42 protein-coding genes and 1 pseudogene are annotated in these 41,753 nt (G+C 68.8%); 18 read left to right on the top strand and 25 right to left on the bottom strand.

Annotated features, from left to right (window positions below; genetic code table 11):
- On the top strand, window positions 1-418 hold a 418-nt coding region (locus BN10_RS08205), incomplete at its 5' end, for an AzlC family ABC transporter permease (protein WP_407674654.1).
- Window positions 415-732, top strand: a complete 318-nt coding sequence (locus BN10_RS08210) for an AzlD domain-containing protein (RefSeq protein WP_010850760.1) — start codon at window positions 415-417, stop codon at window positions 730-732. The genes BN10_RS08205 and BN10_RS08210, both read left to right, overlap by 4 nt.
- 18 nt (window positions 733-750) lie before the next feature.
- Here the strand turns inward: BN10_RS08210 and dapB are convergent, their stop codons facing one another.
- The gene (gene dapB, locus BN10_RS08215) at window positions 751-1,494 is read right to left on the bottom strand and encodes a 4-hydroxy-tetrahydrodipicolinate reductase (RefSeq protein WP_010850761.1); all 744 of its coding nucleotides are present in this window, start codon (window positions 1,492-1,494) and stop codon (window positions 751-753) included.
- A 166-nt stretch (window positions 1,495-1,660) separates the two neighbouring features.
- On the opposite strand from dapB, the gene BN10_RS17310 reads away from it, so the two are divergent.
- Complete coding sequence (locus BN10_RS17310; protein ID WP_010850763.1) at window positions 1,661-1,798, top strand: hypothetical protein; 138 nt, start codon at window positions 1,661-1,663, stop codon at window positions 1,796-1,798.
- A 57-nt stretch (window positions 1,799-1,855) separates the two neighbouring features.
- Here the strand turns inward: BN10_RS17310 and BN10_RS08220 are convergent, their stop codons facing one another.
- The 7 genes from BN10_RS08220 to BN10_RS08250 form a co-directional block, all read right to left on the bottom strand.
- Window positions 1,856-2,287 (bottom strand): hypothetical protein, encoded by a 432-nt coding sequence (locus BN10_RS08220; protein ID WP_156917185.1) that lies wholly within the window; start codon window positions 2,285-2,287, stop codon window positions 1,856-1,858.
- Window positions 2,284-3,000 carry a WXG100 family type VII secretion target gene (locus BN10_RS08225; RefSeq protein ID WP_010850765.1) on the bottom strand — a complete coding sequence of 239 codons (717 nt, stop codon included), beginning with the start codon at window positions 2,998-3,000 and terminating at the stop codon, window positions 2,284-2,286. The genes BN10_RS08220 and BN10_RS08225 overlap by 4 nt, the downstream gene beginning before the upstream one ends.
- Before the next feature lie 15 nt (window positions 3,001-3,015).
- The gene (locus BN10_RS08230) at window positions 3,016-3,330 is read right to left on the bottom strand and encodes a hypothetical protein (RefSeq protein WP_010850766.1); all 315 of its coding nucleotides are present in this window, start codon (window positions 3,328-3,330) and stop codon (window positions 3,016-3,018) included.
- Between the two features lie 39 nt (window positions 3,331-3,369).
- Window positions 3,370-4,119: a YbaB/EbfC family nucleoid-associated protein gene (locus BN10_RS08235; protein WP_010850767.1), complete on the bottom strand. Its 750-nt coding sequence runs from the start codon at window positions 4,117-4,119 to the stop codon at window positions 3,370-3,372.
- A gap of 113 nt (window positions 4,120-4,232) precedes the next feature.
- Window positions 4,233-6,617 carry a polyribonucleotide nucleotidyltransferase gene (locus BN10_RS08240; RefSeq protein ID WP_010850768.1) on the bottom strand — a complete coding sequence of 795 codons (2,385 nt, stop codon included), beginning with the start codon at window positions 6,615-6,617 and terminating at the stop codon, window positions 4,233-4,235.
- Window positions 6,618-6,742: 125 nt separating this feature from the next.
- The gene (gene rpsO, locus BN10_RS08245; protein WP_010850769.1) at window positions 6,743-7,012 is read right to left on the bottom strand and encodes a 30S ribosomal protein S15; all 270 of its coding nucleotides are present in this window, start codon (window positions 7,010-7,012) and stop codon (window positions 6,743-6,745) included.
- A gap of 294 nt (window positions 7,013-7,306) precedes the next feature.
- On the bottom strand, window positions 7,307-8,245 hold the full coding sequence (locus BN10_RS08250; RefSeq protein WP_010850770.1) for a hypothetical protein: 939 nt from the start codon (window positions 8,243-8,245) through the stop codon (window positions 7,307-7,309).
- A 235-nt stretch (window positions 8,246-8,480) separates the two neighbouring features.
- On the opposite strand from BN10_RS08250, the gene BN10_RS08255 reads away from it, so the two are divergent.
- From BN10_RS08255 to BN10_RS08270, 4 genes are read left to right on the top strand one after another with little or no spacing between them, the layout of a single operon-like run.
- Window positions 8,481-8,945 (top strand): NAD(P)H-dependent oxidoreductase subunit E, encoded by a 465-nt coding sequence (locus BN10_RS08255; RefSeq protein WP_010850771.1) that lies wholly within the window; start codon window positions 8,481-8,483, stop codon window positions 8,943-8,945.
- Entirely contained in the window at window positions 8,942-10,510 is a 1,569-nt protein-coding gene (locus BN10_RS08260) for an NADH-ubiquinone oxidoreductase-F iron-sulfur binding region domain-containing protein (protein WP_010850772.1), read from the top strand. The genes BN10_RS08255 and BN10_RS08260 overlap by 4 nt, the downstream gene beginning before the upstream one ends.
- Window positions 10,507-13,338: a formate dehydrogenase subunit alpha gene (gene fdhF, locus BN10_RS08265; RefSeq protein ID WP_010850773.1), complete on the top strand. Its 2,832-nt coding sequence runs from the start codon at window positions 10,507-10,509 to the stop codon at window positions 13,336-13,338. Before BN10_RS08260 ends, fdhF begins: the two co-directional genes overlap by 4 nt.
- Entirely contained in the window at window positions 13,335-13,592 is a 258-nt protein-coding gene (locus tag BN10_RS08270; protein WP_010850774.1) for a formate dehydrogenase subunit delta, read from the top strand. Before fdhF ends, BN10_RS08270 begins: the two co-directional genes overlap by 4 nt.
- A 38-nt stretch (window positions 13,593-13,630) precedes the next feature.
- Here BN10_RS08270 and BN10_RS08275 read toward each other — a convergent pair whose 3' ends face one another.
- From BN10_RS08275 to BN10_RS08285, 3 genes are all read right to left on the bottom strand, one after another.
- Window positions 13,631-14,611, bottom strand: a complete 981-nt coding sequence (locus tag BN10_RS08275; protein ID WP_010850775.1) for a hypothetical protein — start codon at window positions 14,609-14,611, stop codon at window positions 13,631-13,633.
- Window positions 14,612-14,663: 52 nt separating this feature from the next.
- Window positions 14,664-15,641 (bottom strand): hypothetical protein, encoded by a 978-nt coding sequence (locus tag BN10_RS08280; RefSeq protein WP_010850776.1) that lies wholly within the window; start codon window positions 15,639-15,641, stop codon window positions 14,664-14,666.
- Between the two features lie 322 nt (window positions 15,642-15,963).
- On the bottom strand, window positions 15,964-16,638 hold the full coding sequence (locus BN10_RS08285; protein WP_040752988.1) for an arsenate-mycothiol transferase ArsC: 675 nt from the start codon (window positions 16,636-16,638) through the stop codon (window positions 15,964-15,966).
- A gap of 77 nt (window positions 16,639-16,715) precedes the next feature.
- Between BN10_RS08285 and BN10_RS08290 the strand changes: the two genes are divergently transcribed.
- Complete coding sequence (locus tag BN10_RS08290; RefSeq protein WP_233354290.1) at window positions 16,716-17,537, top strand: hypothetical protein; 822 nt, start codon at window positions 16,716-16,718, stop codon at window positions 17,535-17,537.
- On the top strand, window positions 17,534-17,794 hold the full coding sequence (locus BN10_RS08295) for a hypothetical protein (RefSeq protein WP_010850780.1): 261 nt from the start codon (window positions 17,534-17,536) through the stop codon (window positions 17,792-17,794). Before BN10_RS08290 ends, BN10_RS08295 begins: the two co-directional genes overlap by 4 nt.
- A 12-nt stretch (window positions 17,795-17,806) precedes the next feature.
- Here the strand turns inward: BN10_RS08295 and BN10_RS08300 are convergent, their stop codons facing one another.
- Together BN10_RS08300 and BN10_RS08305 are read right to left on the bottom strand one after the other, a co-directional pair.
- Window positions 17,807-18,094: a PqqD family protein gene (locus BN10_RS08300; protein ID WP_010850781.1), complete on the bottom strand. Its 288-nt coding sequence runs from the start codon at window positions 18,092-18,094 to the stop codon at window positions 17,807-17,809.
- Window positions 18,091-18,996 carry a nucleotidyltransferase family protein gene (locus BN10_RS08305; protein WP_010850782.1) on the bottom strand — a complete coding sequence of 302 codons (906 nt, stop codon included), beginning with the start codon at window positions 18,994-18,996 and terminating at the stop codon, window positions 18,091-18,093. The genes BN10_RS08300 and BN10_RS08305 overlap by 4 nt, the downstream gene beginning before the upstream one ends.
- A gap of 152 nt (window positions 18,997-19,148) precedes the next feature.
- Here BN10_RS08305 and BN10_RS08310 point away from each other — a divergent pair, with 152 nt between their 5' ends.
- Complete coding sequence (locus tag BN10_RS08310; RefSeq protein ID WP_010850783.1) at window positions 19,149-20,093, top strand: NAD-dependent epimerase/dehydratase family protein; 945 nt, start codon at window positions 19,149-19,151, stop codon at window positions 20,091-20,093.
- A gap of 3 nt (window positions 20,094-20,096) precedes the next feature.
- Window positions 20,097-21,116: an O-antigen ligase family protein gene (locus BN10_RS08315; RefSeq protein WP_010850784.1), complete on the top strand. Its 1,020-nt coding sequence runs from the start codon at window positions 20,097-20,099 to the stop codon at window positions 21,114-21,116.
- Here BN10_RS08315 and BN10_RS08320 read toward each other — a convergent pair.
- Complete coding sequence (locus BN10_RS08320) at window positions 21,069-22,058, bottom strand: GNAT family N-acetyltransferase (RefSeq protein ID WP_010850785.1); 990 nt, start codon at window positions 22,056-22,058, stop codon at window positions 21,069-21,071. The genes BN10_RS08315 and BN10_RS08320 overlap by 48 nt on opposite strands.
- Window positions 22,055-23,953, bottom strand: a complete 1,899-nt coding sequence (gene asnB / locus BN10_RS08325) for an asparagine synthase (glutamine-hydrolyzing) (RefSeq protein WP_051369650.1) — start codon at window positions 23,951-23,953, stop codon at window positions 22,055-22,057. Before asnB ends, BN10_RS08320 begins: the two co-directional genes overlap by 4 nt.
- Before the next feature lie 100 nt (window positions 23,954-24,053).
- Here asnB and BN10_RS08330 point away from each other — a divergent pair, with 100 nt between their 5' ends.
- Window positions 24,054-25,187, top strand: coding sequence for a glycosyltransferase (locus BN10_RS08330; RefSeq protein WP_040751135.1), 1,134 nt, complete (start codon window positions 24,054-24,056; stop codon window positions 25,185-25,187).
- 39 nt (window positions 25,188-25,226) lie between these two features.
- On the opposite strand, the gene BN10_RS08335 is transcribed toward BN10_RS08330, so the two are convergent.
- The 4 genes from BN10_RS08335 to BN10_RS08350 form a co-directional block, all read right to left on the bottom strand.
- On the bottom strand, window positions 25,227-25,853 hold the full coding sequence (locus BN10_RS08335) for a glycosyltransferase (RefSeq protein ID WP_198014032.1): 627 nt from the start codon (window positions 25,851-25,853) through the stop codon (window positions 25,227-25,229).
- A gap of 196 nt (window positions 25,854-26,049) precedes the next feature.
- Window positions 26,050-26,907, bottom strand: a complete 858-nt coding sequence (locus BN10_RS08340) for a polysaccharide deacetylase family protein (RefSeq protein ID WP_233354291.1) — start codon at window positions 26,905-26,907, stop codon at window positions 26,050-26,052.
- Window positions 26,885-28,273: a hypothetical protein gene (locus tag BN10_RS08345; protein ID WP_198014033.1), complete on the bottom strand. Its 1,389-nt coding sequence runs from the start codon at window positions 28,271-28,273 to the stop codon at window positions 26,885-26,887. Before BN10_RS08345 ends, BN10_RS08340 begins: the two co-directional genes overlap by 23 nt.
- A gap of 10 nt (window positions 28,274-28,283) precedes the next feature.
- Window positions 28,284-29,879 carry a CpsD/CapB family tyrosine-protein kinase gene (locus BN10_RS08350; protein ID WP_010850792.1) on the bottom strand — a complete coding sequence of 532 codons (1,596 nt, stop codon included), beginning with the start codon at window positions 29,877-29,879 and terminating at the stop codon, window positions 28,284-28,286.
- A 165-nt stretch (window positions 29,880-30,044) separates the two neighbouring features.
- Between BN10_RS08350 and BN10_RS08355 the strand changes: the two genes are divergently transcribed.
- The 4 genes from BN10_RS08355 (at window position 30,045) to BN10_RS08370 (ending at window position 36,196) form a co-directional block, all read left to right on the top strand.
- Window positions 30,045-32,318, top strand: coding sequence for a glycosyltransferase (locus tag BN10_RS08355; RefSeq protein ID WP_010850793.1), 2,274 nt, complete (start codon window positions 30,045-30,047; stop codon window positions 32,316-32,318).
- A 124-nt stretch (window positions 32,319-32,442) separates the two neighbouring features.
- Complete coding sequence (locus BN10_RS08360) at window positions 32,443-34,158, top strand: ABC transporter ATP-binding protein (protein ID WP_040751137.1); 1,716 nt, start codon at window positions 32,443-32,445, stop codon at window positions 34,156-34,158.
- The gene (locus BN10_RS08365; protein WP_084310986.1) at window positions 34,155-35,300 is read left to right on the top strand and encodes a glycosyltransferase family 4 protein; all 1,146 of its coding nucleotides are present in this window, start codon (window positions 34,155-34,157) and stop codon (window positions 35,298-35,300) included. The genes BN10_RS08360 and BN10_RS08365 overlap by 4 nt, the downstream gene beginning before the upstream one ends.
- Before the next feature lie 41 nt (window positions 35,301-35,341).
- Window positions 35,342-36,196 (top strand): glycosyltransferase family 2 protein, encoded by an 855-nt coding sequence (locus BN10_RS08370; protein ID WP_267878885.1) that lies wholly within the window; start codon window positions 35,342-35,344, stop codon window positions 36,194-36,196.
- Window positions 36,197-36,243: 47 nt separating this feature from the next.
- On the opposite strand, the gene BN10_RS08375 is transcribed toward BN10_RS08370, so the two are convergent.
- The 6 genes from BN10_RS08375 to BN10_RS18270 all read right to left on the bottom strand — a co-directional run bounded on the left by BN10_RS08375 (window position 36,244) and on the right by BN10_RS18270 (window position 40,947).
- Complete coding sequence (locus tag BN10_RS08375; RefSeq protein WP_010850797.1) at window positions 36,244-37,551, bottom strand: IS256 family transposase; 1,308 nt, start codon at window positions 37,549-37,551, stop codon at window positions 36,244-36,246.
- Window positions 37,551-37,757 carry a transposase gene (locus BN10_RS16835; protein ID WP_156917186.1) on the bottom strand — a complete coding sequence of 69 codons (207 nt, stop codon included), beginning with the start codon at window positions 37,755-37,757 and terminating at the stop codon, window positions 37,551-37,553. Before BN10_RS16835 ends, BN10_RS08375 begins: the two co-directional genes overlap by 1 nt.
- Window positions 37,758-38,048: 291 nt before the next feature.
- Window positions 38,049-38,948, bottom strand: coding sequence for a glycosyltransferase family 2 protein (locus BN10_RS18265; protein WP_010850799.1), 900 nt, complete (start codon window positions 38,946-38,948; stop codon window positions 38,049-38,051).
- Complete coding sequence (locus tag BN10_RS08390) at window positions 38,935-39,918, bottom strand: glycosyltransferase (RefSeq protein WP_010850801.1); 984 nt, start codon at window positions 39,916-39,918, stop codon at window positions 38,935-38,937. The genes BN10_RS18265 and BN10_RS08390 overlap by 14 nt, the downstream gene beginning before the upstream one ends.
- Before the next feature lie 343 nt (window positions 39,919-40,261).
- Window positions 40,262-40,474, bottom strand: coding sequence for a hypothetical protein (locus tag BN10_RS16840; RefSeq protein WP_010850803.1), 213 nt, complete (start codon window positions 40,472-40,474; stop codon window positions 40,262-40,264).
- Entirely contained in the window at window positions 40,378-40,947 is a 570-nt protein-coding gene (locus tag BN10_RS18270; RefSeq protein WP_084310988.1) for a transposase, read from the bottom strand. Before BN10_RS18270 ends, BN10_RS16840 begins: the two co-directional genes overlap by 97 nt.
- On the opposite strand from BN10_RS18270, the gene BN10_RS17315 reads away from it, so the two are divergent.
- On the top strand, window positions 40,897-41,133 hold the full coding sequence (locus tag BN10_RS17315; RefSeq protein ID WP_198014035.1) for a hypothetical protein: 237 nt from the start codon (window positions 40,897-40,899) through the stop codon (window positions 41,131-41,133). The genes BN10_RS18270 and BN10_RS17315 overlap by 51 nt on opposite strands.
- Window positions 41,134-41,216: 83 nt before the next feature.
- Window positions 41,217-41,753 (top strand): annotated as a pseudogene (locus BN10_RS08405) (transposase); the annotation flags it as partial.

Genomic DNA, 41,753 nt, shown 5'->3' on the forward strand with positions numbered 1-41,753 from the left:
CCCCCCCCCCGCCGTGGGCATTGCCCAGCCCGAGCCCGCCGCGCAGCGCCTTGGGTTCTGGCACACCGGGATTGCCGTCTTCCTCTTCTGGAACCTCGCCACCCTCGCCGGCTCACTGCTGGGCAATGCCCTCGGCGATCCCCGTCGCTGGGGCCTGGACGCCGCTGCGGCCGCCGCCTTCTGCGCCCTGCTGTGGCCCCGACTGCGCGGCCGGGACCCGATCGCCACCGCCGTGCTGGCGATCTTCATCGCCCTGCTGTCCGCGCCCTTCGTCCCGGCCGGGGTGTCGGTCATCCTGTCCGCGGTCGCCGCCCTGGTGGTCGCCCTGGGCGGGTGGGGCACTCAGCGCCCGGATCGGCCGGATCGCCCGACCAGCGACGGCCACGGGCATCTGGTCGGCGAGGGGCCGCTGCCATGACGATGTGGATCGCCGTGCTGCTGGCCTGTGTCGCCTGCTTCGCGCTGAAGTTCGTCGGCTACCTCGTGCCGGAATCCTGGGTCTCCGGCGGGCGCACCAGCCGGATCACCACCTTGCTGCCGGTCGCCCTGCTCGCCGGTCTCCTCGCCGTGCAGACACTCGTCGGCTCCGGCGGCTCGCTGGTCATCGATGCCCGCGTGGGCGCGATCGCCGTCGCGATCGTGCTCCTGCTCCTGCGCGCCAACTTCATCATCGTCGTGCTCGCCGCGGCGGTCGTCGCGGGCGTGCTGCGGGCGTTGGGTGTGATGGCGTGACGCCCTGAGTCCAGCGCCTCAGAGCCCGAGGTAGTGCTCCAGCCCCACGGTGACGCCGGGGTGGTCGCCGATGCGCCGCACCGCGGTGAGGACCCCCGGCATGAAGCAGACCCGGTCGAAGGAGTCGTGGCGGATGGTGAGCATCTCGCCCTCCCCGCCGAAGAGGACCTCTTGGTGGGCGACCAGCCCCCGCAGGCGCACTGCGTGCGTCGGTATGCCGTCCACGCGCGCACCGCGGGCCCCGTCCGGGTCGTCGGTGGTCGCGTCCGGCACCGCTGGTAGGCCGGCTTCGGTGCGGGCTGCCGCGATGAGTGCTGACGTGCGGGCCGCCGTGCCCGATGGTGCGTCGACCTTGTTCGGGTGGTGCAGCTCGATGACCTCGACCGACTCGTAGAAGGCAGCCGCCTTGCGCGCGAACTCCATCATGAGGATCGCGCCGATCGCGAAGTTCGGGGCGATGAGGACTCCCCGGCCGGGAAACCCCGCGAGGTCCGCCTCGAGCGCCGCAACCCGCTCCGAACTCCAGCCCGTGGTGCCGACGACGACATCGGCGCCGAGCGCGAGCGCCCTGCGGACGTTGGCGGGAGAGGACGCCGGGACGGTGAACTCGACGACCACATCGGCACCACCAAGGTCGCCCAGGTCGTCCCCGGCGTCGTAGCGCCCCACCAGCTCGAGGTCGTCGGCTCCCTCGACCGCCGCGCAGACGGTGGCCCCCATCCGGCCCGCTGCCCCAATGACGGCCACGCGCGTGTTGCTCATGTCGTCGACCCTATCCGGCTCGCCAGGTCTCCCAGGGGAGAGCCCGATATCCATCGCCCACGCTGGTCGCCACGCCGACGCAGGGGAGAGTTGTTCACCTTCCGTTCACCTTCGCGTATGCTTGTGGGTGAACGAAGCATGAACCACCTGTTGGAAGGAGGCCTCGATGAAGAAGGCCACCGAACCCATGGGCCCGGCCGCCCTGCGGATGAAGTGGGTCCCCGTGACCCTCCCCGACGGCCGCAGTCGCATGGAAATGCGCTGGAAGGCCCCGCGCAAGATCCAGAAGGCCACCGCCGCCTGATCCAACGGCACGAGGAAGGGCCCGACGCTGCGCGTCGGGCCCTTCGTCGTGCCGGCGTCAGACGCTCTGATCCGGTGTCAGGTCACGCCCGGCCGACCAGCCGATGACGGCACCGGTCATGGCGAGCATCGCCGACAGCCAGGTCATCAACCAGACGTCGTCGCCTCCTGCCACGAGGAGGACGACCCCGAACAGGAAGAAGAGCACCGCGCCACAGCCGCACGCCAACGTTCCCAGTCGCGCCGCGGGGGCCGCACGAGTGGCTCCGCCGGCTGCGGACGCATTCGCGACTGCAAGGGCGCCGACTCCGCCCACGGTCAGCATGGAAAGGGCCGCGACGGCGAGTTCCACTCCTGCCGAGGAGGACAGGCGAACGGTGATCAGCGCGACACCGAGCAGGGCGAGACCCACGAGTACCAGAGCGACCACCCGGGCGATCGCCCTGCCTCGTCGACTCGCGATCACGGCCTGGCTGGTGTTGGGACTCATGAGGCGAGAGTAGCTTTCGGCCACGAGCCATTGGGGAAGGCGGACAGGTCGTTCAACTTCCCGGTGAGGATCGTCTTCGAACTGTTGATGTCGCCCTTGAGCTTCAGGGCTCCGCCTCCGAGCGCGGCGATCAGGATGATGACCGCCCCTGCCGCGATGACCGGGCCGGCCGGTGCCCCCAGCACCGTCGCGGTCGAGGCCAGCGCGGTGATGAAGCCGGCAATGCACGCTGCCACACCGGCACCGAAGGCGGTCCAGAAGACGATGATCCCCGTCTGCATCTTGTCCAGGGCCTGCTGCATCCCCTCGATGAGGCCGGTCTTGATCTTGTCCATCGCGGTCTTCTGCGGCGCAATCGCCTGCTTGTAGGCGTCGGCCGCAGTGCCGGTCCAGGTGTCGTCAGCGGTCAACTGGCCGGCGTCGATGACCCCGGCCTGCGAACTCACCGGACCGCCGACCTGGGAGTTCCAGTTCTGCGCTGCCTGACTCAACGCACTGGGACTGCCCGGGTTGTTGAGGTACTCGTCGCACCACGCAACCAGCTCGCCCCACTTCTCCATCAGCCAGTTCCAGCCCTCGCGGATCTTGTCCCCGACCCAACCCAAGCCCCACGGGATCTTCCCCAAGATCCAGTTGATGGCATCCATCAGCTCGTTGAGCTTGTCGATGAGCTTGTTCCAGAGCTCGATGGCCTTCTCGATGATGGGATTCATGTCACGCCCGCTTTCTCACTTGGGGTCCCAGACGCCGGCGAACTTCGCACGCGCCTTGGCTTCGTCGTCGAGGTACTGGTTCCGCACGGACGTCAGTGTCTTGCTGATGTCGGTGGCCGAGGTCGATCCCTCACTGACCAGGTTCGCCACCTTGGTCAGGCACTCCTGGTAGAGGGCGACGAGGCCTTCACGATCGGCGACGCCGGTGAACTCGTGCGCCGAGAGCCATTGGCCCCACGCTGCGCCTGATGCTGTCGAGAGTTTCCCGGCGACTTCGGACCACAGCACGCTGTCGGCGTGCAAGGCGTCAAGACTGACTTTCAAGGTCATGGTTGGTTCCCCTTGGTCATGGTTGGTTCGATGGTCCGATCAGAGCCCGAGCCGCGCGGCGAGCGCGTCCGGGTCGTTGAGTTCGCCCGCGAGGCGAGTCATCCTGCTGTCGGCGACGACCTGGGGCAGCGTGGCTCCGAGGTTGCGCCGGGCGTCGTCGATGGCGACGACGATGAGTCGACTGATGTTGTTCGGGTGGGCACGCTCCAGCCAGACCGGGTGCAGCGCCAGGTCGACGAGGTTGCCGGCGGCGTCCATGGTCGCCACGACGTTGCGGTCGATGTCGCTCTGTCCGGTGACCTCCCGACCCCGCATCGCGCCGAGATCGGAGCTGACCTCGTCCACGCTGTCGATGAAGTCCTGGAGGGTGGCGATCAGGGCCATCCCGAAGGCGTCGATCTCCTCCTGGCTGCGCCCCTCACCCAGCCGCTCCTCGAGGTGCCCGGCGACAGTTTGGTACTGAGCCGGCAACGGCGTGCGCGCTGGGGCCGGCCCGTCGAAGCTTTCCTCCAGCGCCCGACCGACCTCCTCCAACCGCTGGGTCGCCAAGGCAGCGACCGCGTCGAGGACAGCGGCGCCGAGCGCCTGCGGCGCCACCTTGGCGCTCCAGTCCATGGCAACGGTGACCGAGCGCAGGACACCCTTCGCGTCCGTCTCGACGCTCACGGCTCCGGACTCGTCGTGGGCCCGCAACGGTCCCGGGTCCGCAGCCACGCCCGCGCGGTCGAGGCGGGACCGGAGTCCGTCCAGGTTGTCCCGCAAGTCGTAGAGGTCGTCAACATCGCTCATGGGCTCCACTGTTCCAACGACACCGGGCCCGGACAATGGGGAGGACTCCCCACACAAGCCAGCGGCGCGGCATACCGACTGGGTATGCCGCGCCGCTGGCTTGCGTGCTCGCGTCAGGCGTCCGTGGGGGCACCCTCGGCGTCGGAGCGCTCACCGCGGTCACCACGACCACGGCCACCGCCACGGCGACGGTTGCGCGGACGGCGCTCGCCACCTTCGCGGTGCTCGCCACCCTCGGCACCGTTGTCGTCCGATCCCGCATCGTCGCCGGCGTCGTCGGCCGACTCAGCGGCCGCGGCCTCGGCACCCTCGGGCAGGACGGCGGCCAGCGACAGCTTGCCGCGCGGGTCGATCTCCTTGAGTTCGACCTGGACCTTCTGGCCGACGGCCAGGACGTCCTCGACGGCGTCGATCCGCTTGCCACCGACGAGCTTGCGCACCTCGGAGATGTGCAGCAGACCGTCCTTGCCGGGCAGCAGGGAGACGAAGGCGCCGAAGGTCGTCGTCTTCACGACGGTCCCCAGGAAGCGCTCCCCGATCTCGGGCATCTGCGGGTTGGCGATCGCGTTGATCATCGCCCGCGCCGCCTCCGCCGACGGACCGTCGGTCGCGCCGATGTAGACGGTGCCATCGTCCTCGATGGAGATCTGCGCGCCGGTCTCCTCCTGGATCTGGTTGATCATCTTGCCCTTCGGGCCGATGACCTCACCGATCTTGTCGACCGGGACCTGGACGCTGATGACGCGGGGCGCGTAGGCGCTCATCTCGTCCGGAGCGTCGATGGCCTCGTTCATGACGTCGAGGATGTGCAGGCGGGCCTCACGGGCCTGGGTCAACGCACCAGCAAGCACGTCGGCGGGGATGCCGTCGAGCTTGGTGTCGAGCTGGATGGCCGTGACGAACTCCTTGGTGCCGGCGACCTTGAAGTCCATGTCACCAAAAGCGTCCTCGGCACCGAGGATGTCGGTCAGCGCGGCATACGACATCTGCCCGTCGACCTCGGCCGAGATCAGGCCCATCGCGATGCCCGCGACCGGGGCGCGCAGCGGCACACCGGCGTTGAGCAGCGAGAGGGTCGACGCGCAGACCGAGCCCATGGAGGTCGAGCCGTTGGAGCCGAGCGCCTCGGACACCTGACGGATCGCGTAGGGGAACTCCTCGCGGGTCGGGAGGACCGGCATGAGGGCGCGCTCGGCGAGCGCTCCGTGGCCGATCTCGCGGCGCTTCGGCGAGCCGACACGGCCGGTCTCACCGGTGCTGTAGGGCGGGAAGTTGTAGTTGTGCATGTAGCGCTTGCGCGTCACCGGCGAGAGGGTGTCGAGCTGCTGCTCCATGCGGAGCATGTTCAGCGTCGTCACGCCCATGATCTGGGTCTCGCCACGCTCGAAGATCGCCGAGCCGTGCACCCGCGGGAGCACCTCGACCTCGGCGGAGAGAGCGCGGATGTCCTTGAGCCCACGGCCGTCGATGCGGACCTTGTCGCGCAGGATGCGCTCGCGCACGAGCTTCTTCTGCACCGAGCGGAAGGCGGCCGAGATCTCGGCCCCACGACCCTCGAACTCCTTACCCTCACCGGCGAGGTCGGCCTTGAGGCCTTCCTTGAGCTCGTCGAGGCGGGCCTCACGGGCCTGCTTGTCGGCGATCGTCAGGGCCTGGGCGGCGTCGCCGGCCACGGCCTGCTCGACCGCGGCATAGGCGTCGTCCTGGTAGTCCAGGAAGCGCGGGAACTCCTCGACCGGCTTGGCCGCCTTGGTCGCCAGCTCGGCCTGGGCCTCGCACAGGACCTTGATGAACTTCTTGGCGGCCTCGAGGCCCTCGGCGACGACCTCCTCGGTCGGGGCGGTCTTGCCCTCGTTCTTGACCAGGTTCCAGGTCGACTCGGTGGCCTCGGCCTCGACCATCATGATCGCGACGTCGTCACCAACGACCCGGCCGGCGACGACCATGTCGAAGGTCGAGCGCTCGATGTCGGAGAACTGCGGGAAGGCGACCCACTGGCCGTCGATCAGGCTGACGCGGACGCCACCGATCGGGCCGCTGAACGGCAGGCCGGAGATCTGGGTGGAGGCGCTGGCCGCGTTGATGGCGAGCACGTCGTACTGGGCGTCGGGGTTGAGCGCCAGGACGGTGATGACGACCTGGACCTCGTTGCGCAGGCCCTTGACGAAGGACGGGCGCAGCGGGCGGTCGATGAGCCGGCAGGTGAGGATCGCCTCGGTCGACGGGCGACCCTCGCGACGGAAGAAGGAGCCGGGGATCTTGCCCGCGGCATACATCCGCTCCTCGACGTCCACGGTCAGCGGGAAGAAGTCGAAGCCCTCGCGCGGGTGCTTCCCGGCGGTGGTGGTGGACAGGAGCATCGTGTCCTCGTCCAGGTAGGCCGCGACGGCGCCGCCGGCCTGCTTGGCCAGACGGCCGGTCTCGAACCGAACCGTGCGGGTGCCGAAGCTGCCGTTGTCGATGGTGGCTTCGGCGAAGGTGATTTCGGGTCCCTCCACGGGAACCCTCCTTTTCTCTTGGTATGCCGCGTGCATCGTCGTTGTGCCGCGGTTGCCTTCGTATTCAGTTGTTGTGCAGACATGCCGAAAGGCGGCCCCGTGCGGAGCCGCCCTTCGTCATGAAATCAACGGCGCAGGCCGAGGCGCTTGATCAGCGACCGGTAGCGCTCGATGTCGACGCTCTCCAGGTAACGGAGCAGGCGGCGACGCTGGCCGACCAGGAGCAGCAGGCCCCGGCGGCTGTGGTGGTCGTGCTTGTGGGTGCGGGAGTGCTCGGTGAGATCCTTGATCCGCTGGGTGAGCAGCGCGATCTGCACCTCAGGGGAGCCGGTGTCGCCCTCGGACGTGCCGTATTCGGCCATGATCTGCTTCTTGACGTCGGTGCTCAGTGGCATGGGTGTCCGACTCTCCTTCTGGATTCTCGTTGCGCGGCGCGCCCGGGCTGGTTCACCGGGGCTCTCTGGTTCCGCGGCCGTTCAGACGGCGATCTCAAGGGTAGCCGAGCACGCGGCATACGCCCTAATCGTCGGCGACCGTCCCCGGAAGCGACGCCCCCCTGCCCTCCCCAACCAAGACCCGCCAGCCGACGACACAAACTCGCGACATCGCGACCTGGTGTCGTTGGTTCCGTTTCCTCGCGACATCAACTCGACAGGTCGCGACATCCGACTCATGGACCAGTCAGTGGCTCAGGCGGTCCGACGATGGCGCGGACCGAAATATCTCTGCCACTGCGCCGAGCGGATGTCGACGTCTGCACCCCGGGACCGGAGCACCTTGACCACGCGGGCCAGCGTGCGCTCGGGTTCGACCCACAACCCCTTCGACGTGACCACCACGAAGCGCCAGTCGCGGTTGTCGAAGTCCTCCCGCCGATCGATGTCGGAGTGCCACTGCTCGTGGTCGTCGGCGTGCTGGCGGCCCCCCCACTCGACCGCCACTCGATGGTCCCGATAGCCCAGATCGAGGCGACGCACCAACCGGCCATCGGGATCGCTGAACTGGACGTCCACGGACGGCTCGGGCAAGCCGGCCAGGACGAGCAGCATGCGCAGTTGCGACTCCGGCCGTGACATCACCCTGGGTCGCACGAGCGCGGCCGCGCGCCGAGCCAGCAGGCGGTGCCGACCAGGTGTCGCGGCGGCCTCACGCAGGCGTCGCGGATCGAGCCGGTCCCTGCGCACGAGTGAATCGCCCACCGCGACGAGATCGACGAGGTCGCAGTCCGCGGCCAGGTCGAGGAAGGTCCGCACCCGGTCGGTGAGGCGGATCCCGGCCAGGGTCGTGATGCCGTCGGTCGATCGGCTCGCCCGAGCATCGACTGCCTGCCCGACCATCCGTGCAGAGCGGCTGTCCTGCCCGGAGGGAAGGACGATGTGGGTGCGCCAGTCCGGCGGGGGCCAGCCGTCCCACAGCTCGCAGGCCGTATGCCGCGCGATCGCCGCACCCTCGGGCGCGACGAGCAGGGCGGCGCGGGCGCGGACCCTGACGTCGACCTCGACCTCGCTCGAGACGTGCACACCCCGGAGCAACTGGCGATAGCCCGGTCCGCGAAGTTGACCCACGGTGAGTCCGGCGGCAAGGGCGTCGGCGCGGCGGAAGGGTGACGTGGGGTCGAAGGCAGCCATGAGCCCAGTCTTTCGGAGGTCCGGGCACCGCAATCGGTTGTCCACAGGCCCCGACTCCCGAACCACCTCGTGAGGTGAGGTCGTTGATCAACCGGGTCGGCGACCTCAACTCGACAATTCGCGAGGTGATGTCGCCGATCGACCGGGTCGACGACCTCAACTCGACAAGTCGCGAGGTAATGCCCCACCACGGACGCCTACAGTGGGTCGCAACGGGTCACGCAAAGGAGCGCCCATGGCTGGAACAGTCCCCACGACCGAGTCCGCACGGGCCACGACCACCCGGGAACTCGCCACCGCCGGCCGCGCGCAACGTGGTCCCCTCCTGCCGATCCTCCACGCCGTCATGGCCGAGCACGGCTGGGTCAGCGACGAGGACATCGCGGTCATCGCGGACGTGCTCAACCTCAGCCGGGCCGACGTCCACGGGGTCGTCAGCTTCTATCACGATTTCCGGCGCACTCCCCCGCCCGCGCATCGGGTCCAGGTGTGCCGCGGCGAGGCCTGCCAGGCGGTCGGCGCGCAGGCCTTGTATGCCGCGGCGCAGGCCCGGTTCCCTGCTGGCGGCGACGTCGAGGTCGGCGAGGTCTTCTGCCTGGGCAATTGCGCGCTGGGACCGTCGGCTGTCCTCGACGGAACACTGGTCGGGCGCCTGACCCTGGAGCGTCTCGACACGGCCGCGGCCGGGTGGACGGCATGACGACGGTCTGGGTGCCCTGCGATGCGGCGGCCCGCGCCGTCGGCGCCGACGAGGTCGCCGAGGCCTTCGCCGCCGCGGGTGCCACCGTCCGCCGCAACGGCTCGCGCGGGATGCTCTGGCTCGAACCGCTGGTCGAGGTCGAGACCGACGCCGGCCGGATCGGGTATGCCGCGGTGCGACCCCAGTACGCCGGCGACATCCTCGCCGGCAACCACGTCGACCTCGGCGTCGTCGAGGACCACCCGTGGCTGGCCGACCAGCACCGCGTGACCTTCACCCGGGTCGGGCGCCACGAACCCACCGACCTCGCGGCATACCGCAGCGATGGGGGGTACGCGGGTCTGGAGCGGGCCCTCACCCTCGACCCCGCCGACGTCGTCGCCGAGGTCACCACCTCGGGCCTGCGTGGACGAGGCGGGGCCGGCTTCCCCACGGGCATCAAGTGGGAGACCGTCCGCAAGGCCGCGAGTGACCTCAAGTTCGTCTGCTGCAACGCCGACGAGGGCGACAGCGGCACCTTCGCAGACCGCATGCTCCTCGAGGGTGACCCCTTCAGTCTCCTCGAGGGCATGACAATCGCCGCGTATGCCGTGGGCGCGAGCGAAGGCTATGTCTACGTCCGCTCGGAGTACCCCGACGCCATCGCAACCCTGCGCCGGGCCATCGACGTGGCCCGGGCCGGCGGCTGGCTCGGGCGGCACATCGCCGGCCGCGAGGGCTTCACTTTCGACCTGCACGTGCGGGTCGGCGCCGGGGCCTACATCTGCGGCGAGGAGACCTCGATGCTCGACAGCCTCGAGGGAAAGCGCGGCGAGGTGCGCGCCAAACCCCCGATCCCCGCACTCGTCGGCCTCTTTAGCCAGCCGACCGTCGTCAACAACGTCCTGTCGCTCGCGACCGTCCCGATGATCCTCGCCGACGGCGGTGAGGCGTATGCCGCTCTCGGCACCGGCCGCTCCCGCGGCACCCAGGTCTTCCAACTGGCCGGCAACGTCAAGCAAGGCGGCATCGTCGAGGCCGACTTCGGGATCACCCTGCGCGAACTCATCGAGGGCTACGGCGGTGGCACCCGCTCCGGGCGGCCGTTGAAGGCCGCCCAGGTCGGCGGACCCCTCGGTGCCTATGTCGCCGGGGACCAACTCGACCTGCCGATGGACTACGAGGCCTTCGCCGAGGCCGGCGCGATGATCGGCCACGGCGGCATCGTCGTCTTCGACGACACGATGGACGCGGCCGACATGGCGCGCTTCGCGATGGAGTTCTGCGCCAAGGAGTCCTGCGGCAAGTGCACCCCGTGCCGGATCGGGTCGGTGCGTGGCGTCGAGGTCATCGACCGGATCCGGTCAGCGCCCGACGCCGACAGCCGCCACCAGGCCTTCGTCCTGCTCGAAGACCTCTGCACGACGATGGAGAAGGGCTCGCTGTGCGCGATGGGCGGCCTGACGCCGATGCCGGTGCGCAGTGCGCTCAGGCACTTCCCGGCCGACTTCGCCCAGAACCCACCAGTCGACTCCGACAAGAACCCACCAATAGTGCACTTTTCGTCGGAGGGGAGCACCTCATGACGCTCATCCACGAACCGGACCTCGGCACCCCCGCGGTCGCCAACGACCACGACGTGACGCTCACCATCGACGGTCGCGCGGTCACGGTCCCGGAGGGCACCTCTGTGCTGCGCGCCGCCCGCGGGGCCGGCATCGACATCCCCAAGCTGTGCGCGAGCGACAACCTCGCGGCCTACGGGTCCTGTCGGCTGTGCCTGGTCGAGGTCGAGGGCGCCAAGGGCACCCCGGCCTCGTGCACCACCCCGTGCGCCGACGGCATGGTCGTGCGCACCGACACCGACACCGTGCACGCCCTGCGGCACGGCGTCATGGAGCTCTACCTCTCCGACCACCCGCAGGACTGCGCCGGGTGCGCCCGAGGCAACTGCGAGATCCAGGCGCTCGCCGTGCAGACCGGTGCCGCGGAGGTCCGCTACGGCCGCGGCGGCGCGAGCCACCTCGACGACACCGCGGACACGTCCAACCCCTATTTCACCTACGACCCCAAGGCCTGCATCGTCTGCAACCGGTGCGTGCGCGCCTGCGGCGAGGTCCAGGGCACCTTCGCCCTCACCGTGCAGGGGCGCGGCTTCGACTCGCGGATCACCGCCGGCGGCACCGACTTCCTGTCCTCGGAATGCGTCTCCTGCGGCGCCTGTGTCCAGGCGTGCCCGACCGACGCGCTCACCGAGAAGTCGGTGATCCAGTTGGGGATGCCGTCGCGCACCGTCGTCACGACGTGCGCCTACTGCGGGGTCGGGTGCTCCTTCAAGGCCGAGGTGCAGGGCAGCGGCGACGACACCCGGGTCGTGCGGATGGTGCCGTGGAAGGACGGCGGCGCCAACGAGGGCCACAGCTGCGTCAAGGGCCGCTTCGCCTACGGCTACGCCTCGCACCGCGACCGCCAGCTCTCCCCCATGGCCCGTGACTCCATCGACGACGAGTGGCAGGTCGTGACGTGGGAGGAGGCCATCACCCGCGTCGCCGAGGGCTTCCTCGCCCTGCGCGAGAAGCACGGCGTGGGCTCGATCGGCGGCATCTCCTCGTCGCGGTGCACGAACGAGGAGGTCTACGTCGTCCAGAAGATGGTTCGGGCGGCGTTCGGCAACAACAACATCGACACGTGCGCGCGGGTGTGCCACTCCCCCACCGGGTACGGGCTCAACCACGCGTTCGGCACCTCCGCCGGCACGCAGGACTTCGCCTCGGTCGAGCAGGCCGACGTCATGCTCGTCATCGGCGCCAACCCCACCGACGCGCACCCCGTCTTCGCGTCGCGGATGAAGAAGCGGCTGCGGGCCGGGGCCAAGGCCATCGTCGCTGACCCGCGGCGCATCGACCTCGTGCGCTCCCCGCACGTCGAGGCGGCGCTGCACCTGCCGGTGCGCCCGGGCACCAACGTCGCGTTCGTCAACGCGATGTGCCACGTCATCGTCACCGAGGGGCTGTGGGACGAGCCCTTCGTGCGCGAGCGCTGCGAGGACGCTGACGCCTACCTGGCCTTCATCGCGGGGCCCGAGCACTCGCCGGAGGCGACGCAGGACGTGACCGGCATCCCGGCATCCGACCTGCGTGCCGCGGCGCGGCTGTTCGCCGCCGGGCCGAACTCGGCGATCTACTACGGGCTCGGCGTCACCGAGCACAGCCAGGGCTCGACGATGGTCATGGGCATGGCCAACCTCGCGATGCTCACCGGCAACCTCGGGCGCGAGGGCGTGGGCGTGAACCCGCTGCGCGGGCAGAACAACGTCCAGGGCTCGTGCGACATGGGGTCCTTCCCCCACGAGCTGCCGGGCTACCGGCACGTGTCGAGGCCCGAGGTGCGCGAGATCTACGAGTCGCTGTGGGGGGTGACCCTCCAGGCCGAGCCGGGGCTGCGTATCCCGAACATGTTCGACTCGGCGATCGGCGGCTCGTTCAGGGGGCTCTATGTGCAGGGTGAGGACATCGCCCAGAGCGACCCCAACACCAGCCACGTCGAGGCGGCGCTGCGCGCGATGGACCTCGTCGTCGTGCACGACCTCTTCCTCAACGAGACCGCGCGCTTCGCGCATGTCTTCCTGCCGGGGGCCTCGTTCCTGGAGAAGGACGGCACCTTCACCAACGCCGAACGCCGGATCAACCGGGTGCGGCCGGTCATGCCGAGCCGGGTCGGCAAGGACGAGTGGCAGGTCGTCTGCGAGATCGCGACGGCGATGGGCTACCCGATGTCGTACGCCGAGGCGTCGCACATCATGGACGAGATCGCCGCGACGACCCCGACGTTCGCCGGGGTCTCGTTCGCGCGCCTCGACGCCGAGGGCTCGATGCAGTGGCCGGTCACGCAGGCCGCCCCGCACGGCACGCCGACGATGCACGTCGGGTCGTTCGTGCGCGGCCTCGGGCAGCTCACCGAGACCGTGTACGTGCCGACGACCGAGCGGGCCAACCGGCGATTCCCCCTCGTGCTCACGACCGGGCGCATCCTGTCGCAGTACAACGTCGGTGCGCAGACCCGGCGCACGCCGAACTCGACGTGGCACCCCGAGGACGTCCTCGAGATCCACCCCTCGGATGCCGAGCTGCGGGGGGTGACGTCGGGTGACGTCGTCGAGCTGTCCTCGCGCGTCGGCACCACGCGCCTGACGGCGCTCGTTTCGGACCGGATGCCGGCCGGCGTCGTCTACACGACGTTCCACCACCCGGTGACCGGCGCCAACGTCGTGACGACCGAGAACTCCGACTGGGCGACGAACTGCCCCGAGTACAAGGTGACGGCCGTGCAGGTCGAGGTCGTCACCCAGGCGGCCCGGGCCAATGCCGGCGCGGGCGCCGATGTCCCGGCGGATGCCGTCGCGGGTCGCCCGTGAGCACCGCCGAGCCCGCCGTCGTGCGGATGGGGCACGACCTCGTCCGCCACCTCGAGCACCTGCCCGGTGACCAGGCGGCGATGGAGATCGCGACCCACATCAAGAAGTTCTGGGAGCCGCGCATGCGTCACGAACTCCTCGCCCGCATCCGCTGGGGTGATACGACGCTGCACCCGCTGCTCGTGGCAGCCGCGGGCGACCTCGTCGACGGTGAGGTCGACCGGGGAGAGATCAAGGAGCCCTCCGGCGGCTGAGGGGCATCGCATCCCGGCGCGTCACCCTTGGCGCGACGTCAGTCCCAGATCAGGTCGGGGAACATCTTCTCGGTTCTCCGGATCAGCTGAAGGTACTGCCAGGAGGCTGACTCCCGTGAGACCGCGATCTCCTTGCGGAACGGGGAGGACTGCCACGTGAGCTTGCAGAAGTCGCGGCCGTTCTCGGTCGGTTGCCCCGCGTCGTGGAAGTACGGCTTGGCATCCCAGTCAGCGGCAGGTGCGTTCGCCCAGGAGAAGTCCATGAGGGGTGTCGCGCGAGGTGTGAAGCCGGCCTTGATGGTCGCGAACTGCTGCATGTACATCTCCGCGCACCAGGCCTGGACGGGGTACTGATGGTCCGCTGGGTGGTACAGCGCCGCGGTGTCGCGCATGTGGTGATAGGCGAGGACCGACGTGCGTTCGACATCGAACCAGAAGTCGGCGCCTGCACCTTTGACGAAGTACTGCGCTCCGATCGAGTTCTCGTCATGGGCCAGGACGTCGTCGGCGACGACGCCGGCGATCCCGCACAGGTCGAGGAACAGCTGATCGCCCTTGTCGCGGAGGTACTGCACCCCCGTGTAGCTGCGGGTGTTCGAGCCGTACCACGTGTCGTCACCCGCCAGGAAGGGGGCGAAGTCCATGGGTCGGGTGAACACGCAGTCGGGGTCGAGGTAGTTGTAGACGCTCGAGCTCTCGCCGGGGAACTGCTCGAAGAACTTCCCCGTCAGCCACGGCTTCATCGACGCCGAGTAGGAGGTCTCGGTCCGCGTGTCCGGGTACAGGTGCAGGGAGGCCCGGATCTCGTCGGACTCCCAGAAGCGCAGGAGGAGGTCGGAGGGTCGCTCGTTGAAGTACACGATCGGGTAGTGCGCGTCCTCCTCGTACCCCAGCTCCCGGAAGCTCGCCATCTGGACGAGCGCCTGCCACAGGTAGTACGGGCTGTCAGGGACAGGAACGATGAACTTCACGGCATCGCTGCCCCTCCTGCTGCCCTTGGCTGACTCGAACACGGTCACGGACCCCGCACCATCGGCGCGAGGTCCGTGACGGTCACCCGTCCACCCGCCGCTACTGGTCGGTGGGCGGCGGCGGCGGCGAGGCGTCAGTCTCGGGGATGCCCGACTCGGGAGTCTCGGGCGGCGTCGACGTCCCGGTCTCAGCCTCGGACTGGGCGGTGAGGGGTTCTGGCGTGCCCGCCTCCGACTCGGCGGCGGCACGCGCTCCGACGCACGTGTTGTTGTTGGTGGAAACCCGGATTCGGCTCGTATTGGTACCGCCGTCGGTCGTGAACGAAATCCAGAGCTGTCCTCCGCTTCCAGTGGAGGTCATGTCGATGTTGGTCACTGCGTTACTGAGCGCCTGATTACCTGACCACACCGACGTGCCTTCGTTGGGGAAGTTCGTGTCATTGTTGCGCTGGATGTTCGTGACCCTGAAGCTGGACGCCGGAATGCCGCAGGAGTTCAGCACGGAGATCCCGAGTCGGTAGCGATCGTTGCCGGTGGTGTCGAACCGGCATACGGTCGCCTGGATCATCGGCACGCAGGGGTTGATCTCTGCCAAACCACCCAACGGAGTCCAGGGCCCGTTCGAAGTCGCTCCGCACTCGACCCTGAGATAGGCCATGGGCCCGCTCGCGGAGCACGGGAGGCTCCCGTTCGGGAAGATAAGCGTGTGGAGTGAGTCGTCCGCGGTTCCGGGAGCGGTGATGGTCCCGACTGAGGCGGTGCCCGAGTCCGTCTGGAAACTGTTAGAAGCGCCGCCAACTCGACGCACGTTGTCACCCTGGGCGGGAAACGCCGCCGTTGCCCCGGCAGCAAGAACCTTCTGCACGAACAGCCGAGGGCTGTTGCTCGTGTTGCTCTGCGGATTTTGGGCGGTGGTGTTGTTGCTGATCCACAGGCGAGTCCGCTTCGGGTTGTCGAAGAAGGTGAGCCGCAGGTAGTTGCAGTCGCAGGCAGTGCCGCTCTTCAAAGCCGCGGTGATCCGGAAGATGAAGTCCCAGTGCGAGCTGGCGCTGTTGCAGCCACTCAGGCTGACGCTCACGGGATACGTGCCACCGGTCGTCCCGATCGCCGCGACGCAGGGGGGGGAGGGTGGTGGTCGTGGTCGTGATCCCCGACGCTGCGTGCGCTGGCGCGGCCCCGGCCACGGCGATCGTGGGCACAGCCCACGCCGCGCCCTTGGCAAGCGTCCTTCGACCGACTGCCCCTGTCTGGCCGGTGTTCGAGCCGCTCATCTAGACCCCATTCCATTCTCTACGCACGGTATGCATTCGGTAAACCGACGATACGGTAGCACGTGGCGGCGCCGCCGTACGACGCTTTCCGAGAAGGCCGTGGGGACGGAAGAGGACGCACAGGCCAGGTCAGCCAGATCGTGGGCTGCTGCGCCCAGGCTTCCGCCCGAATCCGAGGCGTAACCCGCGCCCCAACAGCCTCGGCTGTCCCGGCGCGGACGCCTCGATGGCCTCCGCCTCCAGACCGACGAGGGCGGGGACGATACGCACCAGTGCCCTGTCGATCTCGTCGGCAGCCCTGCGCGCCACTGCCGCGCCACGGCCATGCGGGTCAGCCACGTCCCACGTCATCGAGTCCGGAGCGGCGGCCAGCTGGAGCTCGTGGATGAGCCGATAACCGGTCGCACCCCCCGGGGTTCGGTCGACGGCATCGACGAGCTGGTGCAGGCCGAACAGCTTGTGTCCCCAACCCGGATGCGACTCGAGGATCCGCATTCGCTGGGCGAACTCGAACGTGACGACGACGTCCGCCAGGGCGAGCATCTCGCTGGTCAGGGAGCGGCTGACGTGGCCGGTCGGATCGCCGCCGCGCAGCCGAAGCTGCGCCGCCATCGGCGCATCCATGTCCCGCCCGGGATACCCGGGGATGCCGGCACTCTCCACGGTGACCGACTCCCCAGCCGCGCCCAGCTCGCGCAGCAGGTGTGCCGCCCTCCGCTCGGCGTACGGCGATCGCGAGATGTTGGCGGTGCACACGAAGAGGAGGCGCAGCGGAGTCGGCGAGGTCCCACGCGTAGCGGTCACGGGCAACAGGCTAAACGCGTGAGCCACCGGCGAACCCGGCCCGGGCCGGAATCTTCGATATGTTGACCATCAGCACCATGCCCATCCGGACCCGGACCCCATCCACGCGGGAGACCTCGAACCTCGTGAGCCACATCCTGCGGCTGCGCGCACTCGGCAGGCACCTCGAGGTGAGGTGCATCGGGGATTCCGCCGACGTCCTCGCATCCGCCATGACGGCATCGTGGTCTCGCTGCCTCTCCAACGGCGGCGGCGACTGCGGACCATCGGACGCCCTGCACCTCGACGCGCACCTCGACGACCCGGGTCGCCTCGCGCACCAGCTCATGCGCACGACTCAAGAGATCACTCGCACGCTCATCGCCGGACAGGCCGGACGGCTGCTGATGCTGCACGCAGGTGCGGTCAGCCACCCGGAGACCGGGGCCAGCCTCGTCTACGTGGCTCCGGGCGGCACCGGCAAGACCACGCTGAGCCGGCTGCTCGGACAGCGGTTCGGCTACCTCACCGACGAGACGGTGGGCATCGCCGACGACGGCGCCATCCACCCGTACCCCAAACCACTGTCGGTGCGACGGCCGGACGCTCCGCACCTCAAGGACGAGCTGTCCCCCGACGGCCTCGGCCTCCTGCCCGCCCCCATCGCGCCCCAGGTTGCACGGATCATCGTCCTGGACCGGGACCCCGAGCTGGGGACGTCGGTCGAGACGGAGGAGCTCTCCGTCATGGACGCGCTCTTCGCCGTGGTGGAGCAGACGTCCTCCCTGTCGTGGCTCGACCGGCCGTTACACCGTCTCGCTGACCTCCTCGAGGCGTCTGGGCCGGTGCTGCGCGTCCGGTACGCCGAGGCGTCGGAGATCGAGGATTACCTCAGTGCGCTCCTGGCAGGTCGATCATGAGGGTGCAACGGGTTCCGGCCGACGACCTGCTCGTGCGCGACGGGGAGACCGCGTTGCTCGTGGACGGGATGGCCGTGCGGCTCAGTGAGCTGAGCGCGGCGATCTACGACCTCACCGAGGAGATGGTCGAGGTCGAACGGCTGGCGCGTGAGCTGGAGGCGCATTTCGGCGCGCCCGAGGGGTCGACGTCCATGGACGCCACCGGCCACGCCGTGACGGAGCTGCTCCGGCACGGCGTGCTGAGGAGCGATCCATAGCCGTTGGCGACGTCATGGGACCGACGGCTCCTCCTCCAGCAGGCCCCGACCCACGAGATCGGCGAGGAATACCTCGACGTCCGCGGCCACCTCGTGCTTGGCCCGTCCGACGAGGTGGGCGACGGCATCCGCCACGTCCGGCTCCCCCTCCACGGCAGACAGCCAGATCCAGGCCGCCGAGTTCTGCAGCACCTGGGGAAGGCCGTCCGGGACGTGCATCAGGAACACGACGCCTGGCGGATCTGGCTCGCCGTCCGGCACGACGAACGCCACGCCCTTCGGGATGCGGTACACCGTCATCGGCGGCCTCGGCGCCCGAGGCTCGTCGAGCGGACCAGCTGGGCGACCTCTCCCAGACCCCAGCGAGCTCGCTGCGCGTAGGCCCGCGCCATCTCCCGAGCAGTGGGCCTCCTGCCCAAGGTGGTGTGCAGACGGCGCGGGTTGGGCAGGATCAGGCGGATCGCCGTCCGCAGCGCGCCGACAACTGTCGCTTCCGACCTCACGCGAGCCACCCAGATCCGCACGTGCGACCGCTCGTTCGTGGAGAGCGCCTTCCAGAGCTCGTACCCACGCATGCCGTGGTACTCCTCCAGCCGCCCGGTGCCAGCGGCCAGAGCAACCTCGGCGCCGAGGTCGTCCGCGAGCTGTTGCACAGCCGCCCGCTCCTCCTCCGTGCCGAAGTGCCAGCTCCTCTGAATGTCGGAGTGGTCGAGCGCCCCTCCCCGTGCTGCGTGCACGATGAGGAGGAGGCGTTGAGCCCTCAAGGACGGCACCGGGCACGGCGTGCCGGCGATGGGGACCGTGTGCCGCTCCGCCCACAGGCGTTCGAACGCCGTGGAGGCGTCGATCCCGATGCCGGGGAAGCGCCGATGGACGTCGGCCGGCGACAGGACCGGATGGGTCAGGGTGGCGGCGTGCTCGAAGGCCGAACCGTCCGCGAAGTGGTACGCGGTCGTCCATCCGTGTCGGTGCATCACCTCGAACAGTCGGTCGACGTGGGCCGGGCGGACGAGCACGTCGGCGTCGACGCTCTGACGCGCCACGGTCCCCGGCGCACCGCAGAGCTGGTCACCTGCGGAAACCACCGCCAGGAGTCGCTCATCGACAGTTGGCCCCTTGATGTGAAGCAGGTCGATGTCGTTGTCCTCGGCAATCGCTTGGAGCGCGGCGTGGGTGAAGCGGATGCTCACGGAGGTAGGCATGGATATCGTGTCCACGCCACGACAGTATCTGCCGCGCAACGACTTGCGCGCGTGTGCTCCCTACACCCACAAGGGCCCCGGACAGCCGGTGATAGCGTGCGGGCGTCCGGCCCGAGAGGGCGCACCACCGCCTCGACTTGGGGGAACCGCACGTGAAGGTCGTCGTCACCGGGGGTGCCGGCTTCATCGGCTCCAACCTCGGCCGCGAGCTGCTCTCACGCCCTGACGTCGACGAGGTCATCGCGCTCGACGACCTGTCCACAGGCTTCCGCGCCAATCTCGAGGGCACCGGCATTCGGCTCCTCGAGGGGACGATCCTCGACCCCGACGCGCTCGACGCCGCGTGCGACGGCGCGGATGCCGTGGTGCACCTCGCGGCGCTTCCCTCCGTCCCCCGCTCGGTGCTCGACCCCGTCGCCTCGCACCACGCCAACGCCACCGGAACCCTTGAGGTGCTCCAGGCCGCCCGACGCGCCGGCGACCTGCACGTCGTCGTCGCGTCGTCGTCATCGGTCTACGGCGCGAACCGCGAGCTGCCCAAGCGCGAGGGCATGCGCACGGCCCCGATCTCCCCCTACGCCGTGAGCAAGCAGGCCACAGAGGCCTACGCGATGTCGTTCGGCCATTCCTATGGCCTGCCCACCTTGGCCTTTCGCTTCTTCAATGTCTACGGCCCGCTGCAGTCCGCGGGCCACGCGTATGCCGCCGTGATCCCGGCTTTCGTTGACGCCGCACTGCGTGGCATGCCCCTGACGATCCACGGTGACGGTGAGCAGACCCGCGACTTCACCTACGTCGGCACCGTCACCCGTGTCATCGCCGACGCCGTCACTCGTAGGGTCACCGACCTCGAACCGGTGAACCTCGCCTTCGGCACGCGCACGACGCTCAACGCCCTCGTGGGCGAACTCTCGGACGTCCTCGGCTTCGCGCCGCAGGTCGAGCACGTGGAGCCGCGCACCGGCGACGTGCGCGACTCGCAGGCAGACAACGCACGGCTCCGCCACCACTTCCCCGACGTCGAGCCCGTACCCCTGCGCGAAGGCCTGGAGCAGACCGTCGACTGGTTCCGGACCTTGCCCGAGTACCGGGCATAGTCGATGCGGAGGCTCCTCGACAGGGTCGGGCGGTCGGAGCGCGCAGCCCTGGCCCTGCTGGGCCTCTGGGTGGGGTGGACATGGGTCTCCGCACTCCTCGCCGACCGGATGCCGTCGCTCACCTCCTCGTACGTCCTCTCACCGATCGTCCTGGTCGCCGGCGTGGCGCTTGGCCAACTCGTGGCCACCCGGCTGCGAAGCGATGTGGTCGTGGCCAGCCTCGTCGTCGTGACGACGGTGCTCTTCCTCTCTGTGATCTTGACCGAGGGCCCTGCCAAACGGCCCACCGCCTACGCGAACGCGAACGCCGCTGTGGCGGTGCAGGTCATCGGCCTCGCCGGGTTGGCGATGCTCGGGTCCGACCGTGTACGACGCGTCCTCCTCTGGCTTACCGTGGCGGGTGCTCTCGCGGTCATCGCGGCGAACGCGTCGAAGGCCGCGTTCGCGGTGTCCGTACCCCTGCTCGTGGCGATCGCCCGCATGCTCTGGCGGCCGGCGGCTCGTGCCGGGGGGGCCGTTCTCGTGGGATCGCTGTCGATCGTCTTGTCTGCAGGCGCGGTCGTCCACCTCGCTGCTCGGGACCAGTGGCCGCCGCGGGTCCTGCAGGCTCTGGACCCGGCCCGGCAGTCCCTGTGGAACGACGCGCTGTCGCTGTGGGCAACCCACCCGTTCACCGGTGGCGGACCCGGTTCACTGGCGGAGTACAGCACCCTCGGCGGCGACCCTGACACTGCGTCTGCCCACTCCTCACTGCTCCAGGTCGGCGCCGAGACAGGCCTGATCGGCGCCGCCCTCTTCGGCCTGATCGTCGTCGGCGGTCTACTCTGGGCTGCCCGGGGCCGGGCGCCCTATGCGGTCCTCGGGGCTGCCGCATGGACGGCGCTGATCGTGCACTCGCTCAGCGACCACCTGCTCGAGTACACGGTCGTCGTCCTCGCAGCAGGGATCACCCTCGGCTGGGCCGGCGAGAACCGGTCAAAAGAGCTCGACGTCCCCGAGGGTGAGGGTCCAGTCCCGGGGTGACGGAGGGGATGCCGCGAGCGGGCGCGTCGTCAGCAGCGGCCCCTGTCCCGGCAGCGGGAGCAGGCCTGCCGAAGGGCCAGAACGCAGCCCGATCGCGTAGTCCGCGCCGGTCATCGTGAGCATCCGGCGCACCAGAGCGATCCCCGTGCGGCGGTCGGGGACCAGCTGCTCGACGACCGCAGCCTCCACGGCATACCCACGCCGACGGAGCCGGAAGACGAGGCCACCCTCGGCAGGGTCGTGGGGCGATGCGAGCAGCAGTCGGTAGTGCAGCGGCGCGAAGGACGTGCGCCAGGCCATGTACTCGGGCGTGCGGTGCGTGCGGAACCCCTTCGTGGGCGCGTGCTCCAGCAGTGCTGCGGCGACCGCACCGTCGGCAAGGGCCTCCCCCGCGTCGAGCCCGGCGGATGTCACCTGAGACCACAGGTCCGCGGGAACCCGCGAGGCGATCATCGGCGCGAGAGACCGGGGCTTTGCGGGCAGCACCCCCACCGGGAGCCGCCGGGCCAGGCTCCAGCCCATCTTGAGGTATCCCGGACGGCTCTGGTCATTGGGGGTATTGAAGACGAGCCCGTCACCCGCAAGGGTCAGCTCGGCCACCCCACGAAGGGTGAGCCTGCGGAAAATGCCCTGACCTTGGTATGCGGGGTCGGTCGCCGTGTCGACGGCCCTCACCGCGCGCACCTCGCGACCCGCGTCGTCGAGGAACCTCCAGCGCAGGAACGTCCGGTAGCCAACCACCGAGCCCCGGTGTACCGCCACCCATGCGGGAGACACCCCGAAGGCGTTGTCGTAGTGCTTCCAGCGGAAGAACTCCTCGTTCGGGTCCTCGTCGCGCCAGCCCAGCGAGGCCCGCATCAGGCGCAGGACGGCCGGCTCGTCGGCCGGGTGGGCCGCACGCAGCTCGAGGTCGAGGGGCTTGGTGGGCACGGGGGGCGTCATGGTGTGGCTCCGTCCAGCCAGGTCTGCAGCATGAGCACCGTCCAGAGCGCGTAGTCGTGGTTGCGAGCGCCCGAGTCGTGCTCCGCCAGCGCCCGGGCGATCGGTTCGGGACGGAGCAGGCCCTGCCGTCGCAAGCGGTCCGGGGCCAGCAGGTCGTGTGACCACTCCCGCAGCGGCCCGCGCAGCCAGTCGGCCACGGGCGGGTCGAAGCCCATCTTGGGTCGGTCCCAGAGCTCGTGGGGCACGTACTGGCCCAGCACCTGCCGGACCACCCACTTCCCGTGGCCGTCGCGCACCTTGGCGCGCTCCGGCATCCGCCAGGTCAGCTCGACGAACCTGTGGTCAAGGAAGGGCACGCGCACCTCGAGCGCGACCGCCATGCTCGCGCGATCCACCTTGACGAGCATGTCGTCGGGCAGGGTGCGCTCCTGGTCGGCCAGCAGCATCCGGTCCAGGGGCAGGGCTGCGTCCAGGCCCGGCACGGCCGTCGCTGATGGGGGCGGTGGATTCGTCATCAGCGTCGCGGGGTCCCACCTGGTGGCCAGCACCGCGTAGGCGGCCATGTGGTCGTCCGCGGCGAGCACACCGGCCAGCTTGTGGGCCTTCGTGCCGATCGCAGGGGTGCGGCCGGGGAGGACTCGGGCCAGCCGGTCCCAGCCGACCGGGCTGGGCGTCGTCAGCGCGCGGGACGCACCGCGACGCAGCGGACCCGGCAGGGCGAGCAGCCGGGAGAGCCCTCCGTGCGCCACCCGATACCGGTTGTACCCCCCGAGCAGCTCGTCGGCGCCGTCGCCGCTGAGGCAGACCGTCACGTGTTGGCGGGCCGCCGCGCAGAGCAGGGCGGTCGGCACGCCCGAGGGGTCGGCGAACGGCTCGTCATAGAGGGATGCCGCCCGCGACGCCAGGTCGATCGGGTCGAGATCGCCCAGGGGCAGCGTGGTGTGCTCGGTGCCCAGGTGCCGGGCGACCCCGGCAGCGGTCACCGACTCGTCTCCCTCACCACCCACGGCGACCGTGAAGGTGCGCACCGGTTGGGTGCTCACGGCCTGCGCCAGCGCCGCGATCGTGGAGGAGTCGACACCCCCGGACAGGAAGGTCCCGACTGGCACGTCGGCCTCGAGCCTGCGGCGTACGGACGCGCGCAGGGCCGTGTCGGCCAGCTGCACCAGTTCGCGGTCGTCGAGTGCCAGGGGGTCGGCGAGACCGGCGGCGGCCACCGATGCCAGCGACCAGTAGGGCACGGGCTCGGAGACCGTCGTCGGGCTCGCGACCCGCACGACACAACCCGCCGGGAGCTTGTCGATCCCCGGGACGATCGAGTGCGGTGCCGGGACGAAGCCGTACCGCAGGTAGTCAGCCAGGGCCTGCGGGTCCGGGCTGGTGCTCGTGTGCGAGAGCTGACGGACGGCCCCGAGCTCGGAGGCGAACGCGAAAGCGTCGCCCACCTGGCCGTAGTACAACGGCTTCTCCCCCACCCGGTCCCGGGCGAGAACGAGGACGCGCTCTCGGCGGTCCCAGACGGCCAGCGCGAACATCCCGTCGACGGCCGCGACGGCGGCTTCCGGGCCCCTCCGGGCGATCAGCTCGACGAGGACTTCTGTGTCCGAGTGCCCGCGAAACGCGACGCCGTCGCCCTCCAGTCGGTGACGATGGTCGGCGTGGTCGTAGATCTCGCCGTTCAGCACGAGGACCCAGCGGCCGTCCGCCGAGGTCATGGGCTGGTGTCCCGCCACCGAGAGGTCGACGATCGCCAGCCGGCGGTGGCCGAGGGCGACGCCGGCATCCGGGTCGAGCCAGCGTCCGGCATCGTCCGGGCCTCGGTGCGCGACGGCTGCTGACATCGCGTCGAGGTCCGCTCCCAGGTCACCGCCTCCGTGAGTCAGGAGCCCGACCACACCGCACATCTGGTTGTCTACCCCTCGCGTCGTCCGGGCAACCCTGATGGCGGGCCGGGCCGCTGAGTATACGGAATGGAGGATACGGAAGACTCTGCTCATGTCCCCGTCCGAGGTTGCGCTGGTCTCGAGGATCCGGGTCCTCTGGCTCATCAAGGGACTGGGTCCGGGTGGGGCCGAACAACTCCTCGTCTCCTCGGCTCGTGTCGCCGACCATGACCGGTTCGACTACCGGGCGGCATACGTTCGGCCGGACAAGGACCAGCTTGTCCCTCGGCTGACAGCCTGCGGCGTGCCCGCCACGCTGCTCGGCGGCGGCCGGCAGGGTCGGCTGTGGTGGCCGTGGCGCCTGCGCCGCCTGATGCGGGAGGTGGACATCGTCCACGCACACTCCCCGCTCCTCGCCGGCGTGGCACGACTCGCAGCGCGGACGATCCCGGTCCGCGAACGGCCAGTGACGGTGTCGACGGAGCACAACGTGTGGGGCAACTTCTCGCTGCCCACCCGACTCCTGAATGCCACGACGGCCGGCTTGGACCGCCGCCGCTGGGCGGTGTCGCTCGAGGTGCGCAGGTCGATGTGGCGCCGGCGCCAGCAAGGGTCCGCGGTCCTGGTGCATGGAATCGTGCAGGGCGACGACCACCCCCCCGCCGGGACGCGGGGACGGGTTCGGCGCGAGCTCGGGATCCCGCAGGATGCCGTCGTGGCCATCACGGTGGCCAACCTGCGTCGCGAGAAGGACTACCCCAACCTGCTGCACGCCGCCCAGATCGCACTCCTTGAGGAGCCGAGCCTGGTCGTCCTCGCCGTGGGTCAGGGGCCCCTGGAGGATGAGGTTCGTGAGCTGCACGAGAGCCTCGGCCTCGGGGATCGCGTCATGCTCATGGGTTACCGGACCGACGTCGCTGATCTGCTGGCGGCATCCGACCTGTTCGTCCTCGCGTCGGCCCACGAGGGGCTGCCCGTCTCGATCATGGAGGCGATGACGGCCGGTCTTCCAGTCGTCGCGACCGCCGTCGGGGGGGTGCCGGAGGCGGTGGTGACCGGGAAGACGGGGATCCTCCTGCCACCCCACGACCCGGAGGCCCTCGCGAGGGCACTGGTGACGGTGGCGCGGGACCGACCGCTGCGGGACGAGATGGCTGAGGCTGGCCGCGAGCGGAGCACGGTGTTCGACATCCGGTCCGCGGTCGAGGTGCAGCAACGGGCCTACGCGGAGCTGGTCAGGTCCTGACGGCAGTCGTCGAACCAGCACGGCCTGGTGGCCGAGTGCTCACATCCACTTCTGACCCAGGTAGGACAGGTCGGCGGCGACGTCGCGCCGGAATGCCTGGTAGGTCGCGTTGAACTTGGGCTGGGCGTGCAGGCAGGTGAACTGCCGATCGAAGACGGTCAGGAGGGTGCCGTACGCGCGGGTGAAGAAGTCGTTGTGGTCCACGCGCTTGAGGCGGCCGTCCCACCGCACGAGGCGAATGCGGTCGGTGCGGGCCACGAAGAACTGCGGCACCTTGTAGAGGACCGGAAGGCCGTCGATCACGGTGTCAGCGGGCCGCACGGGCTCCCCGCGGTAGGCGAACAGCGGCGCCGTGGAGTAGTCGGGAGACTGCCAGAGCGGCAAGTTGACGACCCGGCCCCCCACGATGTCAACCTCGGGGTTGCGGCGAAGGTAGTCGACCACCCGGTTCAGGTCGAGCTCGGGGGTGAAGACGAAGTCGTCGTCCACGGACATCACGAATTCGGTCGACACCTCGGCCAGGGCCGCGTTCCGTCCCGCGGCCACTCCGGTGTCGAAGGGGAGGACGACGACCGAGATGCCCGGATCGTCGAACGACTGGGGGTGGCGGGAGTCATCCGCGACGATGACCGGACCGTCGAAGACGCGCCGTAGGGTCGAGACCATGCGTCTGGCGTTGGCTGGGCGTTCGAAGGTCTTGGCGATGACGGTGAGGTCGGTGACCTTCCGCGACGGTCGCTTCCGCAGGCGGGCCACAGCGTTCGCACCAGCGATCAAGACCTCCGACACGGCCGTGTACCCCCACCGCAGTGGCGCACCCGCCGGCCCGCGCCCGATCCTGACGAGCTCCGCCCTGACGTGCCTAGCCACGCAGGCCGACCGTCTTGGCCAGGCGCACGATCCCGGCATACGCGCGCTCCGGGGCCAGGTTGCCCACGAGCTTCGCGGCGAAGAACGCCTCGGGGTCGCTCTGCCGCACCGGCACCCGCTTGAGGCGCACCCGCTCGGTGCCGGGCACGTTGCGCCCGAGCTCGCCGGAGGAGGCGCTGCGGAACCGCTCCCGGAGGGCCGCCTCCATCTCGTCGACACGCACACCCCACGGGTAGGTGAAGTGCCTCGGCCTCACCCCCAGGTGCCGCTCCACTGAGGCGGCGGTGCAGGCATCCACCTCCTCCTCCGTCAGGGCCTCCGGGCGGACATGGAGGTGCGTGTGGTTGCCGACGGTGCACAGGCCCGAGTCGACCATCTCGCCCAGCTGCGCCCACGACATGCCCATCCCGGTGGACCCCTTGGCGGTAGACCCCTCCCACACCATCGGCTGCGACACGTACCCGGAGGCCAGGTAGACGGTGAAGGGCAGCCCGCGCTCCCTGAGCAGCGGCCAGGCATGTGCGTGGACGTCCTCGAAGCCGTCGTCGAAGGTGAGCACCACGCTGGGCCTGCTATCGCCCGAGTCGAGGCGGTCCAGCGCCGTGTCGAGAGCCACCACGTCGTGCCCCTCGAGCTGTTCGAGCTGTCGGGCGAAGGCCGGCACCGGCAGGTCGAGCTCGTCGCGGGTCCCTCCCCCGACCCGGTGGTAGATAAGGAGGGTCGCACCCTGAGCGAGCGAGTCACGCCCGATCCCGGCCAGACCCGACTTCAGACGGGCCCGAGGGCCGCTCCCCGGGGGCGCACCCCGGTCGCCCTCGTCGCTGCGCTCAGCGTCTGCGGACCCCGCCAAGGCTCGCCACCTCCTGGTGCCGGACAGACTCCGCTTCATCGCCCCCGAACCCCTCATCATCGAGGTCGTTCCGTCTGCGGACGGCCGGGAGGGCGAGCAGCACGAGGAAGAACGGAAGCATCAGCACCCGCTGTCGCGCCAGGATGCCGAAGTTGGCAAAACCCGAGAACGCGACGATGAAGGCGCCCGTGTACACGAGGGAGAACACCACATAGGGGTTGCACCGGAGGATGCCGGGAAGGCGGCGCAGCCGCGGCCACGACGCCACCGTCAGCGCGAGAAGGAAGAGCCCTTCGAGGCTCTGGACGAGCATCTGGGCGTTACCTGCCTCCCACGGAAACGGCCGAAAAAGCACGGTCAGCGCTGCGGCCGGGAACCCCAGCGGGGACTCGACCGGGACGGGCGTGAACTCCGACCCTCCCACCGTCGTTCGGGCCCCCGCCATGTCGAGGGATTCCGACACGGCCTGCCAGCTGAAGTCGTCCGTCCCGAGCAGTTCGGCCGATTGGGTGGCGAGCACCCACGCTGCCGCCCCCATCACGAAAATGCCACCGAACTTGTTGAGAATCCCGGTCACCTGGGTCGAGGCCGGCCGGAACAGCTGGGCGACGAGCAGGGCCGCGAACAGCAGGACGGCGATGTGCGGACGGATCAGCGCCGTGCCGACGGCCCCGGTCGCGAGCAGCGCCATCGAGCCGTGCTGGCCGGCGAAGAACTTCGCGGCGCCCAGGGCCGTCACGCCGACGAAGAGCATCAGCCATGACTCCTTGCCGATGGAGGACGGCCAGTACAGCATCGAGGGCAGGAGGAACACGAGCAGGGCATAGCGCCGGTGGTCACCGTCCGGCAACGCGATCCGGAAGGCGCGGTACAGCAGGTACGCCCCCCAGAACGCGAAGGCCCCGTAGACCATGAACGCCGCCAGCGTGGTGGGGCCGATCACGGTGTAGACGGCCGTGGTGATGAGCTCCATGTACTGGGTACCGCGAGCCGTCTCGAGGTCCCACGTCACGGCTCCCTGCCGCCAGCTCCGGTACTGGAACGCAGCCGCGAGGTTGTAGCGCTCAGCATCGGAGGCCCCGTCGTAGACGACGTAGGCCACGTAGTACCGCACCATCGTGCCGGCCATCTTGGCGAGGAAGGCGAAACCGATGAGCCGAGCGAACCACGGGCTCGGCTCCCGCGCCGCGACCCGCCAGATGAGCAGAGCGTTGACGGCAATGAATAGCGGCGCGACGAGCAGGGCCCCCCACACGTTGTACGACTGCCGGCCGATCGCCCACGCCCAGACGAACGCGAAGCCCGCGCCGACGAACGCTGCCAGGGTCAGACCGACGGCCCAGGGCCGAACGGAGGTGGAGAACACGAGAAAAGGGTTACGCGGACGAGGAGGTGCGGCGAGCACGCCTGCTGAGCGCCGCGTCATCGGGCGCGCCATCAGCCTGCGGGGAGAACGGCCGCGCACCATCCTCCGAGCCCGCGAACTGGGTCGAGGCATCTGCCCGCGTCGGACGGAGCGACCGGTCCGCCTCGACACGAGCGGATCGCGCGCCCTTGCGCTTCTTGGTGTCTCCGTGGCCGTAGCCGTAGCCGTAGCCGTCAGCGCGCCGGCCACGGGCACCAACGAGCACGACGCCGCTGATCGGCACCTGGAAGCGTCCGAGGAGCTCGGCGACCCGGTGCGCGGCGACATCGGTGAGCCGACCGCTGCGCACGACGAGCAGCACGGTGTCAACGATCGGCAGGACGTCGAAGACGTCGCTGGCCGCGAGGAGGGGGGCGGAGTCGATGATCACGACGTCGGCCATCCCACGGACCTCCTCGAGCAGGTGCCCCATCCGACTCGCGAGCGACGCCGGGTGAGTTAGCCGGGTTCCTGCGGTGATGATCCTCACCCCGGGCACGCTCGTCGGCCGGACCAGGGCCTCGAGCGGGACGTCGCCCGGGTCGGTGATGAAGTCGGAGATCCCTGCGCCCTGGGGCACGTCGAAGAGGCTGTGGGTGTCTGGGGAGCGCAGGTCGGCATCGAGGACCAGGACGCGCTGCCCGGTCTCGGCGAAGCTCGCGGCCAGGTTGGCCACGGTGGTCGTCTTGCCCTCCGCCGCGTTCGCCGAGGTGACGAGGATGAGGCGTGCACCGGTTGCCGTGCCGCCTCGCTCCGCGGTCGCGGCTCGTCGCCCTGTGTAGTCACCGGTCATTTTCCGACTCACGGTGTGCATGAGGGCGGTGCGCGCTGCCCGGTAGGCGTCCGAGTAGGGGTCGAGCGGGTCGGCCGCAACCATGATGCTCGCCTTGCGCTTCTGCGCCTGGCTCAGACGCGGGACCTCGGCGATGATCGGCAGGCGGAGCGCGGCATGCACCTCGTCGCGCGTGCGCAGGCGGGAGTCGACCCTCTGGATCACGAGCGCAAGGGCGAAGCCCAGAAGCAGACCGATGAACGCGGCCATCGCCGTCCGCAGCGGCCGCGAGGGCGGCACAACGAACCCACCGCCGATCTGGTCCGGGATCGGGGTGGCGACCTGGAGCACCGACACCGCCGCACCACCCGTACCGGGGGCGCCCTTCTCGAAGAAGGCCACCGTCTCGTCGGCGAACGCGTTGGCGGTGGCGGCGGCACGTTCGCCGTCTGGCGCCGATGCCGCGATGGTGAGGGCAGCTGCGGCCGGGTCCGGGGTCACCGTGATCTGCGAGGCCAACAGCGCCGGGTCCCCGTCGAAGCTCAGGACCTTGGCGGCGCGGGAGGGGATCTCGCCGGTCTTGATGAAGAGGGCGAGACGGTCGATGGATACCAGCTCAGGGGGCCCGCCGGACCCGACGAGCAGGGTGGCGGTCGCCGTGTAGGAAGGCGCCACTTCCGCCTCGTCGGTCTGGGCGGGGGTGAGGAACCACGTCACGGCAGCCGCGACGAGCGCGCACGCAACGATGATCGGCCACCGACGCCGAGCGATCGTCAGGTAGTCACGAAGCGTCATGCCGGGTCCCCGCTCGGGTCGAAAACCCCTGAGGCAGCATAAGGAACCGCCGTGGGGTGGGTGGTTGGTCGACTACCGAGTGTAACCGACGAATAAGTGAGCAGTTCTGCTTCTGAAACGAGGAGGAGTTGGTGTCCGCCCCCGACCCTGAGAGGATTCCGAGCCGTGACGACAAACACCGAGGGGCCGCCGCCCCGGTCGCTCCGGGTCGCGCACCTCACCACCGTGGACATGAGCCTGGCGCTCCTGCTCGGCACCGAACTGGCCGTGGACGTCGAGGCCGGCCACGAGGTCTTCGGCATCAGCGCCCCCGGCCCCTACGTCGAGCGAGTCGCAGCGCTTGGTGTCACCCACGTCCCGGTGCGGACCCTCACCCGTTCATGGGCGCCCGCCTCGGACCTCGCGGCCTCTCGCGAGCTCGTCCGCACCATCCGCGCTCTGGACCTCGATGTCCTCCACACGCACAACCCCAAGACCGGCGTGATGGGTCGCATCGCTGGCCGACTGGCCGAGGTCCCGGTTGTCGTCAACACGTGTCACGGGTTGTGGGCCCGACCAGAAGACAAGGCTGCCAAGCGCGCCTTCGTCTATGGACTGGAAGCGCTGGCGGCACGCTTCTCGGACTACGAGCTGTTCCAGAACGCCGCAGACCGCGACACCCTGCGTCCGGCCCTCAAGCGCGGGCGGCACCGCGTGGTCGGCAACGGAGTCGACCTCGACCGGTTCTCACCCGACCCCGAGGGCCGCAGACGAGTGCGCGCCGAGCTCGGAGTGGCCGAGGGCGAGCTTCTTGTGGGAACCATCGGCCGGCGCGTGCGTGAGAAGGGTTTGGTCGAGTTCGCCGCCGCCGCCTCGGAGCTGTCCGCCGAGGCGACGTTCGTCTGGGTCGGGCCGGAGGACGACACGGATGCTGGCGCGAGCGAGGCGGACACGACCGGCATCAGGTTCGTCGACGAGCGCACCGACATGCCTGCGGTGTACGCCGCGCTGGACGTCTTCGTGCTGGCCTCGCACCGGGAGGGCTTCTCCCGGGCCGCCATGGAGGCGGCAGCCTGCGGGGTGCCCATGGTTCTCACCGATATCCGCGGATGCCGCGAGGTGGGCGACGACGGCATCCACCTCACGCTCGTGCCTCCTCACGACGGGACTGCTCTCGCGAGGGCGGTCGGTGCTCTCCTGGGGGACCCCGAGCTCCGCGCGCGGCTCGGCGACGCCGCCCGCCGGCGTGCCCTCGCGGAGTTCGACCAGCGCAGGGTGGCACGGGTCTCCCTCGACACCTATGCAGAGGTGGCACGGCGGAAGGGCACGTCGACGGGCCGATTCGCTCGCCCGAGCGCCGATCCGAGGACGACCGTGCTCCACGTGCTCCCCGCGGACCTAGATAGGGGCGCTCAGGTCTATGCGGGCCAGTTGCGGGATGCGCTGGCCGGCGACCCGGAGCAGAGGCACCTCGCCGTGTCGCTGTTCGAGGCACCCGAGGCCGCGCTGCGGGCCGACATCCGGCTCGGTGTCCGGTCCGGCCTGCTGCGCCGGGCGGGGCTCGATCCGGTCGCTGTCGCGCGCCTCCGCCGCACCATCCGCGACGAGCGCGCCGAGGTCGTGGTCGCGCACGGCGGCGAGCCGCTGAAGTACGTCGTCGCAACCGGCGGCCCTGCTCGCACCGTCTACTACAAGGTGGGCCTGTCCACGTCGGAGCTCTCCAGACCGTCGAGAACGCGTCTTTACCGGTTCCTCGCGGGCCGAGCCACCCGTGTGGTCGGGGTGTCGAACGAGATCGTAGAGCAGGCGCACGACGTGCTCGACGTGCCGAGGGCCAAACTGGCGGTGATCCCGAACGGACGCGACCCGCGTACCTACCATCCCCCCACGGGTGACGAGAGCCGCGCAGACCCGCCCATGATCCTCTTTGTCGGGCAGCTCGAGGCCGGGAAGCGACCCGGCCTGTTCCTCGACGTCGTCGCGGTGCTGCGCTCGCTCGCCGCAACGTTCGATGCGGCCATCGTCGGCGACGGACCCGAGCGCGCGGCACTACAAGAACGTTCGGCAGCCCTGGGGGTGCGAATGCTTGGAGTCCGGTCCGATGTCCCGCAGCTGCTCCGAAGGGCGTCGGTCGTCGTCATGACCAGCGCCCCAGCGACCGAGGGGATGCCTGGGGTTCTCATCGAGGCCGGGCTGAGCGGTGTTCCGGTGGTCTCGACAGCGTCAGCGGGCGTGGCTGACGTCGTCATTGAAAGCTCGACCGGCTTCGTTGAGTCAGATGACCCTTTTCAGCTGGTTAGCCCGGTTGAGACCCTTCTGAACGACCCTGGCCTCCGTGCCGCCATGGGCGAGCGAGCCCGAGAACACTGTAGGGAACGATTCACGATCACGGCGACGGCTACCCAGTGGAGGGCATTGGCCAGCGAGCTCATCGACCCGGGCGCCGGGGGACGCGCATGAGGTGCCACCGCCATATCCTGGGGGCCGTCGTGTTGGGGGCCACGTCTCGAGCAAGGGTGACATGAGGATTCTTGGCATTGGCCCCGAACGACCCATCCGGGGACAGTCAGCGCTCCGCAGCCTGGTGTCCGAGTACAAGGGACAAGTTGCGCTGCTCGCTTCCCTGTCCTTTATCGGAGCGTTGCTGGAGGCACTGTTCCTCTTCATTCTCACCGGCGTGGCTATGGCCATGGTGAGCGGGCGGTCGTCGGTGGGGCCGTACGTCGGCCACTCGCTCGCGATCAACAGTGCGCTCATGTTCGCCGCTCTGCTGTTGCTCGTTCGGCTCGGTCTCAACCTGGCTGGCGTGCGCACCTCGGCGCACCTTACGGCGGACGTCACCAGGGACCAACGGCGCCTTCTGTCCCACGCCTACTTGAACAGCACTTGGGCGATTCAGGCTGCGGAGCCCGCAGGTCGACTCCAAGAGCTGCTCACGTCCTTCGTGGGCCGCCTCTCCAACGCGGTCTCGACGCTGACCGGCGCCGTCACCGCGCTCTTGAGTCTGGGGGCGTTCTTGGCCACCGGCCTTGCCATCGATGCAGCGTCCACCGCAGCAGTGCTCGTGGCCCTGGCACTCGTGGGTGCCGTGCTGAGTCCCGTGCGGCGACGGATCCGTGACCGCGCTGGTGAGTCCGCCCAGGCCGGCCTCCAGTTCGCCAATGCAGTGTCAGAGCTGGGCTCTCTCGGGCAGGAGATGCAGACCTTCGGCGTCCAGGCGCCCTTCGGAGATCGCATCGACAAACTGAGTAACGAAACGACAGCCACTCAGCGACGCGTCCAAGTCCTCAGTGGGGCGCTGCCCTTGATCTACATGACTCTGGCCTATGGCGCCGTCCTGGTGGGCGTCGCCGTCCTCGCGTTCGTTGGTTTTGACGACCTTGCGGTCCTCGGGGCTGTCATCCTCCTCATGCTTCGGTCGCTCAGCTACGGTCAGCAACTAGCGGCGGCTTGGGGTGCGCTCGCATCAAACGCACCGTTTCTCGACCACGTAGGAGATACGATCGCCCGCTACCAGGCGGCTCGGGCCGACGGTGGCCAAGCCATCCCGGCCCACGTCGCACCACTCGAGGCCCACGACGTCGAGTTCGCATATACGGCCGAGCGACCAGCGCTCACCGGGGTTACTTTCGGTATCGGCGCAGGAGAAGTGGTCGGTGTCATTGGCCCGTCCGGGGCCGGCAAGTCTACCTTGGCCCAGCTTCTCTTGGGACTGCGCTCACCGACGAAGGGCAGAATGTGCGTCGGTGGCACCGACCTCCGCGATGTCGACCGTTCGTGGTGGAGCCGACGGGTGTCCTTCGTCGCGCAGGACGCCCTCCTCATCACCGGCACGGTGTCCGAGAACATCCGATTCTTCCGCGACGGCATTGACGACAACGCGCTTCGGGTGGCAGCGCGCCAGGCGAACGTGTTGTCGGACATAGAGTCACTTCCACTCGGCTTCGACACCCATCTCGGCGAGCGAGGGAGCCAGCTGTCGGGCGGGCAGCGTCAACGCCTGTCGATTGCTCGTGCGCTGGTCGGCCAACCTGAGCTCTTGGTGCTGGACGAGCCCACCTCCGCGCTGGATGGACGGAGTGAGGCCCTCATCCGAACCACTCTTGCCCAGTTGCGCGGACAAATCACCGTCGTGATCATTGCGCACAGAATGTCCACGCTCGACATCTGCGATCGGATTCTCGTCATTGAGGGCGGCAGACTATCCGCACTCGGAACTCCGAAGAGCCTCCAGGAAGACAGCGAGTTCTACAGGAGCGCCTTGGCCATTGCGGGCATTACGCACGGTGGCGAGACATGATGCGGGTCCTTTACGTCATCGATTCACTGGCCCTGGGCGGCGCGGAAAGGTCGCTCGCCGACATGGCGCCCGGTCTGGTCGCCGGCGGAGTGGACCTTCACGTCCTTTCCCTGGGCACGAGTCTCCACCTGGCTGCCGATCTTGAGCGCGCTGGGGCGACGGTGCACCGAAGGCGCACCGCACCCGGGCGCCTGGGCAGCGTCCGAGCGGTGGTGGCAACGGCGCGAGAAGTCCGCCCGGATCTCATCCACACGACACTGTTCGAGGCCGACATTGCGGGGCGAATCGGGGCGCTGTTGCATCGCGTGCCGGTGTCGACGAGCATCGTCAGCGACTCGTACGGCCCTCAGCACTATTCCGAAGCAAACACCCTCAAACTCCATGCGGCCAGGACCTTGGACGCGGTGACAGCGCTGGCGTCCACCCGGTTTCACGCGATCTCATCAGCCATCGCGTTGAGCGTCCCGCCGAGGCTCGGGATCTCACCTGACCTCGTCCACGTCATTCCCCGTGGGCGCGACCCAGAGAAGTACCCTTTTCAGAGGAGGGAGCAACGCGAGGCAATACGAGGCGAACTCGCCATTGACCCGCGGAGCCCGGTGGTGTTGGCCGTTGGGCGGGTTGAGCCGGCGAAGGGCCTCCAGCACCTCGTGGCCGCAGTACCCGCCGTCTTGGCACGGCACCCCAACACTGTGACGCTTATCGCAGGCCCGCCGGGTCGGGCAACCCCAGATCTCCAGCGCCAGGCCCGGTCCTTGGGCGCAGACGTGAGGTTCCTCGGCTATCGAGCCGACGTGAACGCACTCCTGGCCGCAGCCGATGTATTCTGCTTCCCGTCCGAGCGCGAAGGGTTCGGGGGAGCCCTCATTGAAGCCTTGGCCGTGGGGTGTCCGATCGTGGCGTCGGACATACCCACCTCGAAGGAGATCCTGGGGGAGGGTAACGCCTGCGCCGGAGTGCTGACTCCTACGCGGGACGCAACCAAGCTCGGCCGAGCGCTCATCCAGGTTCTTGACGACGGCGAGGCAGCGGCGGCTCGTGCGCACTGCGGCCGGGCCCGTTTTGATTCGCTGTACACAATCGATGCCGTCGTCGACCAGATGATCACGTTCTTCAACGCGTCCGTTCGGGGTAAGTCGTGACGCAGGAGGCGGATGCCCACACTGACAGCGTGGGGTTCACGGTGGTCATCCCCACACATCACGGGCGCCAGTCGGTCCTACGCGCAGTCCAATCCGTGCTCGGTCAAAGCCATGACGCACTCGAACTCATCGTTGTCTCAGACGGGGAGGGAGGACGAACGCGCGAAATACTCCACGGTATCACCGACCCCAGGATGCGCGTCATCGAGCAGGAGCGGCTCGGGGTCTCGGGTGCCCGCAACCGTGGGGCAGCAGCCGGCACGCACCCGTGGGTCGCCTTTCTCGACGATGACGACGAGTACCGACCCGACGCCTTGGAGTCTTGGTCATCAGTAGTTGACCGTGAGACCGTCGTCGTCACCGCGCCCGTGATCTTCTGGTCAGGGACCATTCCGGTCGAGACCGTCGAATGCCACCTCTCCATGACCGACCCGAGCATGAGGGCCAGCAGGATCCATCCGGGCGGGTTCGCGGTACGACGCGACGTGTTCATGGCCGTCGGCGGTTTCGACGAGCACCTGAGGTACTCCGAAAACCTAGACCTGGGTTTGCGCCTGTGCGAGCTGATCGCCTCGGGGGACACCGGGGCAGTCGCGTATTCGTCGCAAGTGGCCGCGGATCTGCACCGACAAGCGGCCACCCAGCGGATTCGGCGATACGACAGCGCGCCGGCCGACTCCGCGAGGGTCTTCCTGGATCGCTACGCCGGGCGACTGGCTCACGACCGAGCAGGTGCGGCCTCACTGCACCGGATCATCTCCAGGCAAGCGCGGACGATCGCTGATACTCGCCAGTCAATACGACACGCAGGCAGCGCCATCCGAATACAACCGACGAACGTGCACAACTATCGCAGCCTCTTGCTCGCTGTCCTTGGGACACGTCCTCGGTCTTGAGGTCACGTCGGGTCCGTCCGACTAACGGTGTAACTGGCGTTCATTGGTTAGAGGTTCTCGGCCGCGGGCATGCGGTCTTCGAAGGTGATCGCGAACGCGTTGAGTGCCGGCTTCCACCGGGTGACCCATCGTGCCTGCCCCAGGCCCTTGGGGTCCAGGGACCGCGTCACCAAGTAGAGCGTCTTCATTGCGGCCTGCTCGGTGGGGAAGTGCCCCTTGGCGTTGACCGCTCGCCGGTAGCGGGCGTTCAACGACTCGATCGCGTTCGTCGAGCAGAGGACCTTACGGATCTCCACGTCGTAGGCGAGGAAGGGGATGAACTGTTCCCACGCGGCCCGCCACAGCTTCGGGATCGCCGGGTAGGCCTTGCCCCACTTCTCCTCAAACTCCTCGAACCTGGCCCACGCCGCGTCCGCCGACGGCGCGGTATAGATCGGGCGGAGGTCCTTGGCGATCGCCTCCCAGTACCGCTTGGAGGCGTACCGGAACGTGCCCCGGATCAGGTGCACGATGCACGTCTGAACGATCGCGGCCGGGAACACCGTGGCCACCGAGTCCGGGAGCCCTTTGAGGCCGTCACACACGACGAAGAACACATCGGCGACGCCCCGGTTCTTCAGCTCGGTCAGGACCGCGAGCCAGTACTTCGCGCTCTCCCCGCCGACCCCGGTCCCCGGCCAGATCCCCAGCACGTCGCGGTGACCGTGCAGGTCGACCCCGATAGCCGCGTAGAACGGCTGGTTACCGACCTGCCCATCACGGACCTTGACGTAGATCGCGTCGATGAAGACCGCCGCGTACACACCCTGCAACGGTCGAGCCGACCATGCCTGCATGTCCTCGATCACCTTGTCCGTGATCCGCGAGACGGTGTCCTTCGAGACGCTCGCGCCGTAGATCTCCGCGAAGTGTGCGCTGATCTCCCCCGTGGTCAAGCCACGGGCGTACAGGGACAACACGATCGCGTCGACATCGGTCAACCGGCGTTGCCGCTTCTTGACGATCACCGGCTCGAACGTGCCCTCCCGGTCCCGAGGCACCTCGACCTCCACCGGGCCAGCGTTGTCCGTCAGCACCGTCTTCGCGCGAGTCCCGTTCCGCGAATTGCCACCGTTGCGCCCTTCGACAGCGTGCTTGTCAAAGCCGACGTGTTCGGTCATCTCCTCCTCAAGGGCGGCCTCGATGACCTGCTTGGTGATCGCCTTGAGCAGCCCCTCCGGGCCAGTCAGATCCTCACCCCTGGCGCGAGCGGCCTTGACCAGCTCGCGCACTGCGTTGCGCTCCACCTCATCAGGCGTGAGCGTCTTCTTGACTGCCTTTCGCAATGGGCTCACGCCCACCAGTGTTTCGGTCATCACTGACCCTTTCCCGCTGACCGCGTCAGCGCGTTGGGCCAGTTACACCGTTGGTCGGACAGTCTCGCGATCGCGATCCAGTTCGTCAGACACGACTCCGAGATCCCGAAGTCCTTCGCGATCTCCTTCAACGTCGTCCCTGCCTCAAGAGCGTGAGCCACCTCGACCACGTTCTGTCGGAACTCCTTCGGATAGGGCTTGGGCATGGTGCACATCCTCTCCTGCGGCACCCCACGGCACCACAGAGTCGTTGTCACCTATCCGTGCAGCAGTCCCCCACTTCCCGACGGTAATGGAGTTGTGGTTTCCAAGTATGAGTATTCTGCAGTTCACGACGCTCGACGAGGATCCAATGGTGACCTCGTTCTCGCGTCCCCTAACCGTGAGCGAACTGCGCCTCATGAAGGCGGAATCCAACCGCAAACTATTCAGCGACCCGACCCCTATGGATTTCCGACCGAGAAAACTTGAGCGCCAACGACGCAGTTCCAGTAGCTTCACGTGCGCACCCGTCGATTCAACCGGCTCATTACATCCTTCACCATAAAGGGACCGTACCGGCGAACCAGCGCAGGACGGCAACGCGGGGGCGCGATGCGGAAGGCGGACTGAAAGCGCCGGTAACCGGTTCCAGTCATCCCGGCCGCCACATAGCGTGCCGCTGCCCGCGCCAAGAGGAGCGAATGCTCGCGGGGCCACTCAGCCAGCGCGCTCGAATGATACGAGGCCACGGCATCCAGAGCGATTGCGCCCTCAGGTCCCGACAACTTCGCCGATTCTCGCACGCCGGGATGGTCACGACATCGCACTAGGACCTCGGGCACTACTGCCACGTGCGCCCGAGTCAGGAGCCTGACATAGAACTCGATACCCTCACATGCGGTTAGCGGACCGAGACCAGGCTGGTGGCCCAACCCGCCGATGCTGGCCAAGGTGTCCCTACGGACCAGGGGGGTGCTCATGTTGTCCGTCAGCAGCGGAGATACTCGTCCGGCGCCAGTTGGCTTCCCGGTCGTCCGGACGGACCCATCCGGCCGGAACCACTCGTACCAGCAGAGGACTACGTCAACGTGCTCGTCCACCGCCGCAAGTTGTCGTTCGAGCTTCGTGGGCAGCCAAAGGTCGTCGCTGTCCAGGAGCGCAACCCAAGGAGAAGAGCCGGCCCGGACTCCGAAATCGCGCGTCCGTTCGGGTCCCAGCCGGGGTCGCGAGATGACCTGGATTCGGCCATCGCCGGCGAACACTTCGGCGAGGCGCTCACCGGAGCCATCGTCTCCTCCGTCGTCGATGATCACCAGAGCCCAGTCAGAGAATGTCTGCGCTTGCACCGAGCGAACGGCCTGAGTCGTCAGTTCAAGCCGGTTTCGCGTTGGAATTACCACATCAACCAAGGCCATGCCTAGAACCCCTCTTCGACCCGGACCACCATGGCGCTGAGGGCAGTCCGCCGGTCTTGTGAGCGAGTCCGGGATCGACCCGCCTCCCACTGAGGCCCATGACAGCGTCAACCGCGCCCCGAAGCGGCATAACCCACTCGATGGCTGGCCGCCGTGCTCGCACGAGAGCCATCACCCCCTTCGCGCCGCCCCCGAGTGCCACGAACACTGCCGTGGCCGGGGATGCATACTCCCTCGCGATGAGACCGGTGTTCCGGACCGAGTAGTAGCGGCGCCACGCTGCAGCGTCACGCGGCGTGCGCAGTCTGGACTTGTCCAGCCCTGTGCGCTTGTTGAGACGGCGCTCAACCAGCCACAGGTCTCCGTCCGCATACAAGGAGTAGCCAGCACGTCGGAGGCGCAGACCATGCTCCAGATCATCAAAACCAAAGAACAGTCGTCGATCGAAGACGCCGGCGCGCTTCAGCGCGACGCAGCGAAACATCGGAAACTGGCCCCCACCGATGTAGTCAACCGGGACCGGACCGTCCAGCTCCTCATCTCGAACTCGCCGGGTGACACCCCGCCGGGCATCATACCTGGCTCCGACGAGACCCACTGCCCCTGTTCGGGAATCGGACCGACACTGCACTTGGCCGAAGTTCCACAGCTGCTCCAGTATTTCGTCCGTGCGAGGGGGGTCATCGTCGTCGAACAGAACCAGCCAGTCTTCATCAGCCGCGATCCTGAGGATGTGCTGCATACCCAACGCAATCCCGCCCGCCGGACCCTGGTTCCCATGGGCGTCGATGTACATCGCGCCCACTGCCGCGGCAGCCGCTCTGGCGTGGCAGTCCGAGCCGTTGTCGACAACCACGAGCCCGTCCACCGCCCGATTCTGGCGCCCTATCGCGGCAAGCGTTTGAGTCAGAGCCTCGGGGCGGCGGTACGTCACGAGGACCCCCCACAACTTTCCAGGGCTCGTCGTCATCTGCCGGGCGTAACCTTGACGACCGCAGCGTCGGGTACAGGTCTTCTCATCACGGCGTCACGCCCTTACACAGGTTCAGCAGGATCGTAGCCTTGGCACCCACGAGCGTCCCTTCTCCGATTACAACATCCCCGGAGACTACCGCCGCGAAGTCAACGCAGACGAAATCGCCCACCACAGCCTGGTGCCCGTTGGTCCACTCGGGCTGACATGAACGTGCCGCCCGGGCAACACGTTCGTCGAGCTCGTCCCCCGAGAGACTGATGGCGGACAGTCCCACGCGTAATCGCGACGTCGTCCGAGTTCGAGTTCCCCGACGGGGTCTGAATGCTCCTATGCGTTGTCAAGCGGCGCCGAGCCAGCCCCGGTAGCGGTCGGCGAAGGCGTCGTCGCGGCGTCGGCCGAGCCCGAGTTCGCCATCGCGGGCTGGCCACACGTCAAGGGCTGTCGCGACGGCGGTCAGGGTGATGTTCTTAGCGCTGCGGGCTGGGCGTAGGTGGGTGTAGTGAGGCACGGTGCAGCGCCCGGCCAGGGTGGCGAAGACTTCGCGGGCCACGGCACGTTTGAGCGCCCGCTACACGGCCTTCTTGGTTCAACCCTTGACCAGGTGGGTGTCGCGGTAGGCGCGGGTGCGCTCGTCGCTGGCATCCGGTTCTTCACGACGTGGTGCAGGGCGGCGTTGGCCTGTCGGTCCCCGCCTCGGGAGAGCCGGTGCCGGTCGGTGCGTCCGGAGCTGGCCGGGATCGACGCGGTGCCGCACAGCGCGGCGAAGGAGGCCGAGGAGCGCAGCCGGTCGGGGTTGTCCCCGGCGGTGATCAGCAGCTGGGAGCCGACCACGGCGCCGACGCCCTTGATCGCGAGCAGGGCCGGGTTGGCGGTGTGGCCCGGGTCCGCATCCGCTGCTCGAGGTCGGCGAGCTCCCCGCCGAGGTGACGGGTGCCTGCGGGCCAGCGAACGCAGCGCATGCACGGTGTCCGCTTGACCACGGTCACGGACTTGCTTGGGGCGGGTACTGGTCAGTGCGGCCATGAGTTTGGCGTCGGGCAGGTCTCGGTACTGGTCCCGAAGGTGACCCTGGGCGTTGACCAGCAGTGCCCCGATCTGACGCCACGCAACCTGCTGCGCATGACGGTCAGCGCCCGCCAGGGTTCGATGCTGGCGTCCTTGGGGTCGGTAGTGGCCTCCCCGGACAGCACCGAACGGGCGGCGCGGTAGGCGTCGAGCCGATCGATCTTTCCCGGCTCATCCCAATCGAGGGTGTAGGAGTTGGGGTCTGAAGCCGCCGGATTCGGGGGGAGTCTCAGTGGAAGGCGCAGCAGGCGGCGAAGCGACCGAAGACCTCGAAGCTCGTGACCAACGACCGGTTGCGTGAGTACGTGCAGGACCGGCTCGCAGGGAACGTCCGCCGTCGTGACGGCACGGTCGCGTCGGGTCCGACGCCGCCTCCGTGGAAGGGGCTGAACAAGCCCCGCCGGGCGGACCGGCGATGGTCCACGGCGTGGAGCCCGGAACAGATCGCGCACCGGTTGAAGGTCGACTTCCCCGATGATCAGTCCATGCGGATCAGCCACGAGGCGGTCTACCAGTCGCTGTTCATCCAGGGCCGTGGCGGGCTCAAGCGCGAGCTGGTGACCTGTCTGCGCACGGGCCGCGCACTGCGGGAGCCGCGAGCCCGGTCCAGGAACAAGGCGCAGGGTCATGTGACCGCGGATGTCGTCCTCAGCGAGCGTCCCGCAGAGGCTGAGGACCGCGCCGTCCCCGGCACTGGGAGGGCGACCTGATCATCGAGACAGGCCGCTCGGCGATCGACACGCTCGTCGAGCGCTCCAGCCGCG

This window comes from Phycicoccus elongatus Lp2, assembly GCF_000367525.1.
Classification (GTDB): Bacteria; Actinomycetota; Actinomycetes; order Actinomycetales; family Dermatophilaceae; genus Phycicoccus_A; species Phycicoccus_A elongatus.

Coding starts and splice junctions, on each gene's coding strand:
- BN10_RS08295 (WP_010850780.1), top strand. CDS start 17,534: ATGAGGGTGCAACGGGTTCCGGCCGACGACCTGCTCGTGCGCGACGGG.
- BN10_RS18270 (WP_084310988.1), bottom strand. CDS start 40,947: ATGGCCGCACTGACCAGTACCCGCCCCAAGCAAGTCCGTGACCGTGGT.
- BN10_RS08255 (WP_010850771.1), top strand. CDS start 8,481: ATGGCTGGAACAGTCCCCACGACCGAGTCCGCACGGGCCACGACCACC.
- BN10_RS08290 (WP_233354290.1), top strand. CDS start 16,716: ATGCCCATCCGGACCCGGACCCCATCCACGCGGGAGACCTCGAACCTC.
- BN10_RS08365 (WP_084310986.1), top strand. CDS start 34,155: ATGATGCGGGTCCTTTACGTCATCGATTCACTGGCCCTGGGCGGCGCG.
- BN10_RS08230 (WP_010850766.1), bottom strand. CDS start 3,330: ATGACCTTGAAAGTCAGTCTTGACGCCTTGCACGCCGACAGCGTGCTG.
- BN10_RS08315 (WP_010850784.1), top strand. CDS start 20,097: ATGCGGAGGCTCCTCGACAGGGTCGGGCGGTCGGAGCGCGCAGCCCTG.
- BN10_RS16835 (WP_156917186.1), bottom strand. CDS start 37,757: ATGCCCAAGCCCTATCCGAAGGAGTTCCGACAGAACGTGGTCGAGGTG.
- BN10_RS08210 (WP_010850760.1), top strand. CDS start 415: ATGACGATGTGGATCGCCGTGCTGCTGGCCTGTGTCGCCTGCTTCGCG.
- BN10_RS08260 (WP_010850772.1), top strand. CDS start 8,942: ATGACGACGGTCTGGGTGCCCTGCGATGCGGCGGCCCGCGCCGTCGGC.
- BN10_RS08320 (WP_010850785.1), bottom strand. CDS start 22,058: ATGACGCCCCCCGTGCCCACCAAGCCCCTCGACCTCGAGCTGCGTGCG.
- BN10_RS08235 (WP_010850767.1), bottom strand. CDS start 4,119: ATGAGCGATGTTGACGACCTCTACGACTTGCGGGACAACCTGGACGGA.
- BN10_RS18265 (WP_010850799.1), bottom strand. CDS start 38,948: ATGGCCTTGGTTGATGTGGTAATTCCAACGCGAAACCGGCTTGAACTG.
- fdhF (WP_010850773.1), top strand. CDS start 10,507: ATGACGCTCATCCACGAACCGGACCTCGGCACCCCCGCGGTCGCCAAC.
- BN10_RS08390 (WP_010850801.1), bottom strand. CDS start 39,918: ATGACGACGAGCCCTGGAAAGTTGTGGGGGGTCCTCGTGACGTACCGC.
- BN10_RS08335 (WP_198014032.1), bottom strand. CDS start 25,853: ATGGTCTCGACCCTACGGCGCGTCTTCGACGGTCCGGTCATCGTCGCG.
- BN10_RS17310 (WP_010850763.1), top strand. CDS start 1,661: ATGAAGAAGGCCACCGAACCCATGGGCCCGGCCGCCCTGCGGATGAAG.
- BN10_RS08220 (WP_156917185.1), bottom strand. CDS start 2,287: ATGAGTCCCAACACCAGCCAGGCCGTGATCGCGAGTCGACGAGGCAGG.
- BN10_RS08350 (WP_010850792.1), bottom strand. CDS start 29,879: ATGACGCTTCGTGACTACCTGACGATCGCTCGGCGTCGGTGGCCGATC.
- BN10_RS08330 (WP_040751135.1), top strand. CDS start 24,054: ATGTCCCCGTCCGAGGTTGCGCTGGTCTCGAGGATCCGGGTCCTCTGG.
- BN10_RS08250 (WP_010850770.1), bottom strand. CDS start 8,245: ATGGCTGCCTTCGACCCCACGTCACCCTTCCGCCGCGCCGACGCCCTT.
- BN10_RS08225 (WP_010850765.1), bottom strand. CDS start 3,000: ATGAATCCCATCATCGAGAAGGCCATCGAGCTCTGGAACAAGCTCATC.
- BN10_RS08375 (WP_010850797.1), bottom strand. CDS start 37,551: ATGACCGAAACACTGGTGGGCGTGAGCCCATTGCGAAAGGCAGTCAAG.
- dapB (WP_010850761.1), bottom strand. CDS start 1,494: ATGAGCAACACGCGCGTGGCCGTCATTGGGGCAGCGGGCCGGATGGGG.
- BN10_RS08300 (WP_010850781.1), bottom strand. CDS start 18,094: ATGACGGTGTACCGCATCCCGAAGGGCGTGGCGTTCGTCGTGCCGGAC.
- BN10_RS08305 (WP_010850782.1), bottom strand. CDS start 18,996: ATGCCTACCTCCGTGAGCATCCGCTTCACCCACGCCGCGCTCCAAGCG.
- rpsO (WP_010850769.1), bottom strand. CDS start 7,012: ATGCCACTGAGCACCGACGTCAAGAAGCAGATCATGGCCGAATACGGC.